General features: G+C 72.7%; 49 protein-coding genes, 2 tRNA genes and 2 pseudogenes (2 of these 53 cut by a window edge). 33 read left to right on the top strand and 20 right to left on the bottom strand.

Annotation, left to right across the window (positions count from 1 at the left end; genetic code table 11):
* A protein-coding gene (locus tag AB0G01_RS18455; protein WP_360946888.1) for a tat pathway signal sequence crosses the window boundary here: on the top strand, positions 1–186 show its 3' end. It extends 579 nt beyond the left edge of the window; 186 of the gene's 765 nt are visible here — the last part of the coding sequence; its start codon lies beyond the left edge, outside the window; its stop codon occupies positions 184–186.
* A gap of 62 nt (positions 187–248) precedes the next feature.
* A tRNA-Arg gene (locus tag AB0G01_RS18450) sits at positions 249–324 on the top strand.
* A 90-nt stretch (positions 325–414) separates the two neighbouring features.
* Here AB0G01_RS18450 and AB0G01_RS18445 read toward each other — a convergent pair.
* On the bottom strand, positions 415–774 hold the full coding sequence (locus AB0G01_RS18445; protein ID WP_360946886.1) for a helix-turn-helix transcriptional regulator: 360 nt from the start codon (positions 772–774) through the stop codon (positions 415–417).
* Positions 775–909: 135 nt separating this feature from the next.
* Here AB0G01_RS18445 and AB0G01_RS18440 point away from each other — a divergent pair, with 135 nt between their 5' ends.
* From AB0G01_RS18440 to AB0G01_RS18420, 5 genes are all read left to right on the top strand, one after another.
* Positions 910–1290 (top strand): STAS domain-containing protein, encoded by a 381-nt coding sequence (locus tag AB0G01_RS18440; RefSeq protein ID WP_360946884.1) that lies wholly within the window; start codon positions 910–912, stop codon positions 1288–1290.
* A gap of 193 nt (positions 1291–1483) precedes the next feature.
* Entirely contained in the window at positions 1484–1912 is a 429-nt protein-coding gene (locus AB0G01_RS18435) for an ATP-binding protein (RefSeq protein WP_360946882.1), read from the top strand.
* A gap of 220 nt (positions 1913–2132) precedes the next feature.
* Positions 2133–2597 carry a response regulator gene (locus tag AB0G01_RS18430; protein ID WP_360946881.1) on the top strand — a complete coding sequence of 155 codons (465 nt, stop codon included), beginning with the start codon at positions 2133–2135 and terminating at the stop codon, positions 2595–2597.
* Positions 2598–2805: 208 nt separating this feature from the next.
* Complete coding sequence (locus AB0G01_RS18425) at positions 2806–3672, top strand: hypothetical protein (protein ID WP_360946879.1); 867 nt, start codon at positions 2806–2808, stop codon at positions 3670–3672.
* Positions 3673–3732: 60 nt separating this feature from the next.
* Positions 3733–5391, top strand: a complete 1659-nt coding sequence (locus AB0G01_RS18420) for a hypothetical protein (RefSeq protein ID WP_360946877.1) — start codon at positions 3733–3735, stop codon at positions 5389–5391.
* A 163-nt stretch (positions 5392–5554) separates the two neighbouring features.
* Here AB0G01_RS18420 and AB0G01_RS18415 read toward each other — a convergent pair whose 3' ends face one another.
* Complete coding sequence (locus tag AB0G01_RS18415; protein ID WP_360946875.1) at positions 5555–6022, bottom strand: MarR family transcriptional regulator; 468 nt, start codon at positions 6020–6022, stop codon at positions 5555–5557.
* 76 nt (positions 6023–6098) lie between these two features.
* Here AB0G01_RS18415 and AB0G01_RS18410 point away from each other — a divergent pair, with 76 nt between their 5' ends.
* From AB0G01_RS18410 to AB0G01_RS18390, 5 genes are all read left to right on the top strand, one after another.
* Entirely contained in the window at positions 6099–8141 is a 2043-nt protein-coding gene (locus tag AB0G01_RS18410) for an MMPL family transporter (protein WP_360946873.1), read from the top strand.
* A gap of 330 nt (positions 8142–8471) precedes the next feature.
* Entirely contained in the window at positions 8472–9161 is a 690-nt protein-coding gene (locus tag AB0G01_RS18405; protein ID WP_360946871.1) for a transglycosylase family protein, read from the top strand.
* A gap of 459 nt (positions 9162–9620) precedes the next feature.
* Positions 9621–21977, top strand: a complete 12357-nt coding sequence (locus AB0G01_RS18400; RefSeq protein WP_360946869.1) for a GEVED domain-containing protein — start codon at positions 9621–9623, stop codon at positions 21975–21977.
* Entirely contained in the window at positions 21974–22480 is a 507-nt protein-coding gene (locus AB0G01_RS18395; protein WP_360946867.1) for a hypothetical protein, read from the top strand. Before AB0G01_RS18400 ends, AB0G01_RS18395 begins: the two co-directional genes overlap by 4 nt.
* Before the next feature lie 24 nt (positions 22481–22504).
* Complete coding sequence (locus tag AB0G01_RS18390) at positions 22505–23560, top strand: VanZ family protein (RefSeq protein WP_360946865.1); 1056 nt, start codon at positions 22505–22507, stop codon at positions 23558–23560.
* Positions 23561–23582: 22 nt separating this feature from the next.
* Here AB0G01_RS18390 and AB0G01_RS18385 read toward each other — a convergent pair whose 3' ends face one another.
* Positions 23583–24392 carry an intradiol ring-cleavage dioxygenase gene (locus AB0G01_RS18385; protein WP_360946863.1) on the bottom strand — a complete coding sequence of 270 codons (810 nt, stop codon included), beginning with the start codon at positions 24390–24392 and terminating at the stop codon, positions 23583–23585.
* Between the two features lie 167 nt (positions 24393–24559).
* Here AB0G01_RS18385 and AB0G01_RS18380 point away from each other — a divergent pair, with 167 nt between their 5' ends.
* Together AB0G01_RS18380 and AB0G01_RS18375 are read left to right on the top strand one after the other, a co-directional pair.
* Positions 24560–24985, top strand: a complete 426-nt coding sequence (locus AB0G01_RS18380) for a hypothetical protein (RefSeq protein WP_360946861.1) — start codon at positions 24560–24562, stop codon at positions 24983–24985.
* 92 nt (positions 24986–25077) lie between these two features.
* Positions 25078–25545, top strand: coding sequence for a tetratricopeptide repeat protein (locus AB0G01_RS18375; protein WP_360946859.1), 468 nt, complete (start codon positions 25078–25080; stop codon positions 25543–25545).
* Between the two features lie 46 nt (positions 25546–25591).
* On the opposite strand, the gene AB0G01_RS18370 is transcribed toward AB0G01_RS18375, so the two are convergent.
* The 4 genes from AB0G01_RS18370 to AB0G01_RS18355 form a co-directional block, all read right to left on the bottom strand.
* On the bottom strand, positions 25592–26251 hold the full coding sequence (locus AB0G01_RS18370; protein ID WP_360946857.1) for an extensin family protein: 660 nt from the start codon (positions 26249–26251) through the stop codon (positions 25592–25594).
* A gap of 14 nt (positions 26252–26265) precedes the next feature.
* Positions 26266–27084 (bottom strand): hypothetical protein, encoded by an 819-nt coding sequence (locus AB0G01_RS18365; RefSeq protein ID WP_360946855.1) that lies wholly within the window; start codon positions 27082–27084, stop codon positions 26266–26268.
* A 206-nt stretch (positions 27085–27290) separates the two neighbouring features.
* Positions 27291–28232 carry a prolyl aminopeptidase gene (gene pip, locus AB0G01_RS18360; RefSeq protein ID WP_360946853.1) on the bottom strand — a complete coding sequence of 314 codons (942 nt, stop codon included), beginning with the start codon at positions 28230–28232 and terminating at the stop codon, positions 27291–27293.
* Between the two features lie 197 nt (positions 28233–28429).
* Positions 28430–28708, bottom strand: coding sequence for a glycoside hydrolase family 13 (locus AB0G01_RS18355; RefSeq protein ID WP_360946851.1), 279 nt, complete (start codon positions 28706–28708; stop codon positions 28430–28432).
* 535 nt (positions 28709–29243) lie between these two features.
* On the opposite strand from AB0G01_RS18355, the gene AB0G01_RS18350 reads away from it, so the two are divergent.
* The 4 genes and pseudogenes from AB0G01_RS18350 to AB0G01_RS18335 all read left to right on the top strand — a co-directional run.
* Complete coding sequence (locus AB0G01_RS18350; protein WP_360946849.1) at positions 29244–29858, top strand: TetR family transcriptional regulator; 615 nt, start codon at positions 29244–29246, stop codon at positions 29856–29858.
* Positions 29859–29879: 21 nt separating this feature from the next.
* Positions 29880–31439 carry an MDR family MFS transporter gene (locus tag AB0G01_RS18345; RefSeq protein WP_360946847.1) on the top strand — a complete coding sequence of 520 codons (1560 nt, stop codon included), beginning with the start codon at positions 29880–29882 and terminating at the stop codon, positions 31437–31439.
* Positions 31440–31575: 136 nt separating this feature from the next.
* Positions 31576–32151 carry a TetR family transcriptional regulator gene (locus AB0G01_RS18340; protein ID WP_360946845.1) on the top strand — a complete coding sequence of 192 codons (576 nt, stop codon included), beginning with the start codon at positions 31576–31578 and terminating at the stop codon, positions 32149–32151.
* Between the two features lie 133 nt (positions 32152–32284).
* Positions 32285–32400 (top strand): annotated as a pseudogene (locus tag AB0G01_RS18335) (IS701 family transposase); the annotation flags it as partial.
* Positions 32401–32504: 104 nt separating this feature from the next.
* Here the strand turns inward: AB0G01_RS18335 and AB0G01_RS18330 are convergent.
* Entirely contained in the window at positions 32505–32750 is a 246-nt protein-coding gene (locus AB0G01_RS18330; protein WP_360947388.1) for a hypothetical protein, read from the bottom strand.
* Here AB0G01_RS18330 and AB0G01_RS18325 point away from each other — a divergent pair.
* On the top strand, positions 32663–32866 hold the full coding sequence (locus AB0G01_RS18325) for a hypothetical protein (protein ID WP_360947406.1): 204 nt from the start codon (positions 32663–32665) through the stop codon (positions 32864–32866). The genes AB0G01_RS18330 and AB0G01_RS18325 overlap by 88 nt on opposite strands.
* A 370-nt stretch (positions 32867–33236) precedes the next feature.
* Here the strand turns inward: AB0G01_RS18325 and AB0G01_RS18320 are convergent, their stop codons facing one another.
* The 5 genes from AB0G01_RS18320 to AB0G01_RS18300 form a co-directional block, all read right to left on the bottom strand.
* Positions 33237–33650 (bottom strand): Imm1 family immunity protein, encoded by a 414-nt coding sequence (locus AB0G01_RS18320; protein WP_360946843.1) that lies wholly within the window; start codon positions 33648–33650, stop codon positions 33237–33239.
* Between the two features lie 242 nt (positions 33651–33892).
* Positions 33893–34207, bottom strand: coding sequence for a transcriptional regulator (locus AB0G01_RS18315; RefSeq protein WP_360946841.1), 315 nt, complete (start codon positions 34205–34207; stop codon positions 33893–33895).
* Between the two features lie 2 nt (positions 34208–34209).
* Positions 34210–34671, bottom strand: a complete 462-nt coding sequence (locus AB0G01_RS18310; protein ID WP_360946839.1) for a hypothetical protein — start codon at positions 34669–34671, stop codon at positions 34210–34212.
* Positions 34672–35542: 871 nt separating this feature from the next.
* On the bottom strand, positions 35543–36814 hold the full coding sequence (locus tag AB0G01_RS18305) for a cytochrome P450 (protein ID WP_360946837.1): 1272 nt from the start codon (positions 36812–36814) through the stop codon (positions 35543–35545).
* A 93-nt stretch (positions 36815–36907) separates the two neighbouring features.
* Positions 36908–37459, bottom strand: a complete 552-nt coding sequence (locus AB0G01_RS18300; RefSeq protein WP_360946835.1) for a TetR family transcriptional regulator — start codon at positions 37457–37459, stop codon at positions 36908–36910.
* A 60-nt stretch (positions 37460–37519) separates the two neighbouring features.
* On the opposite strand from AB0G01_RS18300, the gene AB0G01_RS18295 reads away from it, so the two are divergent.
* From AB0G01_RS18295 to AB0G01_RS18280, 4 genes are all read left to right on the top strand, one after another.
* Entirely contained in the window at positions 37520–38023 is a 504-nt protein-coding gene (locus tag AB0G01_RS18295) for a MarR family winged helix-turn-helix transcriptional regulator (RefSeq protein ID WP_360946833.1), read from the top strand.
* 29 nt (positions 38024–38052) lie between these two features.
* On the top strand, positions 38053–39585 hold the full coding sequence (locus AB0G01_RS18290; RefSeq protein WP_360947386.1) for an MDR family MFS transporter: 1533 nt from the start codon (positions 38053–38055) through the stop codon (positions 39583–39585).
* 526 nt (positions 39586–40111) lie between these two features.
* Positions 40112–41704, top strand: a complete 1593-nt coding sequence (locus AB0G01_RS18285; protein WP_360946831.1) for a hypothetical protein — start codon at positions 40112–40114, stop codon at positions 41702–41704.
* A 520-nt stretch (positions 41705–42224) separates the two neighbouring features.
* A tRNA-Arg gene (locus tag AB0G01_RS18280) sits at positions 42225–42301 on the top strand.
* Positions 42302–42318: 17 nt separating this feature from the next.
* On the opposite strand, the gene AB0G01_RS18275 is transcribed toward AB0G01_RS18280, so the two are convergent.
* Positions 42319–43185, bottom strand: a complete 867-nt coding sequence (locus AB0G01_RS18275; RefSeq protein ID WP_360946829.1) for a maleylpyruvate isomerase N-terminal domain-containing protein — start codon at positions 43183–43185, stop codon at positions 42319–42321.
* A gap of 353 nt (positions 43186–43538) precedes the next feature.
* Positions 43539–44099 carry a DUF5994 family protein gene (locus AB0G01_RS18270; RefSeq protein ID WP_360946827.1) on the bottom strand — a complete coding sequence of 187 codons (561 nt, stop codon included), beginning with the start codon at positions 44097–44099 and terminating at the stop codon, positions 43539–43541.
* 315 nt (positions 44100–44414) lie between these two features.
* Here AB0G01_RS18270 and AB0G01_RS18265 point away from each other — a divergent pair, with 315 nt between their 5' ends.
* The 3 genes from AB0G01_RS18265 (at position 44415) to AB0G01_RS18255 (ending at position 45037) form a co-directional block, all read left to right on the top strand.
* Positions 44415–44579 (top strand): RGCVC family protein, encoded by a 165-nt coding sequence (locus AB0G01_RS18265; protein WP_360946825.1) that lies wholly within the window; start codon positions 44415–44417, stop codon positions 44577–44579.
* 135 nt (positions 44580–44714) lie between these two features.
* The gene (locus AB0G01_RS18260; RefSeq protein WP_360946823.1) at positions 44715–44867 is read left to right on the top strand and encodes a DUF6307 family protein; all 153 of its coding nucleotides are present in this window, start codon (positions 44715–44717) and stop codon (positions 44865–44867) included.
* A complete protein-coding gene (locus tag AB0G01_RS18255) occupies positions 44864–45037 on the top strand; it encodes a hypothetical protein (protein ID WP_360946821.1) in 174 nt (57 codons plus the stop codon). The genes AB0G01_RS18260 and AB0G01_RS18255 overlap by 4 nt, the downstream gene beginning before the upstream one ends.
* Before the next feature lie 51 nt (positions 45038–45088).
* Here the strand turns inward: AB0G01_RS18255 and AB0G01_RS18250 are convergent, their stop codons facing one another.
* Positions 45089–46012: an acyl-CoA desaturase gene (locus AB0G01_RS18250; RefSeq protein WP_360946819.1), complete on the bottom strand. Its 924-nt coding sequence runs from the start codon at positions 46010–46012 to the stop codon at positions 45089–45091.
* A 559-nt stretch (positions 46013–46571) separates the two neighbouring features.
* On the opposite strand from AB0G01_RS18250, the gene AB0G01_RS18245 reads away from it, so the two are divergent.
* The 3 genes and pseudogenes from AB0G01_RS18245 to AB0G01_RS18235 form a co-directional block, all read left to right on the top strand.
* A complete protein-coding gene (locus tag AB0G01_RS18245; protein ID WP_360946817.1) occupies positions 46572–47411 on the top strand; it encodes a GAF and ANTAR domain-containing protein in 840 nt (279 codons plus the stop codon).
* Positions 47408–47593 (top strand): hypothetical protein, encoded by a 186-nt coding sequence (locus AB0G01_RS18240; protein ID WP_360946815.1) that lies wholly within the window; start codon positions 47408–47410, stop codon positions 47591–47593. Before AB0G01_RS18245 ends, AB0G01_RS18240 begins: the two co-directional genes overlap by 4 nt.
* Positions 47539–47847, top strand: a pseudogene (locus tag AB0G01_RS18235) (GAF domain-containing protein); the annotation flags it as partial. The gene AB0G01_RS18240 and the pseudogene AB0G01_RS18235, both read left to right, overlap by 55 nt.
* A 44-nt stretch (positions 47848–47891) precedes the next feature.
* Here AB0G01_RS18235 and AB0G01_RS18230 read toward each other — a convergent pair.
* Both AB0G01_RS18230 and AB0G01_RS18225 read right to left on the bottom strand, forming a co-directional pair.
* Positions 47892–48890 (bottom strand): hypothetical protein, encoded by a 999-nt coding sequence (locus tag AB0G01_RS18230; protein WP_360947404.1) that lies wholly within the window; start codon positions 48888–48890, stop codon positions 47892–47894.
* A gap of 192 nt (positions 48891–49082) precedes the next feature.
* Positions 49083–49619, bottom strand: a complete 537-nt coding sequence (locus AB0G01_RS18225; RefSeq protein WP_360946813.1) for a GNAT family N-acetyltransferase — start codon at positions 49617–49619, stop codon at positions 49083–49085.
* 837 nt (positions 49620–50456) lie between these two features.
* Between AB0G01_RS18225 and AB0G01_RS18220 the strand changes: the two genes are divergently transcribed.
* Positions 50457–50687, top strand: a complete 231-nt coding sequence (locus AB0G01_RS18220) for a hypothetical protein (RefSeq protein ID WP_360946811.1) — start codon at positions 50457–50459, stop codon at positions 50685–50687.
* A gap of 138 nt (positions 50688–50825) precedes the next feature.
* On the opposite strand, the gene AB0G01_RS18215 is transcribed toward AB0G01_RS18220, so the two are convergent.
* A complete protein-coding gene (locus AB0G01_RS18215) occupies positions 50826–51638 on the bottom strand; it encodes a transglycosylase SLT domain-containing protein (protein WP_360946809.1) in 813 nt (270 codons plus the stop codon).
* Between the two features lie 652 nt (positions 51639–52290).
* Here AB0G01_RS18215 and AB0G01_RS18210 point away from each other — a divergent pair.
* Together AB0G01_RS18210 and AB0G01_RS18205 are read left to right on the top strand one after the other, a co-directional pair.
* Positions 52291–52551, top strand: coding sequence for a hypothetical protein (locus AB0G01_RS18210; RefSeq protein WP_360946807.1), 261 nt, complete (start codon positions 52291–52293; stop codon positions 52549–52551).
* A 20-nt stretch (positions 52552–52571) separates the two neighbouring features.
* A complete protein-coding gene (locus tag AB0G01_RS18205; RefSeq protein ID WP_360946805.1) occupies positions 52572–56027 on the top strand; it encodes a CHAT domain-containing protein in 3456 nt (1151 codons plus the stop codon).
* Between the two features lie 58 nt (positions 56028–56085).
* On the opposite strand, the gene AB0G01_RS18200 is transcribed toward AB0G01_RS18205, so the two are convergent.
* A complete protein-coding gene (locus AB0G01_RS18200) occupies positions 56086–56673 on the bottom strand; it encodes a DUF4232 domain-containing protein (protein WP_360946803.1) in 588 nt (195 codons plus the stop codon).
* Positions 56674–56933: 260 nt separating this feature from the next.
* Between AB0G01_RS18200 and AB0G01_RS18195 the strand changes: the two genes are divergently transcribed.
* On the top strand, positions 56934–57671 hold the 5' portion of the coding sequence (locus AB0G01_RS18195; protein ID WP_360946801.1) for a tetratricopeptide repeat protein. Its footprint extends 75 nt past the window's final position; the window shows 738 of its 813 coding nt (coding positions 1–738); its start codon is at positions 56934–56936; its stop codon lies off the right edge, out of view.

Raw genomic sequence — 57671 nt, 5'->3', positions numbered from 1 at the left:
CCGGGCACCAAGGACGGCTGGTCGCTGGAGGACGGCGGCTGGGTGGTGAACACGGTGGGGTTCGTCGGTCCGGACGAGCGCTACACCGTGGCCGTGATGAACGACCTGGCCGACGAAGGCGGGTACGACGAGGGCCGGGCGACCGACACGGAGGTAGCCCGAATCCTGTTCGAGAACCGCTTCTAGCAACGGATTCCGAAAACCACCACGTGCGTGAACGTCCCGCGAGCTAGGGTTCCGGTGTACAGCGGCGTGTAGCTCAGTCGGTAGAGCACCGGGCTTCGGACCCGGAGGGCGCGGGGTCGAAACCCGCCACGTCGGCCACGGATGAGATCGACCACTCGGCGCGGGCGGCGGTGCCCGGCGGGATCGTCGCCGAGCACCGCCGCGCGGCACGGGTCGGGCTGCCGGGGTCTACAGCAGGTCGACCGCGTGGGCGGCCGGACCAGGGGCGCTCCCGGGGCTGAGGCGGCGTCTGAGTTCGGCGACCAGTTCCTCGTTGGTGAGCGCCGCCGGGTCCGGCCGGGCCCGTTGCAGGCGGGCCTCGTCGTCCCCGATCAGCCCCGCGACGACGAGCACCTCGACCACGCTGGTCTCGAACAGCGCGGCGATGGCGCGTGCCGTCGGGATGGAGATCGAGTCCCCCTGCCGCCACTTGGTGAACCGGCTGCGGTGGACGCCGGTCGCCTTCGCCAGGTCGCCGGTGGTCAAGCCCCGGTTCTCCAGGTTCTTCTCGATGTACTCCCACAACGGCGGTGGGTGCTCAGGGTTCACCCGGATCATGGTAGTACCGCGTGCGCAACAGCCGTCCTGTGTGTACCCCATCGGGTTGGTCCGGGTTCTCCGGCGCGGTCCGGGACGCCTGGCGTCACTGCGTCGGCCTAGCCGGGTGAGGTGTGGGGGGCCAGAATGCCCACTATGAGTAGACCGGATTCATCCTCAAGTGGAATTACGGCCGGGGTCCACGGCGACGTGGCGCTTCTGCGCGTGGTCGGCGAGGTGGACATGGCCAACAGCGACGGACTGCGCGATCGCGGTGCCTCGCTGTTGGACGGTGCCGCGTCGGCACTGGTGCTGGACCTGTCGGAGGTGACCTTCTTCGCGTCGTCCGGCATCGCCGCACTGGCGCACCTGCGGACGTGCGGTAGAGGCACCGGTTCGCCAAAAGTGCACGTCGTGGCCAGTCAGGCGGTGCGGCGGTCGTTGGAGGTGACGGCCATGACGACGTTGCTGCCGTTGCACGATTCAGTCGACGAAGCGGTCGGAGCCGCCCGCGCGTCGCTGTCCTGACCCGGGGCGGGGGAGCCGGTGTCGGCGAGCGCGGACGACACCGGTTCCCCCGCCCCGCGTCGCGCGGTTCGGCCCCGTCTTCGGGACTGCTCCATCCGAGATTCGCCCGACAATTCCGCTGCCTGCGGATTTGCCGGGTTTCCCACGGGGAAACCGGGTGGGTGGAACCCGAACAGGAGACGGACATGGCACCGTGAACGACGACGACGATCGCCGGCCGGTGGCCGGGGCGGAGGTACGGGTGTTGGCCGACGGCAGGGATCAGCTCGTCGAGGTTCGGCGTTGGGTGGAGCGGCTGCTGGGCGACGTGGTCGACCCGCAGGCGATGGGTGACGTGCTGCTGGTGGTCACCGAGTTGGTGAGCAACGCCTACGACCACGGCCGCCGAGCCCTGGAGGTGCGCGTGGTGCGACCGTCGTGGCGCACGCGGCGGGTGCGGGTCGAGGTGGACGACACGTCGTCCGAGTTGCCGGTGTTGGGCCGGTCGCGGATCGCCGACAGCCGGGGCATGGGTCTGGTGCTGGTCAACGCGCTGTCAGCGGCCTGGGGGACGCTGCCCCGCCCCGGTGGGAAGACCGTGTGGGCGGACATCACGGCACCGGCCGTCGCCGCGACGGGCTGAGGACCGGCGATCTTCACGCGCGCGCCGCACTTCCAGGGGTGACGACCGAGTACAGTCATGAGCGGCCTTGAGCAGACAGGGCGCGTGCCACGTCCGAGACCGAAGCCCTCTCCGCTCACGCGCCCGGCGCGCTGCCGGTGGGATGGTGGCCGGTTGCGGCGTGGAACACCCGCCGCGGCTCCCGCCCGGTGTGTCCTGCGAGGCTCCGAGGTGCGGTCCGATGAGTTCTTTCCACGGCAGTGACGGCACGTCCACACCGCTGACGGTGTTGCTGGTGGAGGACGACCCCGGTGACGTCCTGCTGATCACCGAGGCGTTGCAGGGCCGGGGGCGCAATCCGCGCGTCCACACGGTGACCGACGGCGCGGAAGCGGTGTCCTTCCTGTACCGGGCCGGCGAGCACGCCACCGCGCCGCGTCCGGACGTGGTGCTGCTCGACCTGAACCTGCCGCGCATGGACGGCCGCGAGGTGTTGGCGCACATCAAATCCGACCCGGACCTGCGGTCGATCCCGGTGGTGGTGCTGACCACGTCGGGGGCCGCCGAGGACATCATGCGGACCTACGAGTCGCACGCCAACGCCTACATCACCAAGCCGATCGACGCCGACGACTTCGCGACGTTGGTGAGCCGCGTCGACGAGTTCTACAGCGATGTCGCGAGACTGCCCGATCAAGGGTGGTAGCGCCCGACTTCGTCCGCACCGGTGGCGACAAGTGCGATTACTGTCGGTGTCGAGATGTGACTGATAACAGCGGTGTGAAATCTTATTTGTGGCGTGACCTGCGCGGATAAAAATATCTCCACTTTCGGGTGAACCGTTCTCGATCGAGTGACGAACCTCCTCATGACACGAGGGGAGGTGATTGCACTTGAATACGACGAACGTAGTGGTGACCGAAGGCGTTCCCACCGGGCTGCGACGGCTGTTCTTGCTGGTCGGCGCGGTGGTGGGCTTCGGACTGATCGCTGTGGTGATGGCGGGCGAGGCGCACGCGGAGACGGGTTCCACCAGTCGCCCGCCGCCCGGTAACGGTCTGCTCTCCGGTGTCGGCACGATTCTCGGCGGCGTGGTCGGGCCGGTGGCCCGGCCGGTGGTGGCACCCGTGGTGGAGCCGGTGGCCGAGATCCTGGCCCCGGTGACCGCTCCGCTGGAACCGGTGCTCGTGCCGGTCCTGGAGCCGCTCCGCCCGGTGGTGGAACCGGTGGCGCGCTCGCTGGGGGCGACCCCGGTGATCGACGCGGTCGCGCCGGCCCCCACCGCTCCTGCCGCCCGAGTTCCGGCCGCCCGGGTTCCCGCCGGCGGGCCTCCTGGTGGCGGGGCTCCTGTCACCAGTGAGCCTGTCGACAACACGCCCGTCGCCGGCGAGTGGGCCGATGTTTCGGCCGAGAGGCCGAGCGACATCGCTCCCGTGGGCGAACCCGCACCGGTCGTGGCCGAACTCCTCGCCACGCCCGCCGCGGTCCACGTCCCCTGGACCGTCGACCAACAGCCGGTGGTCCTCGAAGCGGACACGACCCCGATCACCGTGCCGGTGAGGCCGTACGGCCCGGACGCTCCGTCGAGCCCCGATCTCCCGGCGGTCGCCGGGACGTCGAGCACGACGAGCGCGGGCGGTGGCGGCGCTTCCGGTGCTGCGGTAGGAGACCTGCCCGGGGACGTGCGCACGGCCGTGGACAGCCGTGGGCGGGTGGTGAACGCCGCCCACCACGACCCCGCCGCGTGGTGTTACGTGTTCGGTCGAAGTCATCCGAGCTGACCAGCCCTTTCGACACCCGGTTGCGCACTGCACGACAAGGGACGAAAGGGATTGGTTCGGATGCACAGGTATGTACAGCGCGGTCTGCTGGCCGCGGTCTTCTCGGGCGGGGTGATCCTGCTCGGGCAGTCGATGGCGAGCGCGGAGACCACGGACAGCGGTCCGTCGGGCCTCGGTGGCGTCGTCGGGTCCGTCGTGGGTGACACCACGTCGGTCGTGACCGGCGGCCACGGCGGTGACTCGGGCAAGGGCGGCAACGCTTCCAGCTCGAACAACGCCGTGAGCGGCAACTCGGGGAACTCCGGTGCTTCCGGTTCCACGGGCGGCAACTCCGCTCACGGGGTCTGCGTGCTCTCGCGCTGCGAGACGTCCGTCGGCTCCGGCGACTCCGGTGATACCGGTTCGACCGGCACCACGGGCAACGCGGCTAACCACAGCGCCACCACCGGCGGCAACTCCGGCTCTGCGGGCGACGGCGGTTCCGCCGCCGGCGTGGCGTCGGGTGCCACCACCGGCCGCTCGTCGGCGCGGGGGGACACCTCGGCGACCGCGACGGGCGGCACCGGTGGCGATTCGGGCAAGGGCGGCAACGCTTCCAGCTCGAACACGGCTGTGAGCGGCAACTCGGGGAACTCCGGTGCTTCCGGTTCCACGGGCGGCAACTCCGCCTACGGCGTGTGCCTGCTGGCCGAGTGCACCACGCACGTGACGTCGGGCGACTCGGGTGACACCGGTTCGACCGGCACCACGGGCGACGCCACCAACACCAGCAGCACCAAGGGCGGCAACTCCGGCCCGGCCGGCGACGGCGGCGACGCCACCGCGCAGGCCGAGGGCTCGAACACGACCGGTTCACCCCGGGCGTGGGGCCACGACAACCGGGGCGGTTCGTCCACGTCGGGCGACACCTCGGCGATCGCGTCCGGCGGCACCGGCGGCGATTCGGGCGACGGCGGCAACGCTTCCAGCTCGAACACGGCTATGAGCGGCAACTCGGGGAACTCCGGTGACTCGGGCTCGACCGGCGGCAACACCGCCGACGTCCGTAACCCCGGTGGCTCGCAGTGGGGCCACCAGGGTGGGGGCGACCGCTCGTCCACGGTGGTGACCTCGGGCGACTCGGGTGACACCGGATCGACCGGCACCACCGGCGATGCCACCAACACCAGCACCACGACCGGCGGCAACTCCGGTCCGGCGGGCAACGGCGGCGACGCCATCGCGTGGGCGAAGGGTTCGACCAAGGCTGCGACCGACCACAAGTGGTCGCACGGCCGGAAAGAGCACCGATCCACTGTGGACGGTGACGTTTCGGCGGTCGCATCCGGTGGTAACGGCGGCGATTCGGGCGACGGCGGCAACGCTTCCAGCTCGAACACGGCCGTGACCGGCAACTCGGGGAACTCCGGTGACTCGGGCCCGACCGGCGGCAACACCGCCGTGACCGGCTTCGGCGGCCACGACAAGCAGTGGGGCCACGACAAGCAGTGGGGCCACGACAAGTGGGGTCACTGCGCCAAGTGGGACCACCACGGCTGGACGCCCCGCCACGGGTCGACGACGGTAGTCGGCTCGGGCGACTCCGGTGACACCGGTTCGACCGGTGACACCGGGAACGCGGCCAACCACAGCACCACCCGGGGCGGCGACTCCGGCCCGGCCGGTCACGGCGGCGACGTCGCGGCCTGGGCCCGGGGGCACCACGCCGTTCGCGCCTGACCGCACCACCTCACGCGTGAGCACCACGTGCGCGTGACCGCACCGCCGACGAGGGGCGGACCGGTTTCACCACGGTCCGCCCCTCGTTCCGCGCGCCGTGGGGAGGGATCGTGGCGGACACCCGGTGCGGTGGTGGTACCGGGACGGCAGCCGCACTCCCGGGTCACCCCGGGCGGTGTTCCACGAACTTGCCGCGCACGGTCACCGTCGCCTCGATGCTGGCGGCCAGGAACCGGGCGATCGTGGCCCGTTCCGCTGGGTCGAACCCCGCCCACGCGGCCCGGAACGCGCCGTTGAGCGGGGTGAAGAACTCCCGGCCCGCCGCCAGCGCCCGGTCCGGCACGTGCAGCTCGACCTTGCGGCGGTCCCGGGTGCTGCGCGACCGCTCGACGTGGCCGGACGCCTCCAGGCGGTCCAGCACGGACGTGGTCGCCGACGCGCTGAGGTGCATCGCCTCGGCCAGCCTGCCCGGCGAGAGCGGTTCGCCCCGCCGCCGCGCGTCCATGATCAGGGCCAGCGCGTTGAGGTCCGTGCGGTGCATCCCCTGCGCTTCGCCGAGCATCCCGACGAAGTGGTCGGACTCCACGATGAGCTGCCGCAGCAGGCGCACGAGTGCCGCGTTGTCGACCATCCGCCCTCCGGTTAGTATTTCGACGATCGAACTATCAGATCATCGAAGAACTTAGTCCTCCGGAGGTCATTCTCCCGTGCGCGCCCGCTGGATCCTCCCCGCCCTGATCACCGTCGCCTGGCTGGCCCTGGGTGGCTTCGCGGGTCCGTACGCCGGCAAGCTGAGCCAGGTCTCGGTGAACGACAACACCGCGTTCCTGCCCGCTTCCGCCGAGGCCACCCAGGTCGCCGAACAGCTCAAGGCGTTCGGCGACCAGCGCAGCCTGCCCGCCATTGTGGTGGCCGAACGCCCATCCGGCATCACGGGCGACGACCGCACCTACCTCTCGACCGTCGACTACCCGGGCCAGGCGTCCCCGGTCCTCCCGTCGGAGAAGGACGACCAGGCCGTCCAGGTGATCGTCGCGGTGGACGCCGCCGACCCCGGCGACGCCGTGCGGCAACTGCGCGAACGGCTCGCCGACCCACCGGCCGGGCTGACCGTGCTGGTCGCCGGACCGGCCGCGCAGATCGCCGACCTCAAGACCGCGTTCGGCGGCATCGACGGCCTGCTGCTGCTGGTCGCGGGCGCGGTGGTGGCGCTCATCCTGGTGCTGGTCTACCGGAGCCCGCTGCTGCCGCTGATCGTGCTGCTGTCCGGCGTGTTCGCGCTCGGCACCGCCAGCCTGGCCGTCTACCTGCTCGCCGACGGCGGCGTGATCGACCTCAACGGCCAGAGCCAGGGCATCCTGTCCATCCTGGTGTTCGGCGCGGCCACGGACTACGCGCTGCTGCTGGTGTCCCGGTTCCGCGAGGAGCTGCGCGACACCGAGGACCGCTACGCGGCGATGCGCACGGCGTGGCGGGCCACCATCGAACCGATCGCCGCGTCCGCCGGCACCGTCGTGCTCGGCGTCCTGTGCCTGCTGTTCAGCGACCTGAACTCGAACAAGGGGCTCGGCCCGGTCGCCGCGATCGGCATCGGCGCGGCGCTGCTCGCGTCCGTCACGTTCCTGCCCGCCGTGCTGGTCCTGTTCGGCCGCACCGCGTTCTGGCCGCGCCGCCCCGAGCTGGGCTCGCCGCACCCGGAGGCGAGCGGCCTGTGGGGCCGGGTGGCCAGGCTGATCTCCACGCGACCGCGCCTGACCTGGGTCGTCACCACCCTCGTGCTGCTGCTCGGCGTGGCCTTCGTGCCGCAGCTCAAGGCGTCGGGCACCGCCGCGTCCGACGTGTTCCTCAACGACGTCGACTCGGTCGCCGGCCAGGAGCTGCTGTCTCGGCACTTCCCCGGCGGCAGCGGCGCGCCCACCGTCGTGCTGGCGCGCACGGCGCAGGCCGACGCCGTGGTGCGGGCGGCCGACATCGACGGCGTGTCCAGCGCGCAACGCCGGGGCGAGGCGGCCGGGCTCGCGCGGATCGACGTGGTGCTGGACGACGCGGCCGACTCCGAGGCCGCGATCGCCACCGTCGAGCGGCTGCGCGAGGCGGTCCGGGCCGTGCCCGACGCCGAAGCGCGGGTCGGCGGGCCCACCGCGACCCAGCTCGACACGCAGCGCACGTCCGAGCGCGACCGGCTGGTCATCATCCCGATCGTGCTGCTGGTGATCTTCCTGGTGCTGGCGCTGCTGCTGCGGTCGCTGCTCGCGCCGCTGCTGCTGATCGCCACGGTCGTGCTGTCCTTCGGCGCGACGATGGGCGTGTCCGCGCTCGTGTTCAACGGGATCTTCGACTTCCCGGGCGCGGACCCCGTGGTGCCGCTGTTCGGGTTCGTGTTCCTGGTGGCGCTGGGGATCGACTACAACATCTTCCTGATGACCCGGGTGCGCGAGGAGACCGCCGTGCTCGGGCCCCGGGAGGGGGTGCTGCGCGGGCTGACGATCACCGGCGGCGTGATCACGTCGGCGGGCGTCGTGCTGGCGGCGACGTTCTCCGCGCTGGCCGTGCTGCCGATCCTGTTCCTGGCGCAGATCGCGTTCATCGTGGCGTTCGGCGTGCTGCTGGACACCTTGATCGTGCGATCGCTGCTGGTGCCGGCCCTGGCCCTGGACATCGGCCGCAAGATCTGGTGGCCGTCGCGCCTGTCCCGGGCCGACGACCCGGCCGCCCCGGAGCGCACCGCCGCGCCCGGGGCCGGTGGGTGAGCCGCTGAGCGACCGTCGGGCGGGACGCGCGCCGGGGTGTCGGCGGCAACGCCAAGGGCCCCAACGAATATCACCGTTTCGAGTGGTCTTTACCTGCTACGCGCGTCACGTCCGGTCCGCTCGCCGCGCCATTCCGGCCGGAGGTTCTTATGGTCCGCTCGTGACCGGTTCGAGACCGGGCACGGGTACCACCGGGAAGTCGGGCACCAGCTCTGTCCGCCGACCTCCAGGACCAGAGCCACCGCACGGGAAGGACGCGGCCGTCGGACAGGGGTTGGCCGGACCGCGAACGCGGGCCGGCGCGGTGCGGCGGCGGCGATCCGAACCACCATGGGTCATCACGGAGGCATCAGCGACCACGTCAGGAACCACCTCGTCCGCGCGGCGCTGCTCATCGCCGCGACCGCGTGCCTGTTCGGCCTCTCCACCGGGGCCGCGAGCGCGCAGGGGATGGACTGGGACTCGGTGGCCCAGTGCGAATCGGGCGGCAACTGGTCCATCAGCACCGGCAACGGCTACTACGGCGGACTCCAGTTCCTGCCCGGTACCTGGCAGGCCAACGGCGGCACCGGAATGCCGCACGAAGCCACTCGTGAAGAACAGATCCGCGTCGCGGAGAACGTGCTGGACACCCAGGGCCCCGGTGCCTGGCCGAACTGCGCGCGCGGCGGCGGCCCCGCCCGGACCGCGCCGGTCCAGTCCGGTGACACCCGCGCCCAGGCCCGCACCATCTACCAGGAGCCCGCGGCACCCGAGGTGCCCGCTCCTCCCGCTCCTCCCGCTCTGCCCGCTTCGACGGACAACCCGGCCGGTGACTACACCGTCAAGGACGGTGACACCTTGGAGGCGATCGCCGCGCAGCACGGGGTGGCGGGCGGCTGGCAGGCCCTCGTCGCCCTCAACCCCGACCACCTGACCAATCCCGACCTGATCGTGCCCGGTAACCGAATCCGGACCGCGCTCGACCGGCCGGAGTCGGAGCAGGTCCAGCACATGACGCGCGCGCTGCGCGTCCGCTAGGCGACCCATCGCCGGGTGGCCGCCGGTTTCGCGCGGCGGTCACCCGGCAGGACTGCCGAACTACCACGACGGGGCAACAAAGACGCACCGCACATCGCCACTTCCGTCGCTCTGCGCGCGTTTGCCGGGCGCGTTCACGGGGAATGCGCGCCGGGCGCGTTCACGGGGCACGCCCGCAGGAACGCTCACGGGCGACACGCGCGCTACGACAGTCGTAGACGCGCGCGGTGGGTCTTACCGTCGCGTCGCACCTCTCGATCTTGTCCACGAGCGACGGATTCGCGCTCCCGATCTCGACCCCCTTCCGCTCCGTCCACATGGGACGCCGAAACCCCGTTCTGGGGAAACAGTCCCTCATTCCACTCGATCGGGTGGACCTGTGTGCTCGTACCGAATGGATTGTCGGTGCCACGGCTTAGCGTGATCTTCGACCGCTGATCCGCCCTCCCAAGGAGCACCATGTCCACGAGCCCGGCGTGCCGCCTCGGCTCGGTGCTGCTCGCCCTCCTGGTCTTCCTGTCGACGGTCACCCTGGTGCCGCCGGCGGTCCGGGCGTACCAGACGCACACCACCTCGGCGTGGACGTCGAACTCCACCGTGCCCGCGACCTACGCGAGCGCGAACTCCACCCTGCCGTCCGGTCTCGTGGTGACCGGCGCGGTCACCGGGGAGAAGCTCCAGCTCTACAACCTGAACTCGCAGCCGAGCGCGCGCGGGGCCACCGCGGCGAACTTCACCCCGCAGATCCCGGCCAACACCGCGCTGCTCGACGTCATCACGGTCGTCGACGACTGCCAGGCCGGCTCGGACTGCTTCAACCGGGGCACGCTGACGCTGTCGTTCAGCCGGCCCGTGCGGGACCCGGTGCTGCACGTCGTGGGCATCGGCGGCACCATCAACACCGCCGACTCCGCGTCGGCGGCGTTGACCGTGACCACCCCGGGCGTGACGTTGAGCAGCCCGCTGGCCGGGGCCACGAACCTGAACGTCGTCGGCGGTTCCCGCATCGAGGCGGCCAACCGCAGCGCCAACACCGCGTGCAACACGATCGGTGCGCGCCAGGCGACCGCCGGCTGCGGCAGCGTGCGCATGAGCGGCACGGTCACGTCGGTCTCCTTCGCGGTCTACAGCTACGTCAACGGCGGCGCGCACACGCCGGACGCCTTCGCGGTCGGCATCTCGGCGGACGAGGACTTCGGCGACGCACCGGCGAGCTACGACCCGGTCGCGGCGGCGAGCCACGTCGTCGGCGGCCCGGTGCTCGGCGCGGACGTCTCGCCGGACAACACGACCGTGCAGAACACCGGCTCGGTCACGCCGAGCCCGAAGGCGGTCGCGGCGGGTGCGAACAACAACCTGCCCAACGGCGACACGCTGGACGACGGCGTGGCCGGGTTCCCCCGGCTGGCGAGCAGCTACGGCGGGCTGAACTACACGGTCCCGGTGACGCTGGCCCGCACCACGTCGGCGGGCCGCGTCTGCGGGTGGATCGACTTCAACCGCAACGGCGTGTTCGACAACCCCGGGGAACGGGCCTGCGCCGACTTCGGCGTGAACGCGACCTCGGCGAACCTCACCTGGACGCTGCCCGCGACCATCGGCTGCGGCTACACCTACGCCCGGTTCCGGGTCGGGTTCAACACCACGCAGGTGCAGAGCCCGACCGGCCTCGCGGACAGCGGCGAGGTCGAGGACTACCGGCTGCCGGTGGAGTGCCTGACCGTCCGCAAGACCGCGGACAAGGCGACCGCGGCTCCCGGCGAGAAGGTCACCTACACGGTGACCCTGGCCAACTCCGGGCCGGAGCCGCTCAACGGCGTGATCGCCGAGGACGACCTGACGGCCGTGCTGGACGACGCGAACTTCAACGGCGACCAGGTCGCGTCACCCGCCACCGGCACGTTCACCTACACCGCGCCGAGACTGCGCTGGACCGGCAACCTGACCAGCGGGCAGACCGTCACGCTGACCTACTCGGTGACCGTGAAGAACCCGGTCACCGGGGACTTCCAGTTGCGCAACGCGGTGACGACGAACGCGGGCAACTGCTCGTCCGGCTCGGCCGACGCGAACTGCCGGACCACGGTCGACGTGCCCGGCCTGACGATCGAGAAGCGGTCGAACCGGGCGACCGCCAACCCCGGCGACACGGTGCTCTACACGGTGACCGTGGCCAACACCGGCAAGACCACGCTCAACGCCCAGTTCACCGACAACCTGGCTCAGGTGGTGGACGACGCGACGTGGGGCGGCGCGACGGCGTCCACCGGCACCGCGACCTACACCGCGCCCAACCTGACGTGGACCGGGACGCTGGCCCCCGGCGCGACCGCCACCGTCAACTACTCGGTGACGGTGACCGGCGCGGGCGACCGGCGACTGGACAACGTCATCACCTCCACCACGCAGGGCAGCAACTGCCCGACCGGTTCGGCGGACACGCGGTGCAGGTCCACCACGGCGGTCTCCGGGATGACGATCGCCAAGTCGGTGGACCGGGCGGCGGCGAATCCCGGCGACACGGTGACCTACACGGTGACGGTCACCAACACCGGTGGCACGGTGCTGACCGGCGCGACCTTCTCCGACGACCTGACCGGTGTGCTGGACGACGCGACCTGGGGCGGCGCGACCACCACGCTCGGCACGGTCTCCTTCACCGCGCCGACGCTGACCTGGAACGGCAACCTCCCGGTCGGCGCGTCGGCGACGATCACCTACACGGTGACCGTGCGGAACCCGGTGACCGGCGACTCCCGGTTGGGCAACGTGGTGACGTCCACGACGCCGGGCAGCAACTGCCCGACCGGTTCGGCCGACGCGCGCTGCCGGACCTCGACCCCGATCGCGGGCCTCCGGATCGCCAAGTCGGTGGACCGGGCGGCGGCGAACCCCGGCGACACGGTGACCTACACGGTGACGGTCACCAACACCGGTGGCACGGTGCTGACCGGCGCGACCTTCACCGACGACCTGACCGGTGTGCTGGACGACGCGACGTGGGGGAGCGCGTCGGCGTCGACGGGCACGGTGACGTTCACCGCGCCGAATCTGACGTGGTCCGGGGATCTGGCGGTCGGCGCGTCGGCGACGGTGACCTACACGGTGGCCGTGCGGAATCCGGTGGCCGGTGATTTCCGGTTGGCCAACGCCGTCACCTCGGCCACGGCGGGCAGCAACTGCCCGACCGGCACGACCGACCCGGGCTGCCGGACCTCCACCCCGGTCGCCGGCCTGGACATCGCCAAGACCGTGGACAAGCCGACCGCGAACCCGGGCGAGGTGGTCACCTACGCGGTGACGGTCCGCAACACCGGCCAGACCGCGCAGAACGGCGCGACCTTCACCGACAGCCTGGCGGGCGTGCTGGACGACGCGACGTGGGGCAGCGCCACCGCGTCGACCGGCACGGCGACGTTCACCGCGCCGAACCTGACCTGGACCGGGGACCTCGCGGTCGGCGCGTCCGCGACGATCACCTACACCGTGACGGTGACCGGCAACGGCGACAAGCGGCTGGCCAACAGCGTCACCTCCACCACGGCGGGCAACAACTGCCCGGCCGGCTCGACCGACCCGAGGTGCCGGACCACCACCGCGCTGTCCGGCGTGACCATCGCCAAGGCGGTCGACCGGACCTCGGCCGACCCCGGTGACGTGGTGACCTACACGGTGACCGTGACCAACACCGGCCAGACGTCGTCGACCACGAGCTTCTCCGACGACCTGACCGGTGTGCTGGACGACGCGACGTGGGGCAGCGTGACCGCCTCGATCGGCACGGCCACGTTCACCGCGCCGAACCTGGCCTGGTCGGGCACCCTCGCGGTCGGCGCGACGGCCACCGTGACCTACTCGGTGACCGTGCGGAACCCGGTGACCGGCGACTCCCGGCTGGACAACGCGGTGACGTCCACGACGCCGGGCAACAACTGCCCGACCGGTTCGGCGGACGCGCGGTGCGCGACGTCCACACCGATCGCGGGCCTGCGGATCGTGAAGACCGACGACCGGGACGAGGTCGTCCCCGGCGACACGGTGACGTACACGATCGTCGTCACGAACAACGGCCAGACGCCGCAGACCGGCGCGACGTTCACCGACGACCTGTCCCAGGTGCTCGACGACGCGCGGTACAACGCCGACGCCGCCGCCACGGCCGGCTCGGTCGCCTACACCGCGCCGAACCTGACGTGGACCGGTGACCTGGCGGTCGGCGCGTCGGCGACGGTCACCTACACGGTGACCGTGAACAACCCCGACACCGGCGACAAGAGCCTCAAGAACCAGATCGCGTCGACCACGCGCGGCAACAACTGCCCGGCGGGCTCCACCGACCCGTCGTGCGCCACGTCGACGCCGGGCCGTGAGCTGACCATCCAGAAGACGTCGGACAAGCCGGCCGCGAACCCCGGCGACACGGTGACCTACACGGTGACGGTGACCAACACCGGCCAGGTGGCGTTGCCGAGCGCGTCGTTCCGGGACGACCTGTCCGACGTGGTGGACGACGCGACGTGGGGCGGCGCGACCGCCTCGACCGGCACGGCCACCTTCACCGAGCCGAACCTGGACTGGACCGGCGGCCTGGCGATCGGCGCGAGCGCGACGATCACCTACGCGGTGACGGTGCGCGACCCGGTCACCGGCGACCACGAGCTGCGCAACGTGGTCAGCTCCACCGAGCCGGGCAACTGCCCGCCCGGCTCGACCGATCCGAGGTGCTCGACCACGACCCTCCTGCCCGGACTGGAGATCACCAAGGCGGTCGACAAGCCCTCCGCGAACCCCGGCGACACCGTGACCTACACGGTGACCGTGCGGAACTCCGGTCAGACCCCGCAGAACGCGAGCTTCTCCGACGACCTGACCGGTGTGCTGGACGACGCGACGTGGGGGAGCGCGTCGGCGACGGCGGGCACGGTGACGTTCACCGCGCCGAACCTGACGTGGTCCGGGGATCTGGCGGTCGGTGCGTCGGCGACGGTGACCTACACGGTGGCCGTGCGGAATCCGGTGGCCGGTGATTTCCGGTTGGCCAACGTGGTCACCTCGGCCACGGCGGGCAGCAACTGCCCGACCGGCTCGACCGACGTGAAGTGCCGGACCAGCACGTCGGTGTCCGGCATCGACATCGTGAAGACCGCCGACCGCACGGCCGCGAACCCCGGCGACGTCGTGACGTACACGGTGGTGGTGCGCAACACCGGCCAGACGGTGCTGACCGGCGCGACGTTCGGCGACGACCTGACCGACGTCGTGGACGACGCCGCCTTCGGCTCGGCGAGCGCCACCACCGGCACGACCACCTACGCCGAACCCACGCTGACCTGGTCGGGTGACCTGCCGGTCGGCGGGTCCGCGACGGTCACCTACACGGTGACCGTGCGGAATCCGGTGAGCGGGAACTTCCGGTTGGGCAACGCGGTCACCTCGGCGACGCCGGGCAGCAATTGCCCGACCGGCACGACCGATCCGAAGTGCTCGACCAGCACGCCGATCGCGGGCCTGGACATCACCAAGACCGCCGCGCCCACGTCGGCCAAGCCCGGTGACGTCGTGACGTACACGGTCGCGGTGCGCAACACCGGCCAGACGGTGCTGACCGGCGCGACGTTCACCGACGACCTGACCAACGCCGTGGACGACGCGGCCTACAACGCCGACGCCGCCGCGACGCTGGGCGCGGTGTCCTACACCGAGCCGAGGCTCACCTGGACCGGGGACCTGCCGGTCGGCGCGTCGGCGACGGTCACCTACACGGTGACCGTGCGGAACCCGGTGACCGGAGACTTCCGGTTGGGCAACGCGGTCACCTCGGCGACGGCGGGCAGCAATTGCCCGACCGGCACGACCGATCCGAAGTGCTCGACCAGCACACCGGTCGCGGGCCTGGACATCACCAAGACCGCCGCGCCCGCCGCACCGGACCCCGGCGACACCGTCACCTACTCGGTGACCGTCCGGAACACCGGCCAGACGCCGCAGACCGGCGTGCGGATCACCGACGACCTGTCCGGCGCGCTGGACGACGGCGCGTACAACGCGGACGGCACGGCCACGGTCGGCGTGGTCACCTACGCCGAGCCGGTGCTGACCTGGACCGGCGACCTCCCGGTCGGTGCGCAGGCGGTGATCACCTACTCGGTGGTGGTGGACGACCCGCCGGCCGGCGACCACCGGCTGCGCAACACCGTCACGTCGGACGCGCCGGGGAGCAACTGCCCGGCCGGGTCGACCGACCCGAAGTGCTCGACCAGCACGGCGCTGCCGGGCATGGAGATCAAGAAGACCGTCGACCGCGCGGACGCGGCACCCGGCGACGTCGTGACGTACTCGGTGGCGGTGCGCAACACCGGCCAGACGCCGTTGACCGGTGCGAGCCTCGCCGACGACCTGACCGGCGTGCTGGACGACGCGACCTGGGGCAGCGCGTCGGCGACCACCGGCACGGCCACCTTCGCCGAGCCGAGGCTGACCTGGACCGGTGACCTGCCGGTGGGCGGCACGGCGACGATCACCTACGCGGTGACCGTCGAGAACCCGGTGACCGGAGACCACCGGCTGGTCAACGACGTCCGCTCGACGACGCCGGGCGCGGTGTGCATCACCTGCACCACGACGACGCCGATCGCGGGCCTGGTCATCGAGAAGACGGCCGCGCCCGGCGCGGTCGACCCCGGCGACGTGGTGACCTACACGGTCACCGTGCGCAACACCGGCCAGACCGTCCAAACGGGAGCGACGTTCACCGACGACCTCACCCGGGTCCTGGACGACGCCGACTACGGCGGCGACGGTGCGGCCACCCTGGGCACGGTGTCCTACGCCGCGCCGAGGCTGACCTGGGCCGGTGACCTGCCGGTCGGCGGCACGGCGACGGTCACCTACACGGTGGCGGTGAAGAACCCGAACCCCGGCGACAAGCGGCTCACCAACGCGGTGACCTCCGACTCGCCGGGCACCAACTGCCCGGCCGGGTCGACCGACCCGAGGTGCTCGACCAGCACGCCGGGCCGCGAGCTGACGATCCTGAAGGCGGCGGACCGGCAGACCGCGAACCCCGGCGAGACGGTGACGTACACGCTCACCGTCACCAACAGCGGCCAGGTGCCGCTCACCCCCGCCACCGCCACCGACGACCTGACCGACGTCGTGGACGACGCGACGTGGAACGGCGCGACAGCGTCGACCGGCACGGCCGCGTTCTCCTCGCCGACGCTGTCCTGGTCGGGTGACCTCGCGCCCGGCGCGACGGCGACCATCACCTACTCGGTGACCGTGGACGACCCGACCGCCGGCAACCACGGCCTGACCAACCGGGTGAGCTCCGAGATCCCGGGCAACTGCCCGCCGGGCTCGACCGACCCGCGCTGCTCCACCACGACGTCGCTGCCGGGTCTGGACATCGCCAAGACCGTCGACGTGACCTCGGCCAAGCCGGGTGACGTGGTGACGTACACGGTGACCGTGACCAACACCGGCCGGACGCCGCTCGACGCCTCCTTCACCGACGACCTGTCCGGCGTGCTGGACGACGCGACGTGGGGCAGCGCGTCGGCGTCCACCGGCACGGCGACGTTCACCGCGCCGAACCTGGCCTGGACCGGTGACCTGCCGGTCGGCGGCACCGCGACGATCACCTACTCGGTGACCGTCGACGACCCGGTCACCGGGGACTTCACGCTGGCCAACGCGATCACGTCGACCACACCGGGCAGCAACTGCCCGACTGGCACGACCGACCCGAAGTGCGCCACCTCGACCCCGCTGTCCGGTCTGGAGATCAGCAAGGCGGTCGACAAGGCGGCGGCGAACCCCGGCGACGCGGTGACCTACACGGTGACCGTGACCAACACCGGTCGGACGTCGCAGAACGCGTCGTTCACCGACGACCTGTCCGGCGTGCTGGACGACGCGACGTGGGGCAGCGCGTCGGCGACCACCGGCACGGCGACGTTCACCGCGCCGGACCTCGCCTGGTCGGGCACGCTCGGCGTCGGCGAGTCGGCGCTGGTCACCTACACGGTGACGGTGACCGGCGCGGGGGACAAGGTGCTCGGCAACGCGGTCACCTCCGACACCCCGGGCAGCAACTGCCGGACCGGCTCGACCGACCCGAGGTGCTCGACCAGCACCGCGCTGTCGGGCGTCCGGATCGAGAAGGCGGTGGACCGGCAGCAGGCGTTGCCCGGCGAGACGGTCACCTACACGGTGACCGTGACGAACACCGGCCGGACACCGCTGACCGGCGCGACGTTCACCGACGACCTGACGGGCGTGCTGGACGACGCGACGTGGGTCGCTGCGTCGGCGTCCACGGGGACGGCGACGTTCACCGCGCCGAACCTGGGCTGGGCCGGTGACCTCCCGGTCGGCGGCACCGCGACGGTCACCTACTCGGTGCGGGTGGAGGACCCGGTCGGCGGCGGGGACTTCCAGCTCGCCAACGCGGTGACGTCCACGACGCCGGGCAACAACTGCGCGGCCGGGGCGGCCGAGTGCCGGACGTCCACGCCGATCTCCGCGCTGCGGATCGTCAAGTCCGACGACCGCGACGAGGCGGTGCCCGGTGACACGGTCACCTACACGATCGCGGTCACCAACACCGGCCGGACGCCGATCACCGGGGCGACGTTCACCGACGACCTGTCCCGGGTGCTCGACGACGCGGACTACAACGCCGACGCGGCGGCCACGTCCGGGACGGTCTCCTACGCCGCGCCGAACCTCACCTGGACCGGTGACCTGGCGGTCGGCGGGTCGGCGACGGTCACCTACACGGTGACCGTGAAGAACCCCGACACCGGCGACAAGAACCTGGTCAACCGGATCACCTCGACCACGCCCGGCGGCAACTGCCCGGCCGGCTCGACCGACCCGTCGTGCGGCACCGAGACACCGGGCCGCGAGCTGACGGTGGCGAAGTCGGCGGACCGGCAGACCGCGAACCCCGGCGACGCGGTCACCTACACGGTCGTGCTCACCAACACCGGGCAGGTGCCGCTGACCGGCGCGGTCGTGACCGACGACCTGACCGACGTGGTGGACGACGCCGCGTTCGGCTCGGCGACCGCGTCGACGGGCACGGTGTCCTTCGCCGAGCCGACGCTGACCTGGACCGGCGACCTGGCGGTCGGCGCGTCCGCGACGGTCACCTACGCGGTCACCGTCGACGACCCGATCACCGGCAACCACGTGCTGGCCAACGCGGTCAGCTCGGCCACGCCCGGCAACTGCCCGCCGGGGTCGACCGACCCGAGGTGTGGCACGTCCACCCCGCTGCCCGGTCTGGAGATCGTGAAGACGGTCGACCGCGCGACGGCCGGGCCGGGCGACACGGTGACCTACGCGGTGACCGTGACGAACACCGGTCGGACACCGCAGGACGCGAGCTTCACCGACGACCTGACCGGGGTCGTGGACGACGCCGCGTTCGGATCGGCGAGCGCCACCACCGGCACGGTGTCCTACGCCGCGCCGAGGCTGACCTGGAGCGGCACGCTCGGGCTCGGTGAGACGGCCACGGTGACCTACGCGGTGACCGTGGCCGACCCGGTGACCGGGGACTTCACGTTGGGCAACGCGGTCACCTCCGACACACCGGGCGGCAACTGCGCGCCGGGCTCGACGGACCCCCGGTGCTCGGCCACGACGTCGATCGCGGGCCTGGTCATCGAGAAGACCTCGTCGCCCGCCGTGGTCAACCCCGGCGACGCGGTGACCTACACGGTGACCGTGCGGAACACCGGCCAGACCGCGCAGGACGACGCGACGTTCACCGACGACCTGTCCCGGGTGGTCGACGACGCCGACTACGCCGGCGACGGCACCGCCACGACGGGCGACGTGGCCTACGCCGCGCCGACGCTGACGTGGGTCGGCGACCTGCCGGTCGGCGGCTCGGCCACCGTCACCTACACCGCGCGGGTCAAGAACCCGGTCACCGGCGACCACCGGCTGACCAACGTGGTCCGCTCCGCGTCGCCGGGCGGCAACTGCCGGCCGGGGTCGACCGATCCGAGGTGCTCCACGGACACCGCGCTGCCGGGCCTGGCGATCACCAAGACCGCCGACCGGGCGGACGCGAAACCGGGCGACACCGTCACCTACGCGGTGACCGTCACCAACACCGGCCAGACCGCGCAGGACGCGAGCTTCACCGACGACCTGACCCAGGTCGTGGACGACGCGACCTACGGGTCGGCGAGCGCCACCACCGGCACGGTGTCCTACACCGCGCCGACGCTGACCTGGAGCGGCGCGCTCGGGGTCGGCGAGACGGCCACGGTGACCTACGCGGTGACCGTGAACGACCCGGCGACCGGCGACGGCAAGCTCACCAACACCGTCGTGTCGGACACGCCGGGCGGCAACTGCCCGGCGGGGTCGACCGACCCGGCGTGCGTCGTGGTCGTCCCGATCGCGGGCCTGGTCATCGAGAAGACGTCGTCGCCCGCCGTGGTCAACCCCGGCGACACCGTCACCTACGCGGTGACCGTGCGGAACACCGGGCAGACCGTCCACACCGGAGCGACGTTCTCCGACGACCTGGGCGCGGTCTTGGACGACGCCGACTACAACGGCGACGGCACCGCCACGACCGGCACCGTCGCGTTCACCTCGCCGACGCTGACCTGGACCGGCGATCTGCCGGTCGGGGCCACCGCGACCGTCACCTACACGGTGCGGGTCAAGGACCCGATCACCGGCGACCACCGGCTGACCAACGTGGTCACGTCCACCACGCCGGGCAACAACTGCCCGCTGCCGATGAGCGGCCGGGCGCGGGCGGTCGACCCGAGGTGCTCGACCGACACCGCCCTGCCGGGCCTGGCGATCACCAAGTCGGTGGACCGCACCGACGCCGACCCCGGTGACTTGGTCACCTACACGGTCGTGGTCACCAACACCGGCCAGACCGCGCAGGACGCGAGCTTCACCGACGACCTGACCGGGGTCGTGGACGACGCCGCGTTCGGGTCGGCGAGCGCCACCACCGGCACGGCGACCTACACCGCGCCGACGCTGGTCTGGAACGGCACGGTCGCGGTTGGGGCCACGGCGACGGTGACCTACACCGTGACCGTGGACGACCCGGTGACCGGCGACTTCACGCTCACCAACACGGTCACCTCCGCGACACCGGGCAGTGAGTGCACGGCCTGCACCACGGTCACCCCGATCGCGGGCCTGAGCATCGAGAAGACGTCGTCGCCCGCCGTGGTCAACCCCGGCGACACCGTCACCTACGCGGTGACCGTGCGGAACACCGGGCAGACCGTCCAAACAGGAGCGACGTTCTCCGACGACCTGAGCCGGGTGGTCGACGACGCGACCTACAACGACGACGCGACGGCGACCACCGGCACCGCGACCTACGCGGCACCGGTGTTGACCTGGACCGGCGATTTGCCGGTCGGCGGCTCGGCCACCGTCACCTACACGGCCGTGGTGGACTCCCCGGTCACCGGCGACCACTCGCTGCGCAACGCGGTCAGCTCGACCACGCGGGGCTCCAACTGCCCGCCGGGCTCGACCGACCCGAGGTGCGGCACGGTCACCGAGCTGCCCGGCCTGGTCGTGGAGAAGACCGCGAGCGGCACCACGGCCGCGCCGGGGGAGGCGGTGACGTACACGGTGGTGGTCACCAACACCGGCCGGACCGCGCAGAGCGCGAGCTTCACCGACGACCTGTCCGGGGTGCTGGACGACGCGGCGTACAACGCGGACGCGACCGCCAGCGCGGGCACCGTGACCTACGCCGCGCCGACGTTGACGTGGCGCGGCCAGGTCGGTGTCGGGGCGAGGGTGACGGTCACCTACACGGTGACCGTGGGCCGGCCGGCGGCCGGTGACCTGGAGCTGGCCAACGCCGTGCGGTCGGACACCCCCGGGTCGAACTGCCCGGCGACCACCCGGGCCGGGGACCCGCGCTGCTCGGCCACGGTGCTGGTGCCGCGCCTGTCGCTGGTGAAGACCGTGGACCGGACCGAGGCGGGGCCGGGCGAGACGGTGACCTACACCGTCGTGGTGGGCAACACCGGCCGGGTCGACCTGCCGGCCGCGAGGTTCACCGACGACCTGAGCGGTGTGCTGGACGACGCGGTGTTCCTGACCGCGTCGGCGAGCGCGGGCACGACGTCCTTCGCCGAGCCGGCGCTGACCTGGACCGGGCAACTCGCCGTCGGCGCGGCGGCGGTGGTGACCTACCGGGTCGGGGTGGCCGACCCGCCGACCGGCGACTCCGTGCTGCGCAACGTGGTCACGTCCGACACGCCGGGTGCGCTCTGCCCCGGCCCGGACTGCGGCACGACGACACCGGTGTCGGGCGGCCTGGAGATCGTGAAGGCGGTCGACCGCGAGCGGGCCGAACCGGGCGACCGCGTGACCTACACCGTGACGGTGCGCAACACCGGCGCGAGGCCGCTGGTCGGTGTCGGGCTGCTCGACTCGCTGGTGAACGTGCTGGACGACGCGACCTTCGACGGGGCGTCGGCGGGCGCGGTGTTCCGCGCCCCGGCGCTGACCTGGACGGGCGACCTCGCGGCCGGCGGCACGGCCACCGTGACCTACTCGGTGACCGTGCACGGCAACGGGGACCGGACCCTGGTCAACGCGGTCAGCTCCGACACGCCGGGCGCGAACTGCCGCCCCGGCGACGACGACCCGAGGTGCTCGACCCGGACGGCGGTGGAGACGACGAAGCCGATCGCGTCGACCGGTGTGCCACTGCTGCCCTGGCTGCTGGGTGGCCTGCTGCTCCTGCTCGTGGGCGGCGGACTGGTGTACACGACAAGGAGGGCACGGCGGTGACGGAAGGCTTGTCGATCTCCATCGACAACGCGCACGACCAGGTGCGCGGCGGCGACGAACTGGCGTACGAGATCACGGTGCGCAACACCGGTTCGTCCGATGTGGAGGGACTGCGGGTGTCCCAGTCCGTCCCGCCGGGCCTGCGGGTGGTGACCGCCGACCAGGACGGCCGGACGTCGGAGACGTCGGTGGAGTGGACCGCGACCGTCCCGGCGGGCAAGGACCTCACGCTCACCGACAAGGCCGTGTTCGACACCGCACCGGACGGGACCGCGCGGCTGGCGAGCTCGGTGTGCGCCTACCGGCCGGGCGAGACCCGCCCGCTGGTGTGCTCGACGGACTCCGACGAGCTGGCGGCGGCGGTTCCGGCGTCGGCGCAGTCGTCCGCGTGGTGGTGGCCGCCGGTGCTCGCGGTGGTCGTGCTCGCGGTGGTTGTGCTCGCCGTGGCGGTGGGCGCGTTCGCGCTGTTCCGGCGACGGCGGCGGCACCGGGCGGTGGTCTGACCGGGGGCGCTCATGTCCGTGCGGATGACCGAGTCGATCGTGGCGATCGTCCTGTTCGCGCTGGTGGTCCCGCTGGCGGTGCTGCCCTGGGTGCACCGCCAGTACCGCCGGTTCGGCAGGCTGCGCGGCTGGTCGGCGTTGGTCGCGGCGGCCGGTGTCCTCTACGGCTGCGGCCTGGTGGCGTTCACGCTGTTCCCGCTGCCGGTGGTCACGCCCGACTTCTGCGCCGGGCGGCGGTTCGCGGACTCGTGGCAGTTACAGCCGTTGGCGTCCTTGGACGACATCCTGCGCGACGGCAGCCCGGCGCTGTGGCAGGTGCTGCTGAACGTGCTGCTGTTCGTGCCGTTGGGCTTCCTGCTGCGCTACCGGTTCCGCCGGGGGTTCGTCACCTCGGTGGCGGTGGGCGTGCTGGTGTCGGCGTCGGTCGAGCTGGTCCAGGGCACCGCCGTGCTCGGCCTGTACCCGTGCCCCTACCGCCTGGCGGACGTGGACGACGTGCTGACCAACACCACCGGCACGGCGGTCGGCTGGCTGGTGGCGCTGCCGCTGGCGCGCCTGCTGCCCTCCGCGAACCCGGAGCACGGCCCCGACACCGCGCCACCCGGCCTGCCCCGGCGCGGCCTGGCGTTCGCCGGTGACCTGCTGGTCTTCGAGCTGACCCAGTTCACGGTCCTGGTCGTCCTGGCGCTGTCCGGTGACGCGTCCCGCACCCTGGCCGAGTCGCCGCGCTTCACCACGCTGCTGTCGGCCGCGACGCTGACCTTCTCCACGCTCGTGGTCCCGCTGCTGCGCGCCGACCGGGCCACGCCGGGCCAGGTCGTGTTCCACCTGGCGCTGCAACGCGTGGGCGGCGGACCGGCACCGTGGCACGCGGTCGTGGTCCGGTTCGTCGTCTGGTGGCTGCCGGTCCTGTTCCTGAGCTTCGCCTGGGTCCTGCTCCTCGCGGCGGCGATCGCCCTGACCGCCTGGCTGCACCGCGACCGCCGCAGCCTGCTGGGCCTGCTCTCCCGGACCAGCACCACCACCAGGGCTTCGCTGCGCGCCGCGACCTCCCACCCCGAGCCCGGCAGATCCCGCTGACCCGGCTCGGCCGTCCCGGCGGCTACACCGGGACGGCCAAGCTCGCGGTGTAGCCACCGGTCACGTCACCGGTCACGGCGGCCACCTGGTCGTCGTGACCGTCGCTGAACACCATGTCGTCCTCCAGCGAGGTCCGCGCCAGGTTGCGCACGCTCTGCACGTAGCCCGCCGTCCCGTAGACGGTCTTGCACACGTCGGCCGGCAGGGCGAGCTGGGACGTGGTGATCTTGGTGCCCGCACTCGTCGCCTCGGCCAGGCTCGGGTACACCTCGAAGTGGATGTGCGGCCACCGCCCCGAGTACGCCGCCGGGAAGATGCTGGTGAACGTCACCACCCCCTGGGCGTCGGCCTCCTGCACGCCGCGCAGGTAGTTCTCGCCGGTGATGCCCTGCGAGTACAAGGAGTACTTCCCGTCGATGTCGCAGTGCCACAGGTACACCGCCGCCCCGGCGTAGGGCGTGCACCCGGATGCCGTGTCCCGCACGGTCAACGTGATCGTCAACGGCACGCCTTCCGCCGTGCGCGACCCGGTGCCGAAGCTGGTCCGGATGTCACCGCGCACGATCCCGCTCTGCGTGAGCACGTTCGGCCCGTTGGAGCCGTCGCCGGGGTACGGGCCGGCGGTCTCCTCGGGGATCGCGTCCCGGCACTCGGCCACGGCACCGGACGTCGCGGACGTCTCCGGAGCGGCCGTGTCCGGGGCCGCGCCCGGGGCGGCCGACCCGCACGCGGCCAAAGAGGCGACACCCGCGCCACCCAACAGGGTGAGCGCCCGCCGCCGGGTCAACGTGGCCAGGTCGAAGGCGAGTCCTCGGTCGTGGATGGCTGTCATGCACCCCACCCTGACCGGAATCCCTGTGCCCCGGCTGTGCGGTCGCTGTGCGTCGACCGCCGGCGGCGGCGCGGTGCCCGGTGTGAAAAAACCGCCCGATCCCGGGCGAACCGATCACGGAGGTCTCCCGAACCCCGGGCATGGAGCCACTGGGGAGGTGCGCGACCGTGAAGTACGCCGATCAACTGCACGCGACCGTGGAACGCCTGGCGATCGGCCTCGGGTGGCCGCTCGTGCTCGTCGACGGGAACGTCTACGTGCCCACCAGCCGGGGAATCGCCGGACTGGTCGTGCCGGCGTGGTTCGGCGGCTGGGTCGACGCGGAGTTCCACCGGTGCGGCATCGTCGCGGCGACCGTGGCGCTGCCGGACGGGACGTGGACGTTCCTGGTGGAGGACCCGGGCGTGCGGCACCCGCCGGTGCCGTCGGGGGTGCAGGTGGTGGACGGACCGCACCACCTGCCGGTGCCGCCGAGCGTGATCGGGGACGGTCCGGTGCGGTGGGTGCGCGAACCGAGGACCGACGTCCGGGCGCTGCCCCCGTTCCGGGTGGCGCTCGACGTGGTCTGCCGGCTCGCGCCCCGACGGACCTGACGACCGCGATCCCGTTGCCCGCCAACGGCCCGGAGCCGGGCAGACCACCGCCGGCGAGCACGGCGACCCGCCGGTGTGCTTTGCTGGGCGGCATGTGGGAGCAGCGGATCGCCGAGGTGTGGGAACGGCTGGACGAGTTGTCCGAAGAGGACTTCCGGAGCGCGGTGGACGACGCCGCGCGCGACGCGCCGGAGGCGGTGGCGGTGTTCGAGCGGGCGGCGGCGTTCGACTCGACCGGCCACCCGGACCGGGCCGTCCCGCTCTACCGGGAGGCCCTGGACCTCGGTCTGCCGGGGGAACGCCGGCGGCGCGCGGTGATCCAGATGGCCAGTTCGCTGCGCAACCTCGGCCAGCCGGAGATCGCCGTCGAGCTGCTGGCCACCGAGAAGGACGCCGCCTCCGACCACCTGGACGGCGCGGTGCGCGGCTTCCTGGCGCTGGCGCTGGCGGACGTGGGCCGCGAGCGCGAGGCCGTGTCGTGGGCGCTGGAGGCGCTGGCCCCGCGACTGCCGAGGTACCAGCGCTCGCTGGGCCACTACGCGAAAGCCCTGCGGGACTGACCTCCCGGATGTCGGGACCACGCCGGGCCACGGGGAACACCGGGCGTTAGAAAGCCTGGTTCGCGAACCCCTTCCGGGCCGCCGCCGACAGGAACGCCTGCCACGCGGCGGTGGTGGTGTGCGGGTCGCCGGTGACGCCGAGACGGGACTTGGCCGTGGTGAACGCGTTCTGCGTGCCGGTGCCCCAGATCCCGTCCACGGCCAGGCCGGCGGCGAGGAAGTCGTTGCACAGCGACTGCACGAACTTCGTGTCGGCCTCGGAGGTCTTGAGGCACCGCACCGGGAGCCCGCCGAAGTCGGAGTGGACGTGGTCGGCGTGGTCGGCGTTGTACCAGCCGTCGAGCACGTAGCGGAACCTCCTGCGGCACACCGCGTCCACGGCCAGGTACCGCCGCCGGGTGGCCTGGGTGCCCGACGCGTGGTCGCGGTCCAGCGGCGAGCAGACCGCGCCGCCGGACCAGCGCACGTGGTCGAGGTCCATCGCGGTGCCCTCGCCGTGCTGGCCGGGCTTGTTGACGTAGAACCCGGCCGACACCAGGTAGGTGATGGAGCCGTGGGCCGAGCTCGCGGCCCGCAGGTCGCGGACCCAGAGCACCAGCGCGTCGTAGAACGCCTGGGTGGTCTGCCAGGTGCGGGGCGTGGTGTCGCCGCGCGAGGAGCGCCAGTAGTACACCGGGGTGCCGTCGATCATGCCGAAGGTGATCATCGTCGCTCCCGGGGTCAGGTGGTCAGGAGGCGTCCGGCGGACAGCCACGCGGCGCGGCCCGAGGCGGTGCCGAGGGCCTGCGCGCCGGCGGGCACGGGTGCGGGGCCGGCCGGACCGCCGAGCGGCCCCGTCAGCGGCGCGGACCCGGCGATCCCGTTGCCGTGCCAGCGGGTTCCGCGCGCGTCGGAGGTCAGCGCGCGCACCGCGACGCCGGCCACGCCGGGCAGCTCGGACCACGTCACGCCGTCGCGGGAGGCGTGCAGGCGGGAGCCGTTCGCGCCGACCGCCGCGCACACCCAGCCGTCCGGGGTGGCGGACAACGCCGAGGCGAACAGGCCGTCGGTGCCCTCCAGGCCGCGCACCGGGACCGTGGTCCAGCCGGTCGCGGTGCGCCGGGCGGCGACGCGGGCCAGCGCGGCGCGTTCGCCGCGCAGCACCGAGCCGAGCGCGAGCCCGCCGGTCACGGCGGTGAACTCGGCGCGGGTGCCGTGCAGGCGGCGGACCTCGCGCCAGGCCACGCCGTCCGACGAGGTCCACAGCGCGGCCACCGGGTCGTCGGCGAGCGAGCCCGCCGCGATCAGGTCCGCGCCGTCGTCGGCGAGCCCCACGACGTTCGCGTTCTCCAGGCCGGTGGTGATCCGCACCGAGCCGGTCTCGTCGACGAGCACCCAGCGGTCGTCGAGCCGGGCGAGGGTGACGGTGGTGCCGGCGGCCGTGGCCGCGCCGGCGGTCCTGCCGGACCGTGGTGCCGCGTGCGCGGTCGTGATCGCGGTCGTCGTGATCGCGGTGGCGGCCAACGCGGTGCCCAGGACGAAGGTTCGGCGGTCGAGCACGTCAGCTCCTTTCGAAGCAGGGGAAACGGCTGACGTGATGCGGTGGGGGTTGGTGCTTTTCCCACGCAGTATCGGAGTCGGTTGCCGGAGCCGGCAACACCCCGTCTCGAATCGTCCGAACGGAGTGAAAGCCCCCGCCGACTGCGCCGAGGGCCCGCCCCCGGTCGCCCCTTCTACATCGCCCCTTCTACGTCGCCCCTTCTACGTCACCGGTGAACCGCTCCCCGGAAGCGGTCCGTGGCGGCGATCCTGGCTTCGGACATGCTCGCGCTGCCGCCGTGCGCGGTGTCCCGGATGAGCGTCAGCTCCGCGTCCGGCCACGCCCGGGTCAGCAGCCACGGCGTGCCGACGAGGTTCCCGAGGTCGAGCTCACCCTGCACGATCACGCCGGGGATGCCGGCGAGGCGCTCGCCGTGGTCGTAGACGTAGCCGTCCGGCAGGAACGAGCCGTGCGACCAGTAGTGCGCGACCAGCCGGGCGAACGCCAGCCGGAACTCGGGCGGGTCGAAGCGGGAGTTGTCCGGCGACAACGGGACCAGGGCGTCCTCCCACGCGCACCACGAGTCCGCCGCCGCCTGGTGCACCGCCGGGTCCGGGTCGGTGAGCAGGTCCAGGTAGGCGGCGGTCAGGCTGCCCGCCGGGTCGCCGACGGCCTCCCGGAACCGCGCGTGCGCCTCGGGGAACATCGACCCCAGCCCGCGCACCAGCAGTTCCGTTTCGGCGTACTGCCCGGTGGCCACCCCGGCGTGCACCATCGCCGACACCCGCCCGGGGTGGCGCACCGCGTACACCAGCCCCAACACCGAACCCCAGGACGCGGCGAACACCAGCCACCGCTCGATGCCGAGCGTGGTGCGCAGCAGTTCCAGGTCCGCGACGAGGTGGTCGGTGGTGTTCGCCGAGAGGTCCACGACCGGCGCGCCCGCGTGCGGTGTGCTGCGCCCGCACCCGCGCTGGTCGAACAGCACGATCCGGTAGGCCGCCGGGTCGAAGTACCGGCGCTGGTGGGCGTTGCAGCCCGAGCCGGGACCGCCGTGCAGCACGACGGCCGGTCTGCCGTCCGGGTTCCCGCACACCTCCCAGTAGATCCGGTGCCCGTCACCGACGTCGAGCATCCCCTGGTCGTACGGCTCGATCTCCGGGTACATCCCGCCCCCTCGATTGATGTAACAGTGCTGTCAGATTAGCGCCTCCAAGGTGCGTGGATGAAATCCTTTACGCGCTGTGCCAGTCGGTACCCCGGTCTACCGGGTGCTCGCACACGCTGGTGCGCAACGGGTCGGTGCGGGCAGAGGTGCCGCACGCGATCCCGGTCGGCTTTCACAGCCGGTTCTCGTCGAGGTGGTCAGCTCTCGATGGTGATGGCGCTGTCGCCGTCCACCCGCTGCGCGTCGGCCTCGTCGAACCAGTGGCCGTCAGCGGCCAGGTAGCGGAAGTGGTGCGTACCGGGCGGGAGGATCACCGTGACGGTGCGGGTGCCGTCGCGGCGGGGGAGCAGTTCGTGCACGCCCGGCGTCCAATCGTTGAACGAGCCGACGACGCTCACCGGGCCGCGCGGGCCGTCCAGGGGCAGGGCGAACGTCACCCGGCGCTTCGAGCCGAACAGGTGGGTGCAGCGGAACATCGGTCTCCCTCGCGAGTCGGGCCTGCCGCCACGGCACCCTAGCGCCCACCGGTACCGGGCTGTTCCAAGTGGACGGTCGCGCGTCCGGGTGACGTGAGATCGGCCGGGAGGTGTGCCGGTTGCCGGTGGCGGGGACCGCCCCCGACGAGGACGTGTTCTACCACGCGTGCGAGCAGGGCGACCCGGGCTTCCGGGACGCCCTGTACCGGCAGGGCTTCGAGCGCGTCGTCAACGCCCACCACCGCCGGCACCATGCGGTGAGGCGCGAGCGGGAATGGTCGAACCGAGCGTGGGACGCGCCCGGCCCGACCCCGCCGGACTGCACGATCGAGGGCTCGTCGACCCGTCGGGCAGCCACGCCGGCGCGCCGAACCCCAGGTGCACCACGTCGTACCGCTCGTCGCCGAGCGCCTTTCGCGCCTGATCGACCGGTTCGTGGCGCATCTCGATTCCCTCGACGGGGGGAGAGTTGGATCACAATTCTGCACCCACTGCAAACTTGCAGCGAGTGCAGCTAAATTCGTACCCTGATCGAGTGAACGGCGAGCTCGGTCTTCGTGACCGCAAGAAGCGGCAGACGCGGTTGGCGCTGAGCCGCGCCGCCGTGACGCTCGCCCACGAACACGGCTACGACCACGTCACCGTCGAGGACATCAGCGCCGCCGCCGGCGTCTCCCCGCGCACGTTCTTCAACTACTTCGCGGGCAAGGAAGACGCGATCGTGGCACCGGACCCCGAGGCCGCGGCGCGGATGCGCCGGCGGGTGCTGGACCAGCCCGCCGAACTGGGCCCCGGAGCCGCGCTGAAGGCCGCGCTGGGGGACGAGATCGCCGAGGGGCTCGCCGACGAGGGCGAAATGTGGTTGCTCCGGATGCGCGTCGTGCAGCAGCATCCGGTGCTGCTCGCCAAGGTCTTCGCGAGCGGTGAGCAAGCGGAGCGGGAGCTGGCCGACGCCGTCGCCGAACGGGCCGGGCAGTCCGCGACCGACCTCTACCCGAAGCTGCTGGTCGCCGCCGCCGGTGCGGCGTGCCGGGTCGCGTTCGCCCGGTGGAGCGACCAGGAAGACGGACGTCCGCTGGAAATCCTGCTCGGCGAAGCCCTGGACCTGCTGTACGCGGGTCTGGCGACGCCGACCGGGCCTTGTACCTGATCCATGTCGAAGGGGGGAACGATGTCTGTCGGAACGACCGGGGAGAAGACCGCGGCGAGCCCGCACACCACGCCCAAGGACGTCGTGCAGGCCATGTCCGGCCTGATGCTGGGCATGTTCATGGCGATCTTGGCGTCGACGATCGTGTCGAACGCGCTGCCGCGGATCATCGCCGACCTGGACGGGTCGCAGTCGGTCTACACCTGGGTGGTCACCACCGAGCTGCTGGCGATGACCGCGACCGTGCCGCTGTGGGGCAAGCTCGCCGACCTGTACAGCCGCAAGCTGCTCATCCAGTTGTCGCTGGGGATGTTCGTGATCGGTTCGCTGATCGCCGGGTTCTCCCCGAACGTGGAAGTGCTCATCGCGAGCCGGATCGTGCAGGGCCTGGGCGCGGGCGGCATGACCGCGCTCGCGACCATCGTGATGGCGGCGATGATCCCGCCGCGCGACATGGGCAAGTACGCGGGCCTGTTCGGCGCGGTGTTCGGCGTCGGCACGGTGGCCGGGCCGCTCATCGGCGGCGTCATCGTCGACACGTCGTGGCTGGGCTGGCGCTGGTGCTTCTTCATCGGCGTCCCGTTCACGCTGGCCGCCATCGCCCTGCTCCAGCGCACGCTGAAGCTGCCGGTGGTGCGCAAGGAAGTCAAGATCGACTACCTGGGCGCGGCGCTGATCGTGTCCGGTGTGTCGACGCTGCTGGTGTGGACGACCCTGGCGGGCAACCAGTTCGAGTGGCTGTCCGGCTGGAGCGCGGTGATGGTGGTCGGCGGCGTGCTGCTGCTGGCGCTGGCGGTGTTCGTGGAATCGCGGGCGGCCGACCCGATCGTACCGCTGTCGATCTTCGCCAACCGCACCGTCGCGCTCACCACCCTGGCCAGCGCGCTGGTCGGCGTGGCCATGTTCGGCGGCACGGTGTTCCTGTCGCAGTACTTCCAGATCGGGCTCGGCAAAACGCCCACCCAGGCCGGCCTGATGAGCCTGCCGCTGATCTTCGGCCTGCTGGTGTCCTCCACCGTCGCGGGCCAGTTGATCACCAAGTGGGGCCGCTGGAAGGTGTTCCTGGTCGCGGGCGGCGTGGTGATGGTCGCCGGCATGGGGCTGCTGGCCACGATCAGCGCGGAGACGACCGTGTTCCTGGTGTCGGTGCACATGGCCGTGCTCGGCGTCGGCGTCGGCATGCTGATGCAGAACCTGGTGCTGGTGGCGCAGAACGACGTGCCGGCCAAGGACCTGGGCGTGACCACGTCGAGCCTGACGTTCTTCCGCTCGCTCGGTGGCGCGATCGGGGTCAGCGTGCTCGGCGCGGTGCTGGCCAACCGGGTGACCTCGAAGATGACCGAGTCCTTCGGCCCGCTGCCCTCGGGCGACGCGAACGCGGTGCCGAACCTGGCCGAACTGCCGGCGGCGGCGCAGGTGATCGTCAAGGGCATCTACGCGGACGCCACCGCCGAGCTGTTCCTGATCGGCACGCCGATCGCGGTGCTGGCGCTGCTCGCGGTGGTGTTCATCAAGGAGAAGCCGCTCAAGACGCTCAGCGGCGACGAGCGCCTGGCCGCCGAGATGCCCGGCGGCCACTGAGCTCCCGCCACCCGACGAGGCCGCCGGTCCACCGGCGGCCTCGTCGCACGTCCGGGTGATCACCGGACCGCGCGGCGGCCTCCCCGCTCCCGACGGACGACGCGCCGGAGCCGGTGGGGTTGTCTGAGTTGTTCCTGTGACTCGACCTGCCGGACTGCGGGAGCGCAAGAAGCCGGTCACCCGCACCGCCCTGGCCGACGCCGCGTTGCGCCTGTGCGTCGACCACGGCGTGGACGGCGTGACGGTCGAACAGGTCGCGCGCGAGGCAGGGGTGTCGCTGCGGACGTTCTTCAACTACTTCTCGTCCAAGGAGGAGGCGGTCGTCGGCGCGTTCGTCCGCCGCCCGGCTGCCGAACCGGTGCTGGAGGCGTTGCGGCAGGCGCTGGGAGAACTCGTCCCGGCCCGCTTCGACCGGGTGAAGCTGGAGCAGATGCGGGTGCTGCGGCGCACCCCGTCGCTGCTGCCGCACCTGATGTCGGCGTTCCACGCGCAGGAGAAGGCCCTGGCCGACGCCGTCGCGGCCCGGGTCGGCGCGGACCCCGAGGCCGACCTCTACCCGGCGATGTTCGCGGCCACGGTGCCGGCCACGCTCCGCGTCGTGATCACCTGGTGGCTGGACACCGACGACCGCCGCCCGCCGGCCTACCTGATCGGGACCGTGGTCGCCCGACTGGACGCCGGTTTCGCGCCCGGTGCCGCGCGTCGGGGATAGATACTCCAGCCACACTCGGTGATCTTCAGGATGTAGCGCGTCGATCTTGTGTCGACCGACGAGGACCCCGCCGCTGGGGTAGCCGGACTGGATGACCTATTCAGGCGGGTGGGGGTCCGATCTCACCGGGTAGATGTAGCGCCTGCCCAAAGCCGCGTCCTGGGACGCTGACGGAGTACGGGCCGACGTCCGTGCCTATGCCGTGGAACACCCGGGCGACCCGGCGGTGTGCTGGTGGTTGACGAGACTGTCCGGTGAGTACGTCCGGCTGATGGCGACGACGGCGGGGGTGGCGGAGCGGACGGCATGGCGGTGGGCGGTCCGCGCCCGTGCGCAGCCGAGCCCACCGCGCTTCAGTCGAGGTCGCCGGTCAGGTAGCGCTGGAGGTTGGGCGCGATGGTGGGGACCAAGGTGTCGGGGTCGGTGGAGGCCAGGGGTTGTAGGCGCAGGACGTATCTGGCGATGTCGATGCCGAACATCGGGGTGGTGAGGAGGGTGCTCCGTAGTCGGGGTGGTCGGCGTTCAGGTGGGTGGCGTGGTCTTGGGTGGTGATGCTGCGCAGCAACGCGGCGAACGCGCCGCCGTCGTCGGCGTCCCAGGTGGTCAGGAAGGTGCCGACCATGCGTTCGCCGGTCTGTTCCGGTGGCCCGTCCAGCAGTTGTTCGACGATACGGGCCGGCTCGACCGGGAGCGGGAGCACGGCGGTGTTCGGTGAACACCTCCCGGGCGGCGGTGAGCAGTGCGGCGGGGGTGTCCTCACTGCCGCTGCGTCGGCCGCGCCGCTTGGGGTGCTCGGCGGCATTCACCTGGTGTCCTCCGCAGGGGGCTGTGCGGGCGGTCGATCGCCGGGGTCACGGTGTGGCCAGTTCGGCGCGGAGTCGGGGCAGAACTTCGGTGCCGAGCAGTTCGATGGCGTGGAGGAAGTCGCGGTGGGGCCGGCCTGCTCGACGGGGTGACCGGTGTGGGCCCAGGCTTCGCGGTAGACGCGTCCGTACTGCGTCCAGTGGTCGGCCCGGGGTGTTGCTCCCGCGACTGCAAGTCGAGAAGGGACAGCAGTCGGATGCTCCCTTCTGGGGCGTGCGCGGTCAGTTTGCCGAGCGTAGGTGGGGGTCGTCGGAGGGCACGTTGCCGCTGTGGGTGAGGTAGGCGATCAGGACGGCTCGGACGGTGTCGAGCGGAACGAGGTGCTTGGCTGGGATGTCCTCGCCGTGGCCGACGTAGTCGTAGAGCACGGTGCCCGTGTCGTCGGGCGAGCCGATGGTCCACCGGTCGGGTTCACCCGGTTCGCGGACCCAGCCGACGTCGATGCCGACTCCGACGTAGAGGTAGGGCGGCCCGTAGGGGTCTTCGGCTACCACGACCTCGGCCAGCGGTGGCACCGGTCCGGTTGCGGCGAGTGCTCCCAGGCGTGTCAGGAACGTGTCGATGTCGTCGTGTGTGGCGATGGGCATCGGGTTGTCGCCGGTTGCCCGGTCGTAGGTCGCGCTCAGCGTTGCCACGGCGGTCGTCGTCCTCCCTGGATCGTCTTGTGGTCGCCTGCATGGAACGGGCTGGCGTGGTGCCGTGGATCGCCATCGCCTGTACGGCGGCCTGTGTCGCGACTGCGGGTCTGGCCTGCACCGTCGCTATTGCGGGTGCCCTGTGCGGCGCGGTGGCCGCGTGCATTGAGGAGACGAGCGGAGGTAGTTGGCGGTTGTGCGGACAGACGGCCGGGTGCGACCGCACGTCCCGCTTCCAAGGATCAGTTCCGTGTTTCCGTTGCGGTGTCGCGGAGTCCTGCTGCCAGTCGTTCCAGCGTGCTGACGTGGGCGGCGAACCGGGAGCGTCCCAGTGGCGTCAGCCGCAGCCAGGTTCGGGGACGGCGGCCCACGGCTCCCTTGCGGATCTCGACATAGCCGACTCCCTCCAGGGTCCGGGCGTGCTTGGACAGGGCGGAGTCGCTCAACCCCGTGGTGTCCCGGGCGACGTGGAACTCTGTCCACTCCGGACCGGCTGCCAGCGTCGCGCACAAGGTCAGTCTCGGCAGGGGGTGGATCGTCGGGTCGAGGTCGTGCACGGTCACCTCCCTTCCACGACGTCGAGCCGGATGGCCCTGTTGACCTGCCACACCTGCCGGGAGGCGAGGCCGCCCGCGAGCAACGCGCAACTGCCCGCCATGTAGGGCAGGCCGAGCAGGGTCAGTCCCCACACCACGACCACGCTGCCCAGGACCACCGCCGACGTGGGCACCACCTGCTCGCGCAGCGCCGGGTACGTCCGGCTGCGAACCAGTGTGTGGAGTCCGGACCGACGTCTGTAGTCCAGCAGCAGCACTAGGAGCAGCGCCGTGGTGACCATCCAGTACGGAAACGCCGGCAGCCCGAACCGGTCGTGGTCGCGTGCCAGCAGCGGCCCGGCCAGGACACCGGCCCAGGTTGCGGCGAACAGCGCCCGGTACCACAACGGCAGGTGGATGCGCGCCGCCATCGCCTCGTGCTGGCGGCGTACTGCGGCGAGACCTTCCTCCGGGTCGTCCAACACGATCGCCTCCCTCCAATCTACTTTCTATATCGAAAGTACTTTCTCCACTCGCCTGGCACAAGAGACTGATCAAGCACACTCGGGTTCGACGCTCGGCGACGAGACCGCCACACGGTCGAGTGCCGAGTGGTTCGCGCGACGCTGGGGCGACACGGCCGCAGTGACCGCGAACATCCGGTTGAACAGCCTTCGCTCTGCCATCGGCTGGTGGCGCGAGCAGGGCTGGAACGCCGGTCCGTCCCGCGCGCCGACCCCGGACGTCGGTGCGCGCACGGATGTCGTCCGGCACCGACTTGGAGGTGCTGCTTGGCCACGACCAACTACCCTTGCGGGAGAAGAGCCTGTGGCGGCTCGTCAACGACACCAGCGTCCGCGCGAAGGACCTCCTGGCGCTCGACGTCCCCGATGTCGACCTGCCTCGCCGCATCGCCGCAGTAGGACACCGCAACGGCTCAACGCAGCTCGTCCGGTGGGGTGAGCAGACTGGACAACGCCCGCACCAGCCTCCCGGCGACTTGGACCCCGTTGCCGGAGAGCAGCGGTGTGTCTCGTCGTAGCGACTCGGCCGTTGCCCAACGGACCATGGACCCTGAATCAGCTACGGCAGCTCGATGCCGGCCCGCTCCGAGGCTGACGCGGATCGACGACTCCGGCAGGCCGGTCCTCGGATGCCGAATACCCGATCCGATGGACCTCCTGTCGGAACCACGACAACTCCCCACCCGCGCCCGGCACCCCGATGTGGTTCACGCTGATCATGGCGAAGCCCCTGGCCCGATCTTCTTCCCCAGACGGGAAGGTTGATCAACCAAGGGCTTCGCTCATGAGCAACGGGGTGGACGCGCCGGACCCAAGACGTTCAAACCCCAAGCTAGATCGCGTCGTCCCAGGCCACCGGCAGGCTGTGCACGCCGTACACGAGCATGTCGCTGCGCAGCGGCACGTCGCCGGCGGGCAGGGCTAGGCGCAGGCCGGGCAGCCGGCGCAGCAGCTCGGTGAACGCCACCGCCATCTCCACCCGGGCGAGCTGCTGGCCCAGGCACTGGTGGATGCCGTGCCCGAACGCCAGGTGCGACACCCTCGGCCGGGTCACGGCCAGGGCGTCGGGGTCCTGGTAGGTGCGCGGGTCGCGGTTCGCCATCGGCAAGGAGATGACCACCGTGGCGTCGGCCGGGATGGTGACGCCGGCGACCTCCACCTCCTCCAGGGTGAGCCGGATCGGGCCCAGGTGCACGATCGACAGGTACCGGAGCAGCTCTTCGACCGCGCCGTCCGCCAGCGACGGGTCAGCTTGGAGCCGGGCCAGTTCCGCCGGGTGCTCCAGCAGCGCGAACGTGCCCAGCGCGAGCATGTTGGCGGTCGTCTCGTGGCCCGCGATGAGCAGCAGGTTGGCGATGTTCGCCAGCTCGTCGTCGGTCAGCGCGGCCTCGGCCTCGATCAGGCCGGACAGCAGGTCGTCGGCGGGCTCGACGCGCTTGCGCCGCACCAGTTCGAGCAGGAACGCGCGCTGCTCGTCGGCCGCCCGCACGATGTCCTCGACCGGGGCGTCGAGCCGCAGCAGCGTGGACGTGCGCGCCTCGAAACCGGCGCGGTCCTCGTAGTGCACGCCGAGCAGTTCGCAGATCACCAGGGACGGCACCGGCAGCGCGAACGCCGGCACCAGGTCGGCGGGCGATCCGGCCGCGATCATGGCGTCCAGGTGGGACGTCACGATCGCGTGGATGCGCGGCTCCAGCCCGCGCATCCGCCGCACGGTGAACTGGCCGGTCAGCAGCCGCCGGTAGCGGGTGTGGTCGGGCGGGTCCATGGCGAGGAAGTTGCCCGCGCGAACGGAGGGCGCGATCAGGCGCTTGCGCAGCTCCACCGGCATCTTCTGGACCAATCGGGTGCTGCGGAACCGGTCGGAGCTCAGCCTCGGGTCGGCGAGCAGGGCGCGGACCTGCTCGTGCCCGGTGATCAGCCAGGCCCGGTCGCCGTCGTTCATCGCGACCTCGTGCACCGGCCCTTCCCGACCGAGGTCGCGCTGGTGCGCCACCGGGTCGAACGGGCGGCCCGGCGTGCGCTCGGTGTACTCGGGCGGTAGCCGCAGGGCCGGCCGGCCCTGGTTGGGCCCGCGCTCCGGGGAAACGGTGGGGTTGGTCATCCGCGAGTCCTGTCCCGACCCGGTGCGTGACCGGGTCATCGCTCAGGGTGGTGGAGTAACTCACGGTATCGAATGTGCACGACGTTCAGCTTTTTACGTCAGGGCTTCGGCCACCCACTCGGCGAGGCTGCGGTCCGGGTGCTCCAGCCAGTGCTGGGTGGCGGCGCGCAAGGTCGCGAGGAACGTCGCGGCGAGCACCCGGGCCCGCAGGTCGTCCAGCCCGCGCGCGCCGATCTCGGCGGTCAGGTCGCGCTCGACCACCGCGTACGCGGCCACCTGGTGGGCCACCAGGCTCGGGTGCCCGCGCAGCAGGCGGCGCTGCGCCACCCACAGCGGGTCCGGGCGGTCGCTCCCGGCCAGCAGGAGCCGCGCGGCCTCGGCGAGCGCGGCGCGCGGCGGCTCGTCGGCCGGGCGGGCGCGGACCAGGGCGAGCAGGCGGCGCAGGCGCAGCAGGTCGCCGTGGAAGATCGCCTCCTCCTTGCCCGCGAAGTAGTTCGAGAACGTGCGGCGGGAGACGTCGGCGGCGTCCGCGATGGACTCGACGGTGACCCGGTCGGGGCCGTGTTCGAGCGCGAGTCGCACGGCGGCTTCGTGCAGGGCTTGGCGGGTGGCCGCCTTCTTGCGCTCGCGCAGTCCGTCGTTCATCGAGACCCAGGTTACAGCTTTGCCCACTGGGCAAACTTGCGCAGCGGGCAAGTTTGATAGATGCTTGTAGTAAGCAAGCATTCCGGGGAAGGGGTCGACGTGGACACCAGCCCGCAGCACGAGGAGCTCGTGGAGCGGCTGCGCGACCTGATGAAGATCGTGCGGATGGTGCGCCACCAGCGCACCGACCACTACCCGCCCGTGCCGACCGGCCTGGTCGGCACGCTGACCCTGATCGACCGGTCGAGCGGGTGCCACGCCAAGGAACTGGCGTCGCGCACCGGCCTCGACCCGTCCACGGTCAGCCGGGCGGTGGCCGCGCTCGTCGCGCACGGCCTCGTCGAGCGGCGTGCCGACCCGGCCGACGGGCGGGCCAGCGTGCTGGTCGTCACCGACGCCGGGCACGCCGCCCTCGCCGAGGCGCGGGGCTGGTACGACGACCTGATGACCCGGGCGCTCGCGGACTGGTCGCCGGACGAGGTCGAGGCGCTCACCTCGGCCCTGCACCGGCTCACCACCGACGTCGAAGGAGCCCTGGGCTCCACCTTGGAGGCAGCTCGATGAGTGCTCCGCCTGTCGAAGGCACCGCACCGATGAGCCACCGGCAGATCCTCGAAGCGCTCAGCGGGCTCCTGCTCGTGCTGTTCGTGGCCATGCTCAGCAGCACGGTCGTGTCCACCGCGCTGCCGCAGATCATCGGTGCGCTCGACGGGTCGCAGACCCAGTACACGTGGGTCGTCACCGCGACCCTGCTCACCGCCACGGCCACCACGCCCATCTGGGGCAAGCTGGCCGACCTGTTCGACAAGAAGACCATGGTGCAGGTCGCCATCGTGATCTTCGCGGCCGGGTCGATCATCAGCGGCTTCGCCCAGAACGCCGAGCAGCTCATCGCCGCCCGCGCGTTCCAGGGCATCGGCGTCGGCGGCCTCCAGGCGCTGGTGCAGGTGGTCATCGCGGCGATGATCCCGCCCCGCGAACGCGGCCGGTACAACGGTTACCTGGGCGCGGTCATGGCGGTCGCCACGGTCGGCGGCCCGCTGCTCGGCGGCCTGATCGTGGACACCGCATGGCTCGGCTGGCGGTGGTGCTTCTTCATCGGCGTGCCGGTCGCGCTGCTGGCGCTGTTCGTGTTGCAGGCGACGCTGCGCGTGCCGTCCGCGCGCCGGTCCGGCGTGAAGATCGACTACCTGGGCGCGACGCTGATCGCGGCGGGCGTGTCGGTGCTGCTCATCTGGATCTCGTTCGTCGACGGCTCGTTCGCCTGGGTGTCGTGGCAGAGCGGCGCGATGGTGGGCGGCGCGGTGCTGCTGCTCGCGCTGGCCGTGTTCGTCGAGTCGCGGGCGGCCGAACCCGTGGTACCGCTGGAGATCGTGAAGAAGCGCACCACGGCGCTGGCGATCCTGGCGAGCGTCGCGGTGGGCATGGCGATGTTCGGCGGCGCGGTGTTCCTCGGCCAGTACTTCCAGATCGGGCGCGGCTACACCCCCACCGAAGCGGGCCTGCTGACCATCCCGATGATGGCCGGGGTCTTGGGCGCGTCGGTGATCAGCGGCCGGATGATCACCCGGACCGGGCGGGTCAAGCCCTACATCGTGGCGGGCGCGATCACCCTGGTGGCGGGTTTCGCGGTGCTCGGCACGATCGACCACGAGACGTCGCTGGTCCTGGTCGGCGGCGCGATGCTGCTGGTCGGCACCGGAGTCGGCATGAGCATGCAGAACCTGGTGCTGGCGGTCCAGAACACGGTTCCCCTGCGCGACATCGGCTCGGCCAGCGCGACCATCGCGTTCTTCCGCTCGCTGGGCGGCACGATCGGCGTGTCGGTGCTCGGCGCGGTGCTCGCCCGCGACGTCCAGGAGCGGATCACCACCGGCCTGACCGCCGCCGGCATCCCGGCGACGGGAGGGGGCGGCGGGAGCCTGAACCTCAGCGCCCTGCCGGAGGGGGTGCGGCACATCGTGCGCGCCGCGTACGGCGACTCGACCGGGCACGTCTTCCTGATCTCGGCGTGCATCGCGGTGGTGGGCGTGGTCGCGGCCCTGCTGCTCAAGCCGGTGACGCTGCGGTCCAGCCTGGACCTGCCCGAACCGAAGGTCGAAGCCGAGGTCAAAGCCGAGGTCTAGGTCGAGGTCCGGGTCTTCGAGAGGGCGGCCCGCCGGGTCTGGACGGCCCGGCGGGCCGCCCTCTCGTCGTCCGGTGGGAGGCGACGACTGGTCATGGTGCGGTCGTGACGTCGGCTGGGACCGGTCGCCAAGGTCGCTTCAATGAAAATTGAGGCGAAAGTGGTCCGGTGGGCGGCGGTGCACCACGCGCTGTCCGACCTGGTGGTCGTGGTGTGCGACAACACCTTCGCGGATGGGTCGGGCACGCGACCATCGCCCGCGAGTGGGGACGGATGTGCGCGTGCGGCTGCGCGGCGCGGTGGGGGTGCTGGTCGCGGTGCTGTGACGGCGGTGCCACTACGGCAACCCGATCTCAAGATAGACCTTCGGAGTGGGCCGTTCGCGCCCCCGTTCCGGCATGAGGTGGCTGGTGGGACACCCGTTCGGCGGTCGGGTGGTTCCGCATCGGGGCGGACGGAGAGGTAACTATGCACCGTTAACATCGCCCACACCCTGGGGCCGCCGGCACCGGGCGAAGGGGGATGTGATGACGACCGGGGACATCCCGGCCGCGGAACTCGGGGACGGTGACGTCGACCTCTTCGATGCCCACGTCACCGGAGTGCTCGAAGCGCACGACGCGCCGCTGCGCGCGCTGCGGTTCACGCGCTGCCGGTTCGACGTGCCGCCGGCGCTGAGCGAGGGCCACGTGCGCCGCCTGGAGTTCGACGACTGCGTGCTGCCCGGCCTGGACGCGCGCCGCCTGCGGTGCCGGGGGGACCTGGTGCTGTCCGGCACGTCCGTGCACGGCCCGGTCGAGCTCGGCGACGCGACCGTCGGCGGCGAGATCTCGTTGCGGGACAGCGGGATCGCCGCCGTGCGGGCGCGACGGCTGTCGGTGGGCGGGGACCTGGTGCTGGCGGGCGCGGTGCTGGACGGCGCGGACGGCGTCGCGTTCGACGGGCGCGGGATGCGGGTCGGCGGCGGCGTGCTCGGCGAGGACGACGTGCGCATCGGAGTGACCGCGACCGGGGCCGTGGTGCTGGCCGACGCGCGGGTCGGCGGCGCGGTGACGCTGCGCCAGGCGCGGCTGGCCGATGTCGTCGCCGACCGGGCCCGGCTGACCGGTGACGTCGACCTGACCGAGGCGCGGCTGAGGTCGCTGTCGCTGGTCGGCGCGACCGTCGGCGGGTCGCTGGTGCTGGGCGCGGTCCAGGTGGACGAGGAGCCGCTCTCGCTGGACCGGGCGCGGGTGGCCGGGGACGTGCACCTGGCGTTCGCCCTGGTGCACACCGGGTTGCGACTGGTGGACACGTGGATCGGCGGCGACCTGCGCGCCTCGAACGCGGAGTTGCGCGGGGTGTCGGCGGCCCGCGCGCACGTGGCCGGGGACGTCGACCTGGCGCACACCCGCAGCGACGACGGCTTCCGGCTGTCCGACATGGACGTCGGCGGCCGGGTCGACCTGTCCGGCGCGTCCCTGCACGACCCGGGCGGGCTCGCGCTGGACCTGCGGGACACCCGGATCGGCGACGGGCTGCGGCTGGCCGACCTGGCCGCCGAGGGGACCGTGGTGCTGTCCGGGGCGGCCGTGCGCGGTCGGGTCGACCTGCGCGGCGCGCACCTGGCGGCGCGGGCGGTGGCGCTGGACGCGTGCCGGCTGGTCACCGGGGAGCTCGGGCTGGCCGTGGAGGACGCGCCCCGGGGGCGGGTCGACCTGCGGTACGCGCGGTGCTCGCTGCTCAACGACAACCGGTTTTTGTGGGGCGCGGGCGGCGGTGTCGAACTCGCCGGGTTCGACTACCTGCGGTTGGAACCCCGGCTGGAGGACGGCCCCGCCGTGCGCCGCCGGCTGGTGCAGCTACGCCGCGCGTCCCGGCGGTTCACGCCCGACGCCTACGACCGGCTGGCCGCCGTGCTGCGGTCGGACGGGCAGGAGGTGGACGCGGCCACCGTGCTGGTGGAGAAGCAGCGGTTGCGGTACGCGGAACGGGCGCGGGCGGTCGGGTGGGCGGGCCCGGCGGTCACCGCGTGGAGCCTGGTGATGCGCTCGCTCACCGGCTACGGCTACCGGATGGGACGGGGGTTCGCGGTGCTGCTGCTGATGGCGCTGGCGGCGGTGCTGCTGGGACCGTGGTGACCTTGGTGACGGGGGAGTCGGAGGATGTCTCGACGTGGAAGGGGTTGTCCACCACTGTATGTCCACAGTGGACTTGGGAGCGAAGTCGCTCCGGGTGGTCTGCCACTCGCCGGGGTTGTGCTGTCGCGGTGCCTGAAATCCGGTTGACGGTGGAACTCGTGGTCGGTGACCATGGGTGCGTTGAACGAGCAGAGGAGGAAGTCGTGACGGGCAGGTGGGAGTGGCGTCGCCGCGCTGCGGTACCCGCTGTGCGCCGGCGGCTTCTCCCTTGGCAGCGCCCGGGAATTCCGGTGCGCGCGGGCTCCTCGCCGTGACGTAAGACCCGTCAGGCACCGGGAGCCGCCCATCGGGGAACCGAGCCGGGCGGCTCCTGCTTTTCCTCGCGTGCCGAGGTTTCCGGCCGGTCACCCCCGGCACGGGTTCTCGGGACGCGCCCAGACCACTTTCCCCCGCCCCCGCCGCCGATCCGTGCGACCAGGGCGATGCCGGCGGTCCGGCCACACCGTGGCCGGACCGCCACGCCCCCGTAGCTCAGGTGGACAGAGCGCGACGCTACGAACGTCGAGGTCCCAGGTTCGAGTTCTGGCAGGGGCACCACGTCCACCGCGTGGCGGTCACCCGGACGGCAGCGGGGCCGCGTTCGTGGGGAGGCGGACGGTGCGCAAGAACGCCGGCAGCAGCCACGGGCGGCGGCCGGTGACGCGGAGTCTGCCGGTCAGCACGGCGCGGGCCCGGCTCACGCGGCCGAACAGCACGAGGTTCAGGGTGGACGGGTCGAACGAGACCCGGGCGTCGGCGGGGTCGTCGGCTTCCTGGACGCGGACGCGCCCGTGGTGCAGCACGAGCGTCACGGGTGCGGTGTGGCGGGACCGGAAGGCGACGGCGATGCGCCGGTCGTCGGGCGGGGGACCGTCGAGCAGGCGGCCGACGTCGTTGCGGATCATGCCGACGACGAACAGGTCGAAGAACGGCGCGGCCTCGCGCGGTGCGATCGGCCACGGGGTCCGGGTCGCGCGGGCGATGTCCCAGCCGTGCACGAGCATCTCGTTGACCAGGTGGGCGAGGACACCCCCGAGGGGCACCCGCGAGTTGCCCAGCCACGGCACGGGCTGCCGCAGGTCGGCGTTCGCGGCCAGGTCGACGACGGTGCCGGCGGCCGACCGCAGGGTGGCGGCCAGGACGGCGGGATCGCGTTCGGTGAACTGCCCCAGCGTCCTGTTGTTCATCTCGGCCACGGTGTCCACCGTCACCTCGGCCACCTGGTCGGCCACCGCGCGGCGCACCTCGCCACCGTCGGGGGCGAGCATCTCCGCGTAGCGGACGGCGATGGCCGTCACGTGCGCGGCGGTGTCGGCCACGGTCCAGTCGGCGGTGGCCGGCGCACCCGGTGCGGGGGCCCGGGTGATGAGGTCGGCGAACCTCGCGGCGACTTCGGGCAGCACTTCCCGCACGACCGCTTCCTGCCCGGACACGTCGGTCATGGCACCTCCAGCCGTTTTCGGCGGCCTTCGGAAGGTAGCAGCGCGCCAAGTCCTTCGGTGGCACGGGATTGCGGCGCATCGGGGACCGGTGGCGGGAGCCGGGCAGAGCGGTTCCGGCCAGGCCACGGCACACGAAGGCATCCGATCGCCGTGGGGTCCGCGTCAGACCTCGACCTGCTCCGTGAACCACTCGTACCCGGTACGGCCGAACGCGCGCAGCGGTTTCCCGCCGACGCCCGCATCGTGGGCGGTGGGGACCGACAGTCGGGTTCGGGCACCTCGGGGACACCGAACCGCGACCGCCCGGGACTTCGGCTCAGCGACTCAGGGGGAGACGACCGCAGCGGGCGGGGTCAGGCCACGCCGGACACGGACGCACGGCCTACGACGCCATTCACGGTTTCCCACCGGTTCTCCTCGTCGTGCCGCTGCGGGCGGACGCGCATGGCGATCGGGTACGCCTTGTTCCGGCCGGAGGCCACGGCGTTGTCGGCCATGATCTGCTCGACGGTCGTGGTCCGGTTCGAGGTCGACGCGGCGCGCAGCACGGCGTGGGCGACCTCGACCGACGTCCTCGGCGGGATCACCAGCAGCCGGATCCGGGAGTGGTCGGCCCGGATCAGGTTCACCGTGTCGGGGTGGGTGGAGGGGAAGCCCTCCAGGCGCACCGCGAAGTCGCCGACCGTGATCCGGCGGGCGGCCCGCTGCCAGGTGCGCAGGTGGTAGGCGACCCGCAGCACGGGGTCGGCCACGCCCATCGCGGCGATCAGCGGGGGGAACTCGGCCGCCGGGTCGGTGGACCACGGCCACCAGGCACCGTCGACCTTTCCGCCGCGATCGGATTCGAGCTTCACGGCCAGGCGCGGCTCGTGTGACCGGGCTGCGTCCGTCGTGTCGAGGGGGTCCGGGGTCATCCAGTCGCTTCCCGCCTCCGGTCGGGCCAGCCGACCGGACATCGTGGTGCGCCCAAGGCGGCACCGGCTCGATCGCCGACGCACGACATACCCTCGGTACCCGCAGCTTACGCCCTGACCCGCGTCGGGGGAGGTACCGGAGTAAGGTGGAGGCGACGGGAGCATGTCGCGCGCCGCATTTCGACGCCGTCGCACCGGGCCGCCGCAGAGGGTCAGCACAGAGGGTCAGCACCCGGGCGTGCACCGCCGACAACCCCGTGGGATCCGCCGGGACCTCCGGCCTCCCGCCTTCCACACCGCTCATCGGAGCACCGCATGACCGCGATCATCCCGAACGACGTCAAAATCGACACCGAGGCCGGTGGCGAGGACCGCTGCACCGCCTGCCCCCACCCCCTGAGCTCCCACGACGCGCTCGGCGAGCGCTTCTGCGCGGCGACCGTCTCCTCCGCGCTGGACCGGGCCTGCATCTGCCGGTGACGGCGGGGTCCCGGGGTGTAACGTCACACCTCATCGGGAGACTCACCTGAAGTCCGCCCGCACCTTCCCCGTTCGCGCGGCGACCCCGGCAGTGGTCGGGTGCGCGCCCGCGAGACGGGGAGAAAGTCGGAAATCATGTCAAGCCAGTACGTTTCCCGGTACGAAGCGCGAGTCGAGCTCGTGCGCGCCACCGTGCGCGAGATGTCCGACCTGGACGACAAGGCGGCCTTCGCGGTCGCGGTGCGCGTCGTGCACGAACTGGACCACTCACCGGAGAGCGTCCGATGACCGAACGCTCCACCGACGCCGTCTTCAGTCACCCGGACGTGCACCGGCCCGCGACGCAGGCCGAGCCGCCCGCCGGCGGGGAGCGGCTGCCGGACCCGGTCTTCCAGGAACCGGACCACGCCCCGGCCGGGGACGACTCGTCCCGGCGGGGCGCTCGCACGTCGGAGTAGCCCGACCGGCCGGCGTGGTCCGGCCGGTCCCGGTAATCCGGCCGCCGGTGCTCACCTGCGCAGCGCGGCCAGTCGCCGGGGGCGCGGCCAGCGCACCTGCCAGGCCCAGCCGAGCTGCTCGAACACCCGGATCACCCGGGCGGAGATGTCGATCTGCCCGCGACCCACGCCGTGCCGGGCGCACGTCGGGTCGGCGTGGTGGGAGTTGTGCCACGACTCGCCCATCGACAGGACGGCCAGCGGCCAGAAGTTGGCCGACCGGTCGCGGGAGGCGAACGGGCGGTCGCCGATCATGTGGCAGACCGAGTTCACCGACCAGGTCACGTGGTGCTGGAACGAGATCCGGGCCAGACCGGCCCACAGGAACGCGGTCAGCGCACCCCACCACGACCAGGTGATCAGGCCGCCGAGCAGCGCCGGCAGGCCCGCGCTCAGCGCCACCCACAGCGGGAAGAGCCGGTCCACGGCGCGGATGTCGTCGTCGGCTTCGAGGTCGGGCGCGAACCGCGCGACGTTCGTGGTGTCGCGGCCGAACAGCCACCCCATGTGCGCGTGCCAGAAACCCCGCGCGAGCGCGACCGGGCCGGTGCCGAACAGCCACGGCGAGTGCGGGTCGCCCTCGCGGTCGGAGAACGCGTGGTGCCGCCGGTGGTCGGCCACCCACCCGATCACCGGGCCCTGCGCGGCCAGGCCGCCGGCGATCGCGAGCGCGATCCGCAACGGGCGCTTGGCCTTGAACGCGCTGTGCGTGAAGTAGCGGTGGTAGCCGACCGTGACCCCCAGCGTGGACACCGTGAAGAACACCGCCGCCAGCGCGAGGTCGACCCAGCTCAGGCCCCAGCCCCAGGTCAGCGGGACGGCGGCGACCAGCGCCGCGAACGGGATCAGCAGGAACGCCCGGATGGTCACGAGTTCGCCCCGGGTCCGGGGTTCGGCGAGCACCGGTTTCGGTGCGCCGGATATGACGGTGGTCATCGGCACGTCCTTCTCTGACGGCGTGGCACGGCCGGTGCGCGAGTGCGCCGGTCATGGGGAACGGGGGTCGCAACGCGGACGGGGTCCGGAATCCGCGACACCTCGACGAGTAGCTCCCGGCCGCTGAAGGGCGGGCGACTGCCTGCGAAGGGCTCAACTTCACGCTACACCTGTGTGGAGCACCCGGCAGATTGCCGAAAATACGGCCATGTGCGCCGTGGACGACCCTCACGGCGGCGGGTGTTCGAGGGACGCGGCGGTGGCGTTCCTGTCGGCAGCCCGGCGGTGATCGGGTTCGCCGGTCGCGGAACGGCCGGGCGGCCTGCTCCGCTCTGTCCACTGTGGACCAAGATTGGTCGGTGCCGCAGGCACCTGGTGCGCCGCAACCGCGTGTTCCGGCCGTGGATCGTGGCAGCTTCGTGATCGTGCGGTGCGGCGCGCACGCAACGGCGGAGTCGACGCGGCCGTTACGTTGGTCCCAGTCGACTTCGGCGGCTGAACTGCCCGCCGACCGGCTCACCTGTTCGGGCCACCGGACCGGGCAGCGGTGAGAGGCGGCATGACCGGGGTGAACCACGACCGCCCTCCCGACGGTGTCGGCGCGAGCCGTCGCCGGGGTGACGCGCCGGCCGCCGGCGTGTGGGCCCGGCTGCGGGAGCTGGCCGAGCGGGACGGCGAACCGGTGTCCGTGCGGCACGCCGTGCTCGTCTGCGTGGAGGTGCTGGCCGCCACCGGCGGGTGCCTCTCGCTATCCCGGAACGGCAACCTGCACGAACCCGTCCACGCCACCGACGAGCGCAGCCACGAGGTCGAGGAGTTGCAGACCACCTTCGGCGAGGGGCCCGGCGTCGACTCGGTGGCGTGGGGCTCGCCGGTGCTCGTCGACGACCTGCGCACCGCCGAGTCCGCCGCGCGGTGGCCGCTGTTCGCGGTGCGGGCGGCGGAGCTCGGCGTGCGGTCGGTGGTCGCCCTCCCGGTGCGGGCGGGCGAGGCCCGGCTGGGCGCGCTGGTCTGCCACCGGGACGAGCCGGGGGTGCCCGGCACCGCCGCCCTGGGCCGGGCGCTCGCCTGCGCGGACGCCGTGCCGGCGCTGGTGCTGGACGAGCGCGGCGGCGTCGGCCCGGTCCTGGACGACTTGCTCGACGGCAGCTTCACCATCCACCGCGCCCGCGTGCACCAGGCCGCCGGCATGGTCGCGATCCAGCTCGGGGTGGACCTCGTCCACGCCCTGGCCCGGTTGCGCGCCCACGCCGTGGCCGACGGGCGACCGATCTCCGACACCGCCGACGACGTGATCGCCCGGCGGCTCCGCCTCACCCACCACGACCACGGTCTTCCCCTTGCCGAGGGCGGCGACGGCGACGGCGCGAAGGGCACCGAGGAGGGCAACGACCGGTGAAAACCCGAGACCAGCGCATCCGGGACACCTTCATCCTGCTCGCCGACACCCTGGTGGACCGGTTCGACGTGATCGACTTCCTCGACCTGCCGGCGCGCCGCTGCGCCGAGCTGACGGAGGTCGACGCGTGCGGCCTGCTCCTGGCCGACCACCACGACACGCTGACCACCACGACACGCTGACCACCGTGGCCGCCTCCACCGAGCGCGCCCGGCTGCTGGAGCTGTTCCAGTCGCAGAACTCGGAGGGGCCCTGCCCGGACTCCTACCGCACCGGCGAGCGGGTGACCTGCCCCGACCTCGCCCGCGCGCGGGAGCGGTGGCCGAGGTTCACCGCCGCCGCGCTCGACAGCGGGTTCCACGGCGTGCACGTCCTGCCGCTGCGGCTGCGGGACCAGGTCATCGGCACGATGAACCTGTTCACCACCGCACCCGGGGAGCTCGACCCGGCGGTGCTGCAACTCGCCCAGGCCCGCGCCGGTCAGGTGAACAGGGCGGCCAGCTCGTTGCGCTGCGCCGCCTGGAACACCCGGCCGGCCGTCGTGCCGGGACCGGCGGGCACCACGACCCGCACCACGCCCGGCCGGTCGGCGGGCACCTCGGCCTCCGCGTCGCGCAGCACCGTCGACCACACCGGGCCCCGGGCGGGCGTCACGTCGTCCAGCCTGGCCTGCACCCGGTCGCGCAGGTCGGCGGGCGCGGATGATGGCGCGCACGCCACCTCGTCGACCCGGTCGTCCTCCGCGCGGACCCCGACCGCGACCGGCGACGGACCGGTGACGATCAGCGCCACCACGACCTCGCCCAGGCACGACGCGAGCGCGGCGACGGACCCGTCGTCCGCCAGCGTCGACCCGCCCGGCTCGACCACCCAGGCCAGCGACCCGCCGGACGTCCCGAACGAGATCGAGTCGGGCGCTACCCGGACCTTGTTGAACCCGGCCACGATCCCCATCTGGGCGAACGGGCTCCTCAGGTCCACCTCGCCGTCGTTCGCGGTGATCCACGTGGTCGCGCCGGCCTCGTCGGCGCGCTTGGCCCCGCTGCGCTCGAACTTGCTGTTGACCAGCGTGACGTCCACCCGCGTCCACAGCACGCCCGCCCAGTTCGGCGGCTTCCCGACCCGGATCGCCTCGGCGGCGTCGCGCGGGTCGAACCCGATCGCGTCGCCCAGCAGGGACGACCTCGGCGCGAGGTCGGAGTAGCCGTAGCCCTCCAGACCGCGGAAGCGCTGCGCGTCGGACGTCGTCAGCTCGCGCACCGCGTTCACGTCGCCGTACTCGATCATGAGGGCCGAGTCGGCCGTGGCCCGGACCTTGCGCAGCGCGCCGACCAACCCGGTGGGGCTCGGTTGTTCCACCACCGAGGTGCCGCCGACCGGCGACCCGACCGGTGTCCCGGCCGTCGTCGCGCACCCGACCAGCGCCGCCAGGGCGACGCCCGCCGCCGCGCCGCGCACCCCGCGTGAAAGAGCCCTCATCGGCCCGATCGTATGGTCCGGTCCTGAGCCGCACGTCCGTTTCGGCGAATCACCGCCGCCCGGTGACGGTGCGGGGCCGGGCAGTGGTGCGGCGAGCTGCGGATCTTCCTCGGTCTCCCGGGGGCTGCGCCTGGCGAAGCACGTCGGCCACTGCGGCGCGGGGACGTCCGACACCCCGGCCGTGGAGTTCGCCTAGCTCTGTCGCAGGTCCAGCCACATGATGCGGAGACCGACGTGGCCGTCGGCGGGGTGGCGGAACGCCCCGGGGGCGACGCCCAGGGTGATGAATCCGAGGCTCTCGTACAGGCGGATCGCGGCTGTGTTGGTGTCGACGACGGCGTTGAACTGGATCGCCGCGAAGCCGTTCCGCCGTGCCCACGCGACCATGTCCGTGACGAGGGCCCGTCCCACGCCCGCGCCCCGTGCTCGCCTGGCGACCATCAGGCTCCCCGAGGCGATGTGGTTTCCGGGGCCGGGCCGGTTGGCGTACATGTTCGCGGTACCCAGCACCCGGTGGCCGTCGGCGGCGACGACCACCCTGGCCGGTGCGGGCACCAGCCAGCCGCGCTCGGCTTCCCGCTCGCTCATCGCGGGGTCGTAGGGGAAGGTCCGCTGCTCGGTGATGACGTCGTGGACGATGGGCCAGATCCGCGACCAGTCGTCTTCGTGAGCCTCGCGGATCGTGAACGCCGACGCGGCGGGACGTAGTCGGTCAGCCGTGGCGTCCACCGCTGACGTTCCGGGACCACCGCCGGTAGCGGGCTCGACACGTGATCGCACGTCCCCACCCTGCTGGCGGCCGGTCGACGTGCGCAACCCGATTACCTCGCACGTCCTCCGCCGGCCGCTGCGGCTCGGCCTGGACCTGGCCGCCGCGCGGGCCGCCGACCTGGGGGTGCGTGAGATCGCGTGCTGAGCACGCGCCGGTGCCGGAGCGTGACGCCGGGCCGGTGAGCCACGTCGAATGGCGGACCGGCCCGGCGTGGGCACCCGGGGTGGCATCAAGGGGGACGCTCCCCATCTCCCTGGTGGTCGCGCGCGCGACCCGTTCGGTTCCGCGATGCTCTGGTGTTCACCCGACCGGTGGACGGTGACGTGCACTTACGGCACGTGCGTGGACGTGGCCGAGGGTGGTCGACGTGCTGGTGGTGCCGGGCGGGTACATCGACAGGAACGGGCCGGGCGTGCACCGGCTGAACGCCGACCAGGGCTTCCCGCGCCGGCTCGCCGGGATGTCGGCGCTGCCGGGGGCCGCCGGACGGCTTCGTCGGCGGGACAGGTCCGACGCGGCCGGGGCGCAACGGCCGCCCGGCCCGTCGCCGCACGCGGTGCGACCGGCCGCCCGCCGGGTTGGTGAAGCGCCCGGGAAACCCCCTCCGACCTGCGGATTGCAGCGGCGTGCAAGCCGTGTGCACGACCGCTCCGGCACACTGGGGGCAGAGGCGGTCTGCCAAGCCCGGGGGGGCTCAGGGGGGAGGGCCGCTTCCTCTCCACCACCACGGCCGCGCGGGGCGGAACACGGTCCGCGCGTTCCATCAGCCTCCCCGACCACCACCGGGAGGACTCGTGACAACGGGTCGTCTGCTGCCGGGCGTCTTCGCCGAGCAGCGCCACCTCGTGCCGGCCGGCGAGCCGGCCCACCACTCGGCCCACGTGGGCGACCGCTACCGGGCGGTCTGCCGGGCGCTGTGCCTGCCCATGCCGGACCGCGGGCGTCACCTGTGGCTCGACTGGCCCATCTGCCCGAACTGCGCCCGCCACCTGTCCGCCGGTCCGGTCGGCTCCGCCGTCGCCTGACCGGGCCGGCACCACCCGGCCGCCGGCGGAACCCGACGCCGGGCGCGGCGCGGTGCGGTCGGTACGCGGGGATGTTTGAGCGCGGGTACCCGGAGGGTGCGCGGCGCGCTCGGGGGCCGCTGCCGGTGGGGACGAGGCTCAGTAGCCCCGGTAGCCGGTGCCGTTGCTGATGCCCACCAGGCCGGGGTGGTTGCCGAAGCCGCCGTAGCGGGCGTAGGTGTAGCGGACGCCGGCGATGATGTTGTCCACCGGGTTGTAGATGTCGTCGTGGCCGGCGATCTTGTAGGACTGGAACGTGGGGTCGATGCACTGCATCAGGCCCTTGGACGGGGTGCCGCGCATGGCGTTGGAGTCCCACGTGTTGACCGCGACGGGGTTGCCGTTGGACTCCTTCTGGATGATCGTCCAGATCTCGTCCACGCTGCTCTCGTCGATCGGGGTGCCGTTGGCGGCGAGGATCGCGATGGCCTCGCGGATCCAGCCCTCGACCTGGCGCTGCTTGGCCGGCTTGCGCGCTTCCTCGGCGTCCTTCGCGTCCTTGGCGGCCTTCTCCTCGGCGGCCTTCTGGCGGACCGCGTAGCCGTCCGTCGCGACGCCGCTGGCCTGGCTGAACGCCTGGAGCGCGGTGAGCTGCTCGTGGCGGATCATCCGGGCGGTCTCCGAGCCGAGGTCGATCGAGTGGACCGTCTCGACGTTGCCGGTGCGGATGTGGTCGTCCGGCACGCCGCCGAACTCCGCGCCGCCCGCGAGCGGGTTGAGCGCGCCGCTGGTCATCGCGTGGGCGGCGGCTCCGGCTCCGGTGACGATGCCGACCGCGACGGCGACCGCGGAGAGCCTCCTGGGCAGCGTGCGGTCCGGTTCGGCGCGGTGAGCACCGGTGTACCCGGGAGCCTGGGCGCTGACCGTGTAGACGATCTGCTCCTGCCCGCGGGGCTTCCTGTGGCGAGCCAAGGGTAGGGCCTCCTGCGTCGGGGAGCCCGATCACCGACAACCTGGCGGGGGATCCAGGCCGGGCCGCGTCCGGGGGAAAACGGGCCCGTGTCTCTCCAGTGATCGAACCGTTATCTGCGGCCGGGAACGTAACCGCTGGTGACTGCCAGGGGCAAGCGATGACCCATTAGGGGTGATCTTAGTCACGTTTGTTGACAGAAGTACTACACAGGGTTAACCGCTGGGGAGGCAATGTCGACTGGGCCGTTCGGCCGTCCACCGGTTGCGCCGCGCCGGTCGACTGGAGGCGATGCCCGCGCGGAACGCCGGCCGCGCGAGCGCGAGCGGCGAGGGTCGACCCGGTCCAGGCTTTCGGCCGGCGGTTCCGCCCACCCGTGGGCGTGGTCGAAACGCCGAGGACCCCGGGCAAGGGCGGGCGGGACCGGTTCCGCTCCGGTCCCGCCCGGTAAAAGGCATTCGGAACGGGGTCCGATCCGGTTCACGCTTTTTTGCCCACCTCCTGAACCGGGTTCCGGTGGCCGCGCTCAGCACGCCCGACCGGGGTGTCCCGGCGACCCGCCGTTCACCCGAAAGAGCGGGAATTATGCTGTTCGAGGCACCGGGGTCCGAAAACCCGGCGATTCGGACACGAGTGACGAGGACAGGCGGACTGATGGCGGGGCAGTACGGTCGATCCACGGGGCAGCGCCAACCGGCTTTCGGGCGGGTCGACCCGTTCTGCCTGTTCGCCGTCGTGCCGATGCTGCTGTTGGCGGGCCTGATGTTCTGGGGTGGTCTGGCGCTGGTCGCGGTGCTCGTCATCGTGTTCGCGGCGCTGGTGGTCCTGTTCGACTCGTGGTCCAACCGGCCGCTCAAGCCCGGCCGACCCGACCACGACGACCAGGACGACTACGAGCCGGGCGAGCGCCGCTGACCCCGACTAGGGTCGACCCCGTGCGATTACCGCAACCCGCCGCCGCCCTCGCGCAGCGGGTCGAGGCGTTCCAGCGGACCGGCGACGCGTCGGCGCTGTTCGCCGGCGACGTCGAAGCCGAGACCTGGGCCCTGCTCGACGGGCTCGACGAGAACGCCCCCGACGACGTGCGCCGCCTGCTCGCCGCCCTGTTCCACCTGAGGTTCGAGCACCGCCTCGCGATCACCGACCTGGCGCACGCCGTGGCCTGGCACTGGTCCGGCCCGGCCGAGGACCGGCCGCCGCTGCTGCGCCGCCTGCTGCCCGGTCCGGACGCGCACCCCGCGAGCCAGTTCGGCGCGGCCGTCGCGTTCGCCGGGGTGGGCGACCACCCCATCGCCCCGCGCATGGCGATCGTCCTGCTGGAACACCTGGTCGAGGACACCTCGCACCGCGACCACGCCCGCCACGCGAGCCTGCTGGTGCTGCTGAACCTGGAGATCTTCCGCCAGGGCCACGACCCCCGGGCGGCCGACGAGCTGCTGGACCGCGCCCGCGCGTGCCTGGCGGTCCTGCCGCGCCGGCACCCCGACCGGGGCTGGTTCCTGGGCGCGGTGGCGGTCGGGCTGGGCATCCGGGTCGAGGCGGGCAGCCTCGGCGACATCCGGGAGGCCGTCGAGATCGGCGAACTGGCCCTGGCCACGCCGGTCCGCCGGGCCCGGGTCGGGCTGCGGCTGCGGCGCTACCGCCACCCGTTCGAACGGGTCCTGGACGACCACGCCGCCGGCTACGAGCCACCGGACAACCGGGAGGCGGTGGCCGACCACCTGGCCCGCACCTACCTGGTCCGGTTCCGGTTCGGCTCCGGCGGCCCGGACCTGGACCGGGCGCTGGCCCTGTTCACCGCGATCGGCTCGGCCGGCGGGGTGGCACGGGCGGCGCTCGCCCGGTTCGACCTCGCCGGCGACCCCGCCGACCTGCGGCTGGCCGCCGACGCGGGCCGGGACGACCCGGCGCTCGCCGGGCTGGCCGGGTTCGCCGCCTCGCCCCGCCGGGCCGACCCGACCCTGCCCGCGCACAGCCGGGGCGGGCGGCTGCGCCGGCTGTGGCTGGCCCACTACGAAGCCACCCTCGACCCGGCCGACCTGGGCGCGGCGAGCGTCGACCCGGCCGACACCGCGAACCTCGGCGCGGCGAGCGCGGACCCGGCCGACACCGCCGACCTGGACCTGCTGATCGCCGTCGGCGAGCTCGCGCTGGAGGTCAACGGCGTGACCTTCGTCCTGGACGAGACACCGCTCGCGGCCAACGCCGACGACCCGGTGCGGGACCGGTTCCTGGTCCGGCTGGCCGACGCCCACCGCCGCCGGTTCGAGGCGGTGGGCGCGGCGGCCGACATCCGGCGCGCCGCCGACCTGGCCGACCAGATCGGCGAGGTGGCCGACGCCGCGGACGTGAGCGCGATGGCCGAGGTCTACCGCCTGCGGTTCGCCGAGTCCGGCGCGGCGGACGACCTGGAGACGGCGCTCGCCCTGCACGAACGGGCCTTCGACCTGGCCGGCGGACCCCTGATCACCGCCCGGCTGGCCCGCGCGCACCTCGCCGCGTTCGAGGCGACCGGCGTCGACGCCCACCTGGACCGGGCCGCCGGGCTCGCCCCGGACGCACCCGGCCTGCTCCGCCTGCGCTACGCCCGGCACGGCCGGGCCGAGGACCTGGACCGGGTCGTGGCCCGCGCCGAGGCCGCCGCGACGATCCCGTCCGCCGCGTCCCTGGTCGCGCTGGCCCGAGCGCGCACCGCGCGGTTCGACGCGCTGGGCGACCCGGCCGACGCCCGCCGCGCGGTGGCGGCGGCGACCGAGGCCCTGGCGCACGACCCGGACCCGCGCCTGCGGGTCGCCCGGCTGACCGCGCTCGCCGCCGCGTGCCTGCGGCTGCACGCCGTCGCCCCCGACGAGGTCCCGCCGCTCGATCCGCTGATCGCCGGCTACGCCGAACCGGCCCCGGACCTGCCCGCGTTGCGCGCCGAGGCCGGTCGCGAGATCGGCGTGCTGGCCCTCGCGCTGGGACGTCCCGAGCAGGCCGCGCGGGTGCTGCGGGACGCCGTCGGGCTGCTGCGCGCCGTGGTGTGGCGGGACAGCGCCTGGTCCGAGCAGGAGCAGGCGCTGGTCGCGCACCGCCTGCTACCCGGCGACGCGGTGGCCGCGCACCTGGCCGCCGGCGACCCGGAGGGCGCGGTGGAGATCGCCGAGCGGGGGCGCGCGATCGTCCTCGACGCCGAACTGGGCACCCGCGCCGACCTCGCGGACCTGGCCCGGGTGCACCCGCGCGCCGCGCGCAGGCTGGCCGAGGTGCACGCGCGGCTCACCGAGCCGATGCTCGCCGACCTGACCGGGTCGACCAGGGACACCGTGGGCTCGGCGAACCGCACCCGCCTGTGGGCCGAGCGCGACCGCCTGGTGGACGCGGCCCGCGAGCTGCCCGGCCTGGCCGGGTTCCTGCGCCCCGCACCGGTGCGGGAGACCGCGTCGGAGGGCCCGATCGTGCTGCTCAACGCCGCCGCCGGCCGGGCCGACGCGGTCGTGGTGACCGGCGACGGTGTCGTGCACCTCGACCTGCCGCTGCTCGCCGCCGGGCTGGCGGAGCACCGGGCGGCCCTGCACGACGCGGTGCCCGCGACCCGGCCGGGCGGGAGGGCGCACGCCCGCCGGGTGCTCACCGACCTGCTGGACTGGCTGTGGACGGCCGCCGTCTCCCCGGTGGTCGACGTGGTGGGCGGCGGGCGGGTGTGGTGGCTGCCGCTCGGGCCGTTGGGCGACCTGCCGTTCCACGCGGCGGGCGACGCGTTGGACCTGCTGGTGTCGTCCTACCTGCCGACCGTCCGCACCCTGGACCACGCCCGCCGCCGGCCCCGGCCGGCGGTGCGCCGGCAGCTCACCGTCGCCGTGGAGCACACGGCCGGACTGCCCCGGCTGCCCGGCACGGTGGCCGAGGCGGCGGTGCTGCACGCCCGGCACCCCGACGACCCGCTCCTGGTGGACCCGACCACCCGGCAGGTGCTCGACGCGGTCGGCGACTGCACGTGGGTGCACTTCGCGTGCCACGCGACCGTGGACCCGGGCACCAGCTCCCGCGCCGTGCTGCACCTGACCGACGAGGTGCTCACGGTCGAGGCGATCGGCAGGCTGCACCCCGAGCACGCCGAGCTCGCGTACCTGTCCGCGTGCTCGACGGCCGCGCGCGGCCGGTACGTCGACGAGCCGCTCAACCTGGCCGCCGCCTTCCACCTGGCGGGCTTCCGGCACGTGGTGGCCGGCCTGTGGCCGGTCGACGACGCGCTGGCCGCCCGCACGGCCACGGCGTTCTACGACCTGCTGCCCGACACCCCGTCCGCCGACACCGCCGCGCACGCCGTCCGCGAGGTCGCGCGCGGCCTGCGCGCCCGGTTCCCGGGCCGCCCGGACGTGTGGGCGGGCCTCGTGCACAGCGGGCCGTGACGCGGACGGTACGTGCCGAGCCGTCCACCACCTGCCGGCGGGACGACCGGGGACGCGGTCATTCGCCCTGGCCCTCCGGCGCGCGCCACGGGCTCAGCCCGATCCGGCCGGTGCTGCCGAGGTCGATGGTGGTGGCCTCGGAGTCCGTCGACGGCGGGCCGCCGTCGACGCCCAGCCGGGGGGTGAACGTCCGGCGGGGGAGTCCCGCGAGCGGCGCGATGTCGATCCGCACGCCGACCTGCGGCGGCTTGGTGGTGTCGTCGTAGGTGTTGCGCCACACGATGCCCGCCGTGGCCCGGTCGCCGGGCCCCAGGGCGAATTCGGCCGGGGGCGCTTCGAACGACTCGATCAGCGAGATCCCCGCCGACCCGTGCTCGACCCGCACCTCCAGCGGCTGCCCGTCCTCGTCCAGCAGGCGCACGTCCGGGTAGCCCGCGATCCGGTGCGTTCCGGTGCCGCAGTTGCGCATCTCCAGCGTGAGCACCCGCAGGCCCGTCGCGGCCTCACCGCCGATCGCGGCGATCTCCACCCCGCCCTCCGGGCACGCCGGCGCGGTCGGGCTCGGACTGGGCGCGGGAGGGGGCGGCGGACCGCCGCACGCCGTCACGGCCAGCAGGAGCACGAGGGGAACGAGTCGACCGGGCACCCCGTGACTATTCCACGGCCGCGCCGCACGTCGCTGCCCGCCGGGTGGACCGGGCGGCCCGCCGGACCCGTGCCGGTGTCCTCAACGGACCGACGCGCTGGGAGCGGCAGCGCGGACCTCGCCCACGCGGCAACCGGTTCCGCGTCGCCGATAATCCACAGTGGACGGTCAGCGCCGATGCCGTGGCACGGCACCGGCCTCGGCGATTACCGTGGCGTCACGGGGAAATTCTCCCCGGTCCTCGCACGAAGGTCCGAGGTGTGAACGCACCGGGCTACCGCACCCTGTCCCGCCTGCTGGGCGATCCGGCCACCGACGGCGCGGAGTTGTTCGCTGCGGCCGGTGTGGTGGACGCGTGGCTGGAACTCGGGAGGTTGCGGGCCCACGGTGCCGCGCCGTGGGCACCGCACCCGCGCCGGGACGTGCCCGCCGCCGTCGAGGCGTACCGCGCGGCCGACCGGGCCGGGTCGCGGGCCGGGGCGCTGGGCTGGACCCGGGTCGCCTACTTCGCCCGCAGCGCCGAGCACGCCACCGACGCCGCGCGCCGGGTGGACGAGCTGCTCACGGCGGACCCGGACGACCCGGAGGTGTTGTGCCTGGCGGGATACCTGGCGCAGCGGGGCTTCGGCCGCGCCCCCGACCTGGGTGCGGCGATGCGGTTCCACCGGGCGGCGGCGGACCGGGGCAGCGCCGAATCGGCGTTCGAGCTCAGCGTCCTGCACGCCACGGGCGTCGGCGTGCCCGCCGACCAGGACGAGGCGACGCGGTGGACGTTCCGCGCGGCCGAGCTGGGCAGCGCGCGGGCCATGGCGAACGTCGCCGGCATGTACGCGACCGGTCGCGGCGTCGAGCACGACCCCCGGGCCGCCCTCGCCTGGTACGGGCGGGCGGCCGACGCCGGGCACGCCGAGGCCGCCTGCACCGCCGGCGTGATGTGCCTGATCGGCGATGGTGGCCTGCCGGTCGACAGTGCGGCGGCGGACCGGTTCCTGACCCTC

Origin of the sequence: Actinosynnema sp. NPDC023587 (assembly GCF_040640215.1) — a bacterium.
Taxonomy (GTDB): Bacteria; Actinomycetota; Actinomycetes; order Mycobacteriales; family Pseudonocardiaceae; genus Actinosynnema.
The sequence above is the reverse complement of the archived record's forward strand: the minus strand, read 5'-3'. Positions and strand labels throughout refer to the sequence as shown.

Excerpts from the sequence above, each read along its gene's own strand:
- AB0G01_RS18440 (WP_360946884.1), top strand. The coding sequence starts at position 910 with ATGCCCACTATGAGTAGACCGGATTCATCCTCAAGTGGAATTACGGCC.
- AB0G01_RS18430 (WP_360946881.1), top strand. The coding sequence starts at position 2,133 with ATGAGTTCTTTCCACGGCAGTGACGGCACGTCCACACCGCTGACGGTG.
- AB0G01_RS18420 (WP_360946877.1), top strand. The coding sequence starts at position 3,733 with ATGCACAGGTATGTACAGCGCGGTCTGCTGGCCGCGGTCTTCTCGGGC.
- AB0G01_RS18415 (WP_360946875.1), bottom strand. The coding sequence starts at position 6,022 with ATGGTCGACAACGCGGCACTCGTGCGCCTGCTGCGGCAGCTCATCGTG.
- AB0G01_RS18405 (WP_360946871.1), top strand. The coding sequence starts at position 8,472 with ATGGGTCATCACGGAGGCATCAGCGACCACGTCAGGAACCACCTCGTC.
- AB0G01_RS18400 (WP_360946869.1), top strand. The coding sequence starts at position 9,621 with ATGTCCACGAGCCCGGCGTGCCGCCTCGGCTCGGTGCTGCTCGCCCTC.
- AB0G01_RS18390 (WP_360946865.1), top strand. The coding sequence starts at position 22,505 with ATGACCGAGTCGATCGTGGCGATCGTCCTGTTCGCGCTGGTGGTCCCG.
- AB0G01_RS18385 (WP_360946863.1), bottom strand. The coding sequence starts at position 24,392 with ATGACAGCCATCCACGACCGAGGACTCGCCTTCGACCTGGCCACGTTG.
- AB0G01_RS18375 (WP_360946859.1), top strand. The coding sequence starts at position 25,078 with ATGTGGGAGCAGCGGATCGCCGAGGTGTGGGAACGGCTGGACGAGTTG.
- AB0G01_RS18370 (WP_360946857.1), bottom strand. The coding sequence starts at position 26,251 with ATGATCACCTTCGGCATGATCGACGGCACCCCGGTGTACTACTGGCGC.
- pip (WP_360946853.1), bottom strand. The coding sequence starts at position 28,232 with ATGTACCCGGAGATCGAGCCGTACGACCAGGGGATGCTCGACGTCGGT.
- AB0G01_RS18355 (WP_360946851.1), bottom strand. The coding sequence starts at position 28,708 with ATGTTCCGCTGCACCCACCTGTTCGGCTCGAAGCGCCGGGTGACGTTC.
- AB0G01_RS18345 (WP_360946847.1), top strand. The coding sequence starts at position 29,880 with ATGTCTGTCGGAACGACCGGGGAGAAGACCGCGGCGAGCCCGCACACC.
- AB0G01_RS18305 (WP_360946837.1), bottom strand. The coding sequence starts at position 36,814 with ATGACCAACCCCACCGTTTCCCCGGAGCGCGGGCCCAACCAGGGCCGG.
- AB0G01_RS18300 (WP_360946835.1), bottom strand. The coding sequence starts at position 37,459 with ATGAACGACGGACTGCGCGAGCGCAAGAAGGCGGCCACCCGCCAAGCC.
- AB0G01_RS18295 (WP_360946833.1), top strand. The coding sequence starts at position 37,520 with ATGCTTGTAGTAAGCAAGCATTCCGGGGAAGGGGTCGACGTGGACACC.
- AB0G01_RS18290 (WP_360947386.1), top strand. The coding sequence starts at position 38,053 with ATGAGCCACCGGCAGATCCTCGAAGCGCTCAGCGGGCTCCTGCTCGTG.
- AB0G01_RS18285 (WP_360946831.1), top strand. The coding sequence starts at position 40,112 with ATGACGACCGGGGACATCCCGGCCGCGGAACTCGGGGACGGTGACGTC.
- AB0G01_RS18275 (WP_360946829.1), bottom strand. The coding sequence starts at position 43,185 with ATGACCGACGTGTCCGGGCAGGAAGCGGTCGTGCGGGAAGTGCTGCCC.
- AB0G01_RS18270 (WP_360946827.1), bottom strand. The coding sequence starts at position 44,099 with ATGACCCCGGACCCCCTCGACACGACGGACGCAGCCCGGTCACACGAG.
- AB0G01_RS18265 (WP_360946825.1), top strand. The coding sequence starts at position 44,415 with ATGACCGCGATCATCCCGAACGACGTCAAAATCGACACCGAGGCCGGT.
- AB0G01_RS18260 (WP_360946823.1), top strand. The coding sequence starts at position 44,715 with ATGTCAAGCCAGTACGTTTCCCGGTACGAAGCGCGAGTCGAGCTCGTG.
- AB0G01_RS18255 (WP_360946821.1), top strand. The coding sequence starts at position 44,864 with ATGACCGAACGCTCCACCGACGCCGTCTTCAGTCACCCGGACGTGCAC.
- AB0G01_RS18250 (WP_360946819.1), bottom strand. The coding sequence starts at position 46,012 with ATGACCACCGTCATATCCGGCGCACCGAAACCGGTGCTCGCCGAACCC.
- AB0G01_RS18245 (WP_360946817.1), top strand. The coding sequence starts at position 46,572 with ATGACCGGGGTGAACCACGACCGCCCTCCCGACGGTGTCGGCGCGAGC.
- AB0G01_RS18230 (WP_360947404.1), bottom strand. The coding sequence starts at position 48,890 with ATGAGGGCTCTTTCACGCGGGGTGCGCGGCGCGGCGGCGGGCGTCGCC.
- AB0G01_RS18210 (WP_360946807.1), top strand. The coding sequence starts at position 52,291 with ATGGCGGGGCAGTACGGTCGATCCACGGGGCAGCGCCAACCGGCTTTC.